This window comes from Pseudomonas sp. FJ2-5-13 (assembly GCF_029201605.1).
In the GTDB taxonomy this organism is placed as follows: domain Bacteria; phylum Pseudomonadota; class Gammaproteobacteria; order Pseudomonadales; family Pseudomonadaceae; genus Aquipseudomonas; species Aquipseudomonas lactis.
This window is the reverse complement of record NZ_CP104045.1, coordinates 5901990-5959660: the sequence shown is the minus strand read 5'-3', so window position 1 is coordinate 5959660 and position 57671 is coordinate 5901990. Positions and strand designations below refer to the sequence as shown.

Below are 57671 nucleotides of genomic sequence, written 5' to 3'. Positions count from 1 at the left end.
ATGGCCACGGTGGCCACGCGCCCACCGGCGACCTTGCTGGCCATTGCCGTGCCCGCCAGGTCCATCTGCGCGACCAACCAGCCGCCGAAGATATCGCCAAAGCCGTTGGTTTCACGCGGAAGCGCGGTGATTTGCAGGGCGAGATCGCCTTGCGGGATAGGATCTTCTTGTTCGAGTTCGATCATGCCGGGGGTGCCTCTGACCCGTGACTCTTGGACTATGTAATCGGTGAATAGCCGTCTTGGAAAAACGATTCAGCCCCGAACATACTACGTTCGTCACGTTTTTCGAAAGGCGCCTTGAGGGAAACTCTGCGAAATCGGCTGGCCGGTGCCAACGACGGTTTCGCGCAACTTCCACGCAATAGACAGGTGCAGGGCTGGGAGTATATCGGTCGATAGCCTGCGCGACGACCATCTGCTCCTGATTTTGTGCATCTATATAGACGAGTTTCCAGGCGTCAAAAAATTGGCCAAAACGGTCATTCAAGTTGAGGGGTTTGACCATTGTTTCTTTTTAGCGCTGGCCGTCAGTATTTGATGGCGTTTTCGGCCCCCCATAATAATTCGGGAAGGGAATAAGTCGCTTCGCAAGTGGGGATGCTTGCGAGGTGGCGCTGATGCGGCGCAAGGGTTTGGACTGTGCTTTTCCGGGCAATTTGCTATCGTGCCGGACCTGCCAGGCGCAAACCCACGCTGTTGCGGATTCCTGATCTGACTAATAAGAGAAGCCTTGCCATGACCACAGTGCCTTCAAGCATTGCGCCGCCCGCACGACCGCTTAACCGCAACGACTACAAAACCCTGTCGCTGTCTGCCCTGGGTGGGGCGCTGGAGTTCTACGACTTCATCATCTTCGTGTTTTTCGCGACCGTGGTCGGAAAACTGTTCTTCCCTGTCGACATGCCCGAATGGCTGCGCATGATGCAGACCTTCGGCATCTTCGCGGCCGGCTACCTGGCGCGTCCCCTGGGCGGCATCATCATGGCGCACTTCGGTGACCTGCTGGGCCGCAAGAAGATGTTCACCCTGAGCATCTTCATGATGGCCGTGCCGACCCTGATCATGGGCCTGCTGCCGACCTACGCACAGATCGGCCTGTGGGCGCCGGTCCTGTTGCTGCTGATGCGCATCATCCAGGGCGCAGCGATTGGCGGCGAAGTACCAGGCGCTTGGGTGTTCGTCTCCGAGCACGTCCCGCCGCGCCACATCGGCTACGCCTGCGGCACCCTGACCAGCGGCCTCACCGCCGGTATTCTGCTGGGCTCGCTGGTAGCCACCGCTATTAATACGGCCTATACACCGGAACAGGTCTCTGATTACGCCTGGCGTATCCCGTTTCTGCTCGGTGGCGTATTCGGCCTGCTGTCGGTGTACCTGCGTCGCTGGCTGCATGAAACCCCGATCTTCGCCGAGATGCAGCAACGCAAAAGCCTGGCCGCTGAACTGCCGTTGCGCGCCGTGTTGCGCGATCACCGTGGCGCCATTGTGTTGTCGATGCTGCTGACCTGGCTGCTGTCGGCCGGCGTGGTGGTAGTCATCCTGATGACCCCGACCGTGCTGCAAACCATCTACCACTTCAGCCCTACGGTTGCGCTGCAAGCCAACAGCCTGGCCATCGTGACCCTGAGCCTGGGCTGCATCGCCTCGGGTGCCCTGGCCGACCGTTTTGGCGCCGGCCGCGTGCTGGTAACCGGTTGCGCACTGCTGCTGGCGACTTCCTGGACGCTGTATCACAGCCTGATGGCCCACCCGGACTGGCTGTTCCCGTTGTATGCCTTGACTGGCCTGTTTGTCGGCACCATCGGTGTGGTGCCCTACGTGATGGTCAAAGCCTTCCCGCCGGTGGTGCGCTTCAGCGGTCTATCGTTCTCCTACAACGTTGCTTATGCCGTGTTCGGCGGGTTGACGCCCTTGGCGGTGTCGCTGCTGATGAAGGAGAGCCCCATGGGCCCGGCTTATTACGTAGCCGTGCTATGCGTGATGGGGATGCTGGTAGGCGGGTATTTGTGGAAACGCGGTCGCTGAAGCCTGCACATTCAGATAGTGGCCTTTCATCTAATTGTCATATTTCAGACATAGAGTGTTCACACGGCCTGCCGATACTTGGCCCCGATCCAATTATCCCTATCTGCTAGGAGCAAGGCATGAAACTGAAACGTTTGATGGCGGCAATGACTTTTGTCGCTGCTGGCGTTGCGACCGCCAACGCGGTGGCCGCTGGTGTTGATCCGGCAATCCCGGCTTACGTCAAGACCACTGGTGTGTCGGGCAACCTGTCCAGCGTCGGCTCCGATACCCTGGCTAACCTGATGACCCTGTGGGCCGAGGGTTACAAAAAGGAATACCCGAACGTCAACATCCAGATTCAAGCTGCCGGCTCTGCCACTGCGCCACCTGCGTTGACTGAAGGCACCTCCAACCTGGGCCCGATGAGCCGCAAGATGAAGGACACCGAACTGGCGGCCTTCGAGCAGAAGTACGGCTACAAGCCAACGGCAATCCCGGTTGCGGTGGATGCCCTGGCGGTATTTGTGCACAAGGACAACCCGATCCAGCACCTGACCATGGAACAGGTCGATGCGATCTTCTCCTCGACGCGTCTGTGCGGCGCCAAGGCCGATGTGAAAACCTGGGGCGACCTGGGCGTGACCGGCGACCTGGCCAACAAGCCAGTGCAACTGTTCGGGCGTAACTCGGTATCCGGTACCTACGGCTACTTCAAGGAAGAAGCCCTGTGCAAAGGCGACTACAAGCCAAACGTGAACGAACAACCGGGCTCGGCTTCGGTTGTGCAGTCGATCAGCTCCTCGCTGAACGGCATCGGTTACTCGGGCATCGGCTACAAGACCGCCAGCGTGAAGACCGTGCCACTGGCCAAGAAAGGCAGCACTGACTACATCGAAGACTCCGAAGAAAACGCCCTGAACGGCAAGTATCCGCTGTCGCGTTTCCTCTACGTGTACGTCAACAAAGCCCCGAACAAGCCACTGGCGCCGCTGGAAGCTGAGTTCGTGAAACTGGTGCTGTCCAAGCAGGGCCAGGAAGTCGTGGTCAAAGACGGCTACATCCCACTGCCAGCCAAAGTCGCCGCCAAGGCCCTGGCTGACCTGGGTTTGAAAGAAGGCAACTAAGCCTGCGATACCCGGTGTAATACCGGGCCCCTGTGGGAGCGGGCTTGCTCGCGAAGGCGTCGTGTCAGTCGCCCGATGTGTTGAATGACACACCGCTTTCGCGAGCAAGCCCGCTCCCACACAAGCCCGGTTACATCCCGAATTTTTTATCCGCTGCCAGCCCTGCTTCGCGGCGGATTTGTTGCGTCACTGCACTGTCATCTTTCTGTCATACAGGATCGCTAGGGTGTGCGCATGAATGATCTGGCCAATTCCACCATGACGACGACTTCCCCTCCCAAGCGCATTGATTTCAATACGCCTGAGCTGCAACGCAAGCGCCGCATCCGCGCGCTCAAGGATCGCTTCACCCGTTGGTATGTGCTGGTCGGCGGCCTCGCCGTGCTGGCTGCCATTACCCTGATCTTCTTCTTCCTCGCCTACGTGGTTGCGCCGCTGTTCCAGGGCGCCTCGTTGACCAAGGAAGACGCGTTGACGCCCGCCTGGATGCAGGACGCCGGCAAGCCGTTGATGATCTCCCTCGAAGAACAGAACCAAGTCGCCATGCGGGTCTCCGACAAGGGCCAGGCGTTGTTCTTTGCCGTGGACACCGGTGCCGAGCTCAAGCGTGTCGACCTGCCGATTCCCGCCGGTACCAGCGTTGCTTCCATTGGTGAAGACCAGCCGGGCAGCCCGCTGGTGATCCTCGGCTTGTCCAATGGCCAGTCCCTGGTGTTCCGCCACACCTATAAGGTGTCGTACCCGGACGGCAAGAAAACCATCACCCCGGCAATCGAATACCCCTACGGCGAAACGCCCATCGTGCTGGATGACGCCGGTCGCGCGCTGGAACATGTCGCGCTCAACGCCACCGACACCTCCCTGGTGGTGGCAGGTTCCGCTGGTTCGCACTTGAACGTGCTGACCCTGAGCCGCGAAGAAAACATGATGACCGGTGAAGTCACCAGCGAGCAGAAGCGTGTCGAACTGCCGCAGATGACCGAGCCGGTGAAAGCGATCTTCATCGACCCACGCCAGCAGTGGCTGTACGTGATCAACGGCCGTGCCCTGGCCGACGTGTTCAGCCTGCGCGACAAGAGCCTCAACGGTCGCTACAAACTGCTGGAAGACGCCGACACGGAAATCACCGCCAGCACCCAGTTGGTTGGCGGCATCTCGCTGATCCTGGGTAACTCCAAAGGCGGCCTGGCCCAGTGGTTCATGGCCCGTGACCCGGATGGCGAACAGCGCCTGAAACAGATCCGCACCTTCCAGATGGGCACTGCGCCCATCGTCGAAATCAGCGCTGAAGAGCGCCGCAAAGGCTTCACCGCCCTAGATGCTGCTGGCCAGTTCGGCGTGTTCCACAGCACCGCCCACCGCACCTTGCTGGTGGACCCGGTGGTCGACGGCCAGGGCTTGTTCGGCATGTCGCCACGGGCCAACCGTGTGATCGTCGAGGCGGGTGGCAAGCTGCAACCGCTGTTGCTCGATAACCCGCACCCGGAAGTGTCGTGGAGCGCGTTGTGGAGCAAGGTCTGGTACGAAAACTACGACGAACCTAAATACGTCTGGCAATCCACAGCTGCCAACACCGACTTCGAACCCAAGATGAGCCTGGCCCCGCTGACCTTCGGTACCTTGAAGGCTGCGTTCTACGCCATGTTGCTGGCGGCGCCACTGGCGGTTGCCGCAGCGATCTACACCGCTTACTTCATGGCACCGAGCCTGCGCCGCAAGGTCAAGCCGGTGATCGAGCTGATGGAAGCCATGCCGACGGTGATCCTCGGCTTCTTCGCCGGGCTGTTCCTGGCGCCGTATGTGGAAGGGCACTTGCCGGGCATTTTCAGCCTGTTGATGCTGTTGCCGATTGGCATTCTGGTCGCAGGTTTTGTCTTCAGCCGCTTGCCTGAATCGATCCGTCTGCGCGTTCCCGATGGTTGGGAAAGCGCGATCCTGATCCCGGTGATCCTGTTCGTGGGCTGGCTCTCGCTGTACATGAGCCCGTACCTGGAAACCTGGTTCTTCGGCGGCGACATGCGCATGTGGATCTCCCACGATCTGGGCATTACCTACGACCAGCGCAACGCGTTGGTGGTCGGCCTGGCCATGGGTTTTGCGGTGATCCCGAACATCTACTCCATCGCCGAAGACGCCGTGTTCAGCGTGCCACGCGGCCTGACCCTGGGCTCCCTGGCCCTGGGCGCCACGCCGTGGCAGACCATGACCCGCGTGGTCATCCTCACTGCCAGCCCGGGCATCTTCTCGGCGCTGATGATCGGTATGGGCCGCGCCGTGGGCGAGACCATGATCGTGCTGATGGCCACCGGCAACACTCCGGTGATGGAGATGAACCTGTTCGAGGGCCTGCGCACCCTGGCGGCCAACGTTGCGGTGGAGATGCCCGAGTCGGAAGTGGGCGGCAGCCATTACCGCGTGCTGTTCCTCTCGGCGCTGGTGCTGCTGTTGTTCACCTTCATCATGAACACCCTCGCCGAGCTGATTCGTCAGCGTCTGCGCAAGAAATACTCGTCGCTTTAAGAAAGGTAGAAGTCTGTGAAACAGAACTCCCTGAATGGATGGTTCAAGAGCGGCGCCCCCGGCGTCTGGATCAGCGGTGGCGCGGTGTCCATCGCGGTCATCATGACCATTGGTTTGCTGGCTGTGATTGCGGTGCGGGGCCTGGGCCATTTCTGGCCGGCCGACCTGATCCAGGCCAACTACAACGTGCCTGGCCAGGCCAACCACATCGTGATCGGCGAAGTGGTGCAGAAAGAAGAAGTGCCGCGTGAGCGCCTGAAAAGCGCGGGCCTGCCGGTGCCGGACCAAGGCCCGGAATTCATGACCCGTGAGCTGATCAAGGTCGGCAACCGCGACCTGAATGGAAACGACTTCACCTGGATCGTCGGCGAGTGGCTGAAGGACCAGACCAAGCCTGCGAACCTGATGGCCATCGAGCGTCGTGAGTGGGGCAACTTCTACGGCACCCTGGTCAACGTCAAGCAGGATGGCAAGGTTATCGCTGAAGGCGAAGCTGCGTGGCCGGAACTGCAGGCGCGTGTCGAGCGTGTGAACAAGCTCGCCGCTCAGCTCAAGACCTTGGAAAAATCCGATATCGGCGCGATCAACGCAGGACTGGAGCGCATCCGCCTGCACGGTCGCAAACTGGAACTGGAAGGCAAGCTCGACGCAGCCGCCCAGGCCGACATGGACGCCGACCGCGCTGAGCTGAACGCCCGCTACCAGGACATCGAAGCGCGCCTGGCCGACCTGCACGCACAGTTCAACCGCGACGCCCTCACCGCACGCGACGGCAACGGTAAGGAAGTGGAAATCGGCATCGGCAAAGTGGTGCACGCCTACCAGCCGAACGCCATGGGCACCATGACCAAAATCGGCTTCTACTTCAGCAAGGTCTGGGAATTCCTCAGCGATGACCCACGGGAAGCCAACACCGAAGGCGGGATCTTCCCGGCCATCTTCGGCACCGTGATGATGACCCTGATCATGGCAATGATCGTGACCCCGTTTGGCGTACTGGCCGCGGTGTACCTGCGTGAGTACGCCAAGCAGAACACCTTGACCCGCATCATCCGCATCGCCGTGAACAACCTGGCCGGTGTACCGGCTATCGTCTACGGCGTTTTCGGCCTGGGCTTCTTCGTGTATGTATTGGGGGGCTCGGTCGACCGTCTGTTCTTCGCTGAAGCCCTGCCGGCGCCGACCTTCGGTACGCCGGGGCTGCTCTGGGCCTCGCTGACCCTGGCCCTGCTGGCGGTGCCGGTGGTGATCGTGGCCACCGAAGAAGGCTTGGCGCGCATTCCCCGCACCGTGCGTGAAGGCTCCCTGGCACTCGGCGCGACCAAGGCGGAAACGCTGTGGAAGATCGTGCTGCCGATGGCCAGCCCGGCAATGATGACCGGCATGATCCTCGCCGTGGCGCGTGCCGCCGGTGAGGTGGCACCACTGATGTTGGTGGGTGTAGTGAAGCTTGCGCCGTCGCTGCCGCTGGACGGTAACTATCCGTACCTGCACCTGGACCAGAAGATCATGCACCTGGGTTTCCATATTTATGACGTCGGCTTCCAGAGCCCCAACGTCGAAGCCGCACGGCCGTTGGTGTACGCCACTGCCTTGCTGCTGGTACTGGTGATCGCCACGCTCAACCTGTCGGCGGTGTGGATTCGTAACCACCTGCGCGAGAAGTACAAGGCGTTGGACAGTTAATTGAAGTGAACGCGAATTAAATGTGGGAGCGGGCTTGCTCGCGAAAGCGGTGTGTCATTCAGCACACCTGGCGACTGATACGACGCCTTCGCGAGCAAGCCCGCTCCCACACAATGAATTGGTAGCACAGGGAGCATCCCATGCAACACGAAACCCAATCCCACGGCATCAACATGTCTGCCCTGGGTCGCGACAAGCAGAGCCTGAGCCTGGCCCAGGAAACCGTGGCCATCGAAGTACCGGGCCTGAGCCTCTACTACGGCGATAAACAAGCGCTGTTCGACGTCAGCATGAACATCCCCAAGCAACGCGTGACCGCCTTCATCGGCCCGTCGGGCTGCGGTAAGTCCACGTTGCTGCGTACCTTCAACCGCATGAATGACCTGGTGGACGGTTGCCGCGTGGAAGGTGCGATCAACCTCTACGGCACCAATATCTACCGCAAGGGCGAAGACGTGGCCGAGCTGCGTCGCCGCGTGGGCATGGTGTTCCAGAAGCCAAACCCGTTCCCCAAGACCATCTACGAAAACGTGGTCTACGGCCTGCGTATCCAGGGCATCAACAAGAAACGCATCCTCGACGAAGCGGTTGAGTGGGCGCTCAAGGGTGCGGCATTGTGGGACGAGGTCAAGGACCGCCTGCACGAATCGGCACTCGGCTTGTCCGGCGGCCAGCAGCAGCGTCTGGTGATCGCCCGTACCATCGCCGTAGAGCCGGAAGTGTTGCTGCTCGACGAACCGTGCTCGGCCCTCGACCCGATCTCCACGTTGAAAGTCGAAGAGCTGATCTACGAGCTCAAGTCCAAATTCACCATCGTCATCGTGACCCACAACATGCAACAGGCGGCGCGGGTTTCCGACTACACCGCGTTCATGTACATGGGCAAGCTGGTGGAGTTCGGCGATACCGACACCCTGTTCACCAATCCGGCGAAGAAGCAGACCGAAGACTACATCACCGGTCGCTACGGCTAGGAAGCTGTGGTTCTGATTGTACTGACGCTGCGGTTCTCCGCACCTTACCGGACGCTCCAAGGACGCCAACATGATTAGCAAAGAAGGCCTTACCCACCACATCTCCGCGCAGTTCAATGCCGAGCTTGAGGAAGTGCGCAGCCACCTCCTGGCGATGGGCGGGCTGGTGGAGAAGCAAGTCAACGATGCGGTCACCGCGCTGATCGAGGCCGACTCGGGCCTGGCCCAGCAGGTGCGCGAGATTGATGAGCAGATCAACCAGATGGAACGCAATATCGACGAAGAGTGCCTACGCATTCTTGCCCGCCGCCAGCCGGCGGCCTCGGACCTGCGTTTGATCATCAGTATTTCCAAGTCGGTGATCGACCTGGAGCGCATCGGTGACGAAGCCACCAAGATTGCCCGCCGCGCCATCCAGCTGTGCGAAGAGGGTGAGGCGCCCCGTGGCTACGTGGAAGTGCGCCATATCGGTGATCAGGTGCGCAACATGGTGCGTGATGCCCTCGACGCCTTCGCCCGCTTTGACGCCGAACTGGCGTTGTCGGTGGCCCAGTACGACAAGATCATCGACCGCGAATACAAGACCGCGCTGCGCGAGCTGGCCACTTACATGATGGAAGACCCGCGCTCGATCTCGCGGGTCTTGAACATTATCTGGGTGCTGCGTTCCCTGGAGCGCATCGGCGACCACGCGCGCAATATCTCGGAATTGGTGATTTATCTGGTGCGCGGCACCGACGTGCGGCACATGGGCCTCAAGCGCATGAAGGCCGAAGTTGAAGGCACTGCTGATCTAATCCCTAATGTTTCGGGCGAATCTGACGATAAGTAAGGTTGCCCGAGAAATTAACGCCCGGCCTCTGGCCGGGCGTTTTCGTTTGTGGCATCTGAATTTTTTGCACAGCAGGCGCCATAAAGTCCTTCTGTGACCCGCGAGTTTTGGCAAAATGCCATCAGTCAGGCGTTTTGCAGACGTTTTTATAGGATGAAGGGTCGATGAGTAAAGTCAGTGTGTTGGTGGTGGATGACGCCTCGTTTATTCGCGACCTGGTGAAGAAGTGCCTGCGCAATTACTTCCCCGGAATCAAGATCGAAGATGCGGTGAACGGCAAAAAGGCGCAATCCATCCTGATGCGCGAAACCTTCGACCTGGTGCTGTGTGACTGGGAAATGCCGGAAATGTCCGGTATTGAGCTGTTGACCTGGTGCCGCGAGCAAGCGCACCTGAAGGCCATGCCGTTCGTGATGGTGACCAGCCGTGGCGACAAGGAAAACGTGGTGCAGGCGATTCAGGCCGGCGTTTCCGGCTATGTGAGCAAGCCGTTCACCAACGAACAGTTGCTGAACAAGGTCAAGCAGGCCCTGCACAAGATCGGTCGCCTCGATGCGCTGATTGCCAGCGCGCCGACCAAGATGAACTCAGCCTTCGGCAACGACTCCCTGAGCGCCCTGACCGGCGGCAAGCCCGAAGCGGTCAAGCCGGCCCCGGTGGCGGCGCCCAGCAAAGGCCTGCTCAACACCCCACCCGTGAAGGCCCCCGCAGCAGCGGCGCCGGCTGGCAGTCGCGGTCAGGGCCAGTTGCGCCTCGCAAGCGGCACCCAGCAATGCGTGATCAAGGCCTTGAGCATCAAGGAAGCGTTGCTGGTGGTAAAGCGTGGCGAGGTCCTGCCACAAGTACTGGAAAGCGCCGTGCTCGACCTTGAACAGGGCGACAACGCCGAAGTCGCACGGCTCAACGGCTACCTGCACGCCATCGTCGCCTACGAGCCCAAGCCCGACAGCGACTGGTTGCAACTGACCTTCCGCTTTATCGACCAGGATGCGCAGAAGCTGGACTACATTTCCCGCCTGATCGCCCGTGGCACGGCGCAGAAGCATTTCGTGCCGGGTGCATGAAGCACCGCGACGCCTATCCCCTGTAGGAGCGAGCTTGCTCGCGAAAAACGCCAACGATAACGCGTGCTTCCTGAATAAACGCGGCGCCTGTGAGTTTTTCGCGAGCAAGCTCGCTCCTACAGAGGGCGACTGGTCTACAGTCAGTCCAGCAGCAGCACCTTGGCCAATACGATCTTCGGCCCTTTCATCTTCTTGATGATGATCCGCAAGCCTTCAACTTCCAGCACTTCTTCCTCTTCCGGCACGCGCTTGAGCGTGTCGTAGATCAGGCCGGCCAGGGTTTCGGCTTCGATGTGGTCCAGGTCGACGCCCAACAGGCGTTCCACCTTGAACAACGGCGTGTCGCCACGTACCAGCAGTTTGCCGGGCTGGTAGGCGAGGATGCCGCGCTCGGCCTTGCGGTGTTCGTCCTGGATATCGCCCACCAGTACTTCCAGCACGTCTTCCATGGTCAGGTAGCCGATGATCTTGCCGTCGGCTTCTTCCACCAAGGCGAAGTGCGCGCCGCCTTTGCGGAACTGCTCCAGCAGTTGCGACAACGGCATATGCCGCGATACGCGTTCCAGCGGGCGGGTCAATTCGGCCAGGTTGAACGATTCGGGGATATGGTCCAGGGCCGCCAGCTCCAGCAGCAAATCCTTGATGTGCAGCAAGCCGACAAACTCGTTGCGCACCGCGTCATACACCGGGTAACGGCTGAATTTGTGACGACGGAACAGCGCGAGGATTTCCTTGAGCGGGGCGTTGAAGTCCAGGGTCACCAGGTCTTCCCGGGAGTTGGCCCAGTCCACCACTTCCAGCTCGCCCATTTCCACAGCGGAGGCCAGTACGCGCATGCCTTGGTCGCTGGGGTCCTGGCCACGGCTGGAGTGCAGGATCAGCTTGAGTTCTTCGCGGCTGTAATGGTGCTCATGGTGCGGGCCAGGCTCGCCTTGGCCAGCGATGCGCAGAATGGCGTTGGCACTGGCGTTGAGCAGGTAGATGGCCGGGTACATCGCCCAGTAGAACAGGTACAGCGGCACGGCCGTCCACAGCGACAGCAGTTCGGGTTTGCGGATCGCCCAGGATTTGGGGGCCAACTCACCGACCACGATGTGCAGGTAGGAAATCACGAAGAAGGCGGCAAAGAACGACACGCCCTTGATCACTTCCGGCGACTGCACGCCGACCGCGCCCAGCATCGGCTCGAGGATGTGCGCAAAGGCCGGTTCACCGACCCAGCCCAAGCCCAGGGACGCCAGGGTGATACCCAACTGGCAAGCCGACAGGTAGGCGTCGAGCTGGCTGTGCACGGTACGCAGGATCTGCCCGCGCCAGCCGTTCTTATGAGCAATGGCCTCGACGCGGGTAGCGCGCAATTTGACCATGGCAAATTCCGCCGCAACGAAGAAACCGTTGAGCAGTACCAGGATCAGTGCAAAAAGAATCATGCCGAAATCGGCGAAGAGTGTAGCGAGGGTAATGCCAGGGGAAGGGTCCATGATGGGGTTTTGCAGGTTCCGTGTGTTCAATAAGGGGTGACAGGTGGGCCTGAAAGGCAGGCACAAGTCGGCCAATGTAGCGGCTGACGGGGCGCTTGCCTAGTGCCCGCTGCCGGGCGGGGCTGCAATGCTTGCTTTGAAACAACACAAATCCAGTGTGGGAGCGGGCTTGCTCGCGAATGCGGCGGGTCCGTCAGTTTATTCATCCACTGATACACCGCATTCGCGAGCAAGCCCGCTCCCACATTTAGCCCTGATGTGTTTCGAGATTATTTATCTTCTTCGAGTGCCTGCGAACGCGTTACCTGCGCCGGCGGAAAATGGCAGGTAAAGGTACTGCCATGCCCCAGCACGCTGCTGATTTCCAGGCGGGCCCGATGGCGCAGCAGTACATGCTTGACGATGGCCAGGCCCAGCCCGGTGCCGCCGGTGTTGGAGTTGCGGCTGGAGTCGACCCGGTAGAAGCGTTCGGTCAGACGCGGCAGGTGCTTGGCGTCGATACCGATACCCGAGTCCTGCACACTCAGGTGCGCACCGTGCTCGTCGGCCCACCAGCGAATGCGGATATTGCCCTTGTCCTGGGTGTACTTCACCGCGTTGAACACCAGGTTGGAGAATGCGCTGCGCAGTTCGCCCTCGCTGCCCTTGAGCAATACGGTTGGGTCGGCCTCCAGCGTGATCTGCTGCCCGCGTTCGCCCGAGAGGGCCTGGGCATCGTTCTTGATCGTCTGCAACAGGCTGTGCACGGCCACGGGGTGGTTGTCCGAGGGGTAGTCCGTGGCCTCAAGCTTGGCCAGCAACAGCAGGTCGTTGAGCAGGGTCTGCATGCGTGAGCCTTGCTGCTGCATCTGTTGCAGGGCGCGGCTCCAGCGCGGGTTGATCTCCTCGACGTTGTCGAGCAACGTCTCCAGGTAGCCGCAGATCACCGTCAACGGCGTGCGCAGCTCATGGGAAACGTTGGCGACGAAGTCTTTGCGCATCTGTTCCAGCTGGTGGATACGGGTCACGTCGCGCACCAGCATCAAGTGCTCGTTGTTGCCGTAGCGGGTCAGGTACAGCTGGATGCGCACGCGGTCGTTAGTGGGGGAGGGGATTTCCAGGGCTTCTTCGTAGTTGTCCTGCTCGAAGTACTCTTTGAAGCGCGGGTGACGCACCAGGTTGGTCACCGGCTGGCCGCTGTCCTGGGGCGTCTTGAGGCCCAGCAGGGTCTCGGCGGCACGGTTCCACCATTCCAGGTTGCCGTCGCTGTCGAGCATGATCACCGCGTCCTTGAGCGCGGCGGTGGACTCCTGCACCCGGTCGATCACCGCTTGCAGGCGCCCGCGTACCCGTTGGTCGCGGCGTTGCAGGTGGTAGATGCTGTCGAACACCTCGCCCCACAGGCCGTAGCCATCGGGCGGTGCTTCATCGGGTTTATGCTGGCGCAGCCATTCATGCAAGCGCAGCAACTGCTTGAGGGTCCAGCCCAGGTACAAGGCAATGCCCGCAGCCAGGCTCCAGCCGTAGTAGCCGCTGACCAGCCCCACCAACAGGCAGCCGGTGACCAGCAAGAGCATGTGGCGGATCAGGGTGCCATGCCAGTTTTGGTTCACTTGAACATGCGTCCTTGTCAGCTGTTTAAGTCAGGCGATTAAGTCACGAAGCAGCTGGCTCAGCCTTTGGTAGAAAACCGATAGCCGGTGCCGCGCACGGTTTGTACCAGATTCTCGTACGCATCGCCCAAGGCTTTGCGCAGGCGGCGGATATGCACATCCACCGTGCGCTCTTCCACATAGACGTTGCCGCCCCACACCTGGTCGAGCAGTTGGCCACGGGTGTAGGCGCGCTCCTGGTGGGTCATGAAGAATTGCAGCAGGCGATATTCGGTCGGTCCCATCTCAGCAGGCTTGCCGTCGATGGTCACGCGGTGGCTGATCGGGTCCAGAATCAGGCCGTCGACTTCAATAGGCGCTTCGCCATCGGTCGGGCCGGCGCGGCGCAGCACGGCTTTGAGGCGCGCCACCAGCTCCCTCGGGGAAAACGGCTTGGTGATGTAGTCATCGGCGCCGACTTCCAGGCCCTGGATCTTGTTGTCCTCTTCGCCCTTGGCGGTGAGCATGATGATCGGAATATCCCCGGTCAGCTCGTCACGCTTGAGACGGCGGGCCAATTCGATGCCCGAGGTGCCGGGCAGCATCCAGTCGAGCAGGATCAGGTCCGGCTTGCGGTCGACGATAATGGCGTGGGCCTGTTGGGAGTTTTCCGCCTCCAGGCAGTCATAGCCGGCCATTTCCAACGCAACGGCGATCATCTCGCGAATGGGCGCTTCGTCGTCAACAATCAGAATGCTCCTGCCAACCATGCTCAAAATCCTCTTGTCATTTAACTGTCTTGCGCCGCATTAGATAACGGAATTATTGCAGTCGTGTGACAGTAATTTAGTCGCTTGGGCAATTAACGGCACTCTGGACTACCCTTTGGGTCCGAATCCTGACAACCACAAAAGGAAGGTTCCGATGACTTACAGCACTGTTTCCTGGAAAGCCCTGCTGGTATCTGCGGTGTTGACGCTGCCAGGCCTGGCGTTTGCGGCAGAGCCGGCGATGACTAAAGACGGGATGTTGGTGGATCACAAAGGGATGACGCTCTACACCTTCGACAAGGACGCGGATGGCAAATCAGTGTGCAAGGACCAGTGCGCGACCAACTGGCCACCGCTGAAGGCAGAGTCTACCGACACCAAGACCGGCGATTGGACGGTGATCACCCGCGACGACCAGACCAGCCAGTGGGCGTACAAAGGCAAGCCTGTCTACACCTACAAGGACGACAAGAAAGCCGGTGACAAGGCTGGTGATGGCAAGGGTAGCGTTTGGCACATCATCAAGCCTTAAGTCTGCGGCGCTGCTGAGTCCATCGAGGGCAAGCCCCTCCCACATTTTTTTGATGTGCGAATACAATCAAAATGTGGGAGCTGGCTTGCCTGCGATGGCGCCCCAACAATCACCACAGAATCCTCAGCGAACAGCGTAATCCACCACGATCCCGACAAAAATCGCCAACCCCGCCCAGTGATTATGCAAGAACGCCTTGAAGCACTTCATGCGGTCCCTGTCCCGCGTGTACCAGAACTCCCAGACAAAACAGCCCGCTGCCGCCAGCAACCCCAGGTGGAACCACCCGCCCAGCTCGAACCGTGCGCCGGCCAGCAACAGGCACGCCAGCGCCAGGCCTTGCAGGGTGAGGATGATCACGCGGTCGGCATCGCCAAATAGAATCGCGGTGGATTTCACCCCGATCTTCAAGTCGTCATCGCGGTCGGTCATGGCGTAATAGGTGTCGTAGCCCACCGTCCACAACAGGTTGGCGATGTACAGCAGCCACGCCGTGGCAGGCAAATGGCCGGTCTCGGCGGTAAACGCCATCGGCATGCCCCAGGAAAACGCCGCGCCCAGCACCACTTGGGGGTAATAGGTGTAGCGCTTCATGAACGGGTAGCTCGCCGCCAGTGCCAGGCCGCCCAGGGACAGCAGGATGGTGCTGGCGTTGGTCAGCAGCACCAGCAGGAAACTGATGCCCATCAACACGGCAAAAAACACCAGCGCTTCTTTCGAGCTGATCTTGCCGCTCACCAGCGGGCGTTGCTCGGTGCGTTTCACATGGCCATCGACCTTGCGGTCGGCCCAGTCATTGATCACGCAGCCGCCGGCCCGGGTGAGTATCACGCCCAGCACGAAAATCACGATATTGATCAGCGACGGCGAACCCTTGCCGGCAATCCACAGGGCCCACAGTGTCGGCCACAGCAGCAGGTAGATGCCGATGGGCTTGTCCATGCGCGTCAACTGAATGAAATCCCAGGCCCTGGGGTTCAGGCGGTTCAGGGACTTGAGCAGACGTTGGTACATCAGCAGTTCTCCGGATGATCGTGCAACGCGTGCCAGAAACTCGGCAGGAAGACTTCCGCCACCAGCACGCTCAGCGTCCCGCGGTCGAAGCGCGAGCGGCGCGCCCACAGATTATCGGCCTGGTCCGCTGTCGGCAGCCAGGCGCGAGGGTAGTGACACACTTCAATGGCCTGGCGGGTAAAGGCGCGGTCGCAGAACAGCAACTCGCCCAGCGAGCGGCTGCCCAGCGCGTCCATGTGCAGCCCATCGCCCTGCAAGGCACTGCGGGCCGCCACGCTGCGGGCGAACACCCAAGGCTGGCCGTGCCCGCGCAAATACACCTCGCGTACCCAACCGATACTGGCCGGCGGCAGGTCCAGCGCGGCACATTCGTCGTCGCGCAACGGTTGCCAGCCTTCGAACAGCGGCGTCACGCTGAAACCCTCGTTGGACAGCCACGTCAGTCGTCGCGTCAGCGAGCCTTCGTCAAACAGCCAATTGAGGGTCAAGGGCGTGGGCAAGGGGCTCAGAAGGCTCTGGGTCAGCCATCGGCAAGCGTCGGGAAGGGCGATTGAGTGCGGCACGGTGAGTCAGTATTGGCAGCAAAAGAGGCGGCGAGCTTACCATGGCACCCTGGGCTTTTGCCGTGCCAAACCCGTCGTTTGCGTCGAACATGCTTGCATCTGCAGGCTCCGATCAGTACAAAACGCCCTGAGCCGCGCGGCAACGCTGGATCCATCGACCGCCGGCCAACACGCCTGAACCTGAGGAAGCACGTAATGAAGAAGTGGCAATGTATCGTCTGTGGCCTTATTTACAACGAAGCGGACGGCTGGCCGGATGACGGTATTGCACCAGGCACTCTGTGGCAGGACGTCCCGGAAGACTGGCTGTGCCCGGACTGCGGTGTGGGCAAAATGGATTTCGAAATGATCGAAATCGGCTAATCAACGAATTAAGAAACGTACTACAAGGAGAAGGGAATGAACGCACCTGTCGTGATCATCGGCACAGGATTGGCCGGTTACAACGTCGCCCGGGAGTTTCGCAAGCTCGACAGCGAGACCCCGTTGCTGCTGATCACTGCCGATGACGGACGCTCCTACTCCAAGCCCATGCTCTCCACCGGCTTTGGCAAGAACAAGGAAGCCGATGGCCTGAGCATGGCCGAGCCTGGCGCGATGGCCGAGCAACTCAAGGCCCAAGTGCGCACCCATACGCGCATCAGCGGCATCGACCCAGGCCACAAGCGTCTGTGGATCGGCGAGGAAGCAGTGACCTACCGCGACCTGGTTCTGGCCTGGGGCGCAGAAACCGTGCGCGTACCGGTCGAAGGCGATGCGGCTGAGCTGATTTTCCCGATCAACGACCTGGAAGACTACGCGCGCTTTCGCGCTGCCGCTGCCGGCAAACGGCGCGTGCTGCTGCTCGGCGCCGGCCTGATCGGCTGTGAGTTTGCCAATGATCTGATCCTGGGCGGCTATGAAATCGACCTGGTCGCGCCCTGTGAGCAAGTCATGCCGACCCTTCTGCACCCGGCGGCAGCCGCAGCGGTGCAAGCCGGGCTGGAAGGCATCGGCGCGCGCTTCCACCTGGGCCCGGTGCTCAATCGCCTGCAACGCACGGCTGATGGCCTTGAAGCGCACCTGTCGGACGGCGAAGTGATCCACTGTGACCTGGTGGTGTCGGCCATTGGCCTGCGCCCTCGCGTAGACCTGGCCGCAGCGGCCGGCCTGCAAATCAACCGCGGGGTCATGGTGGACCGCCACCTCAAGACCTCCCACGCCAATATCTATGCCCTGGGCGACTGCGCCGAGGTCGATGGCCTGAACCTGTTGTACGTGATGCCGCTGATGAGCTGCGCCCGCGCCCTGGCGCAAACCCTGGCCGGCAATGCCACGGCGGTGAGCTATGGGCCGATGCCCATCACCGTGAAAACCCCGGTGTGCCCGCTCGTGGTATCACCTGCGCCACGGGGCACGGAAGGCGTGTGGAGCGTCGAAGGGCAGGGTGCCGACATCAGGGCCCTGTGCCGCGATGCCAGCGGCCGCCTGCTGGGTTATGCGTTGACCGGCAGCGCCGTCATGGAAAAACTGGCGCTGAACAAAGAACTTCCGCCGCTGCTGGCGTAAATACCACCCGTTCTGTCGCAAACATCACGTTCTTACCCGGAGAAAGGCCGCCGCGAGACTGGCGCGGCGCCCGAGGGCATGCCATCCTCACTCCCGTCTGCCGCAGAGTAGAGCCTGCGGCGCCTTGGCGCTGCTCCACCAGAGAGCAGCACGGACATAACAACAAAAAACCGTCAAAGAGGCTTCACATATGCGTAAACCAGAACTCGCAGCCGCCATCGCTGAAAAAGCCGATCTCACCAAAGAACAGGCCAACCGCGTCCTCAACGCCGTCCTCGAAGAAATCACCGGCGCCCTGCACCGCAAAGACAGCGTCACCCTGGTCGGCTTCGGCACTTTCCTGCAACGCCACCGTGGCGCCCGCACCGGCAAAAACCCGCAAACCGGTGAGCCAGTGAAAATCAAGGCGAGCAACACCGTAGCGTTCAAGCCGGGCAAGTCGCTCAAAGACAGCGTCAACCCGTAAGTTAAGCGGTACCGTCTCGAAGGGAGGCGGGGCGGTAAAGAAGATGGGCACGCCGACGGGGTCGGGTGCCCATTTTTTGTTGGGTGCTGATGCGTATGCCAGATTAAGCCAGCTCGCCTAATCGCATTTTCAGAGCGTCGATTTGTTCCTCCACTGCGTTGATAACATCGGCGCTGTCGCCCCACATATCAAGAAACCCCCATTCGTCATTGGGCGGATCAATCAGTTGGGTCAGTATTGAAATAGCCTGCTCGATCAGGGGTTTGAGTTGTGCCAGATATTCAGCTGGCCATATATAGGGGTTGCCTAGGGTTTGTAATAGATAACAGGCAGCCCTAAAGGCGTCATAACGTTCTTCAGCGGGGTCAAACTGGCTGATTTCGTTGATCAAGACCGCAAAATTTTGTTGTTTCCAGAACTCCTGAAACCAGTCCGCGGCTTCATCGTTTTCCCAAGGGTTGTAATTCCAGGCGCCCATTTTTGACTCCTAAGCCACATTTTCCGAAACGTGATGGTTTAGATTTTTCTGTTGCGACCCAGTTGGAATGGTTAAAGGGGACGGATTTATTTGATCTTTAGCATTCACTTGACAGGTGTTTATTAAATAAAGCCGTCTTCTTGTTTGCCGCAATTACCCGATAAGTTTGTAGTAGGCGCTTCCGTTCGTTGCAAGAAAGTCTTGCAGCTCAACATCGTCAACTGATGAGCCTTCCTGAGATGTCATCCATGTGTTGTCTTCTATCCAAAACGAATCATCATTGGCTTGAATGAGTATCTGAATTTCAGTTATGAACTTCCTCATAAAAAGCTCAAAGCACGAAGAGATGACGGTGACTTGCTCGGGTTGGTCGGGGGTGTAGTAAGCGATGAAGTGGGAGCCTTTTTTATTTTTCAAATCCAGATAGCCGAACGCATCTCCGGCACTGGTGCCCGCGAATGCCCAAAATTTCATGGCTAATGAATTGTCTGCTTGCCAGAAATCCATAACATTTTCATAAAGGTTCAAGCCCAGCTCGCGGTTTTTGAAACCTAAAAAACAGTAATCAAGAATAGACGCCCCGTTGGTCTCCATCAGGAACGCCATGTACTCCTTGTCAAGCCCTCCGGTGACTTTTCCCATGTTTTTCAGAACAACCATAGTGCCATATGATCTAAATAGCTTAATCTTTTCAGGGTCGGTTGAGAGGTTTTCAATGCTTGAGACTATGTCTTTCATGGTTAATTAACCTTGTTAATATGTTCGGCGATGACTTTGTCGATTTCCATCGCTTTTTTCACGATTTGGGCACGGGTTGGCTTAGGGTTAGTTTTCCGGAAGCTTGCCCACATTGGACTTACTATTTTTCTGTGAACGTTTCTTGGCAACCCTTGCAGGTTTGACAACGAAGTTCGCATGGATTCAGGGAACAACTTTTTAACGCCGATATACATCTGAGGAATTCGATGATGCACTTCCATTTTCAGACGCCCTCTGAATTTCTTCATTCGGGCGTATGCTTTGAAATAAGGTCGCAGGTGACATTTAAGACCCTCAGGGTCTATCCAAGCAATAGGGTTGGGCGCATAGACGTATAGATTCTGCCCACCCAACAGACCAATCGGGTCGGGAGTCGTAAATCGTCCTATATCGGGATCATAAAACCTGAACGTATTGAAATGCAGCCCTGTCTCCCGGTCCAGATACTGTCCTTGGAGCCGCAGGTTTTGCTCTTCAATATAGTAAGGCTCGCGCACCTCCTCCACCGTGTTGCCCCATACCGTATACGTCGCACGCCAAGTGTCACGTCCGTCTGCTTCTGTCAGACGTTCGGGTAAACCGTTGAGGTCGTTGTGGTAATAGCGAATTTTTTGCGACGGGCTGACACCGTCCACGCGGGCTAAAGGCTCGCTTCCTTCTTCCTCATAGACATAAAGGCTGGTCTGGCTATGTTTGTGCTCCTGCAACAGCCTCAATCCATCCCAGGTAAATCGCGTCACGCCCAATCGATAGCCATCGTTGTCATGCTCGGTTTTTTCGACGCGACGGCCCAACGGGTCGTACGTCATTCTGACTACACTGCCGTTTGCATTGTGCACTTCGACCAGTCGGCTTTCAGCGTCGTAGGCAAAACGCTGTAAGCCGCGCGCAGCGCTACGCTTTTCAATCATTCGTCCAAGAGCGTCGTACGTATAACGTTTGTCCTGAAATGTCAGCAGGCGGTTATGTCGTACCAGACCGCTTTGTTGTGGTCCGTCCAGCAGGTTGGCCGCAGCATCATAGGCATAGGTCTCGCTCCGTCCACCCCATTGGCTGACGAGGATGCGTCCGGAACTGTCGTAGCCCAGATACTCTTGACGATCATGCTGGCGGTCAACACGGCGGCGTCCGATCAGGTTGTCGCTGGGATCGTAGCTATAGTCGGTCTCTACCAGTGGTGGCAGCTGCCACGGCTGATCGATGCTGCGACGCTGGCGCGAGCGGACCCTTCCACTTCGATCATAGGCGGTACTCGTCTTGAGTTGACCCTGGGTACGCTGCACTTCGCGATGCAAGCGATCACGCTCGAAGTCGCTGATAACCTTTCCATCGAGATTCAACTGATGCAGGTGGCCACTGCCGTAATACAGGCGGTTCAGCCATCGACCATCAGGCAAGCCGGTTTGAATCAGATTCCCCAGTTCGTCGTAACGATGCTGCACAGATCCTGCCGAGCTTTTCTCCTCAAGGAGCTGCCCCATGGCGTCATAGCTGAAGCCAAGTGATTGCTCACTACCATCAGGCGCCGTGAAAGTAACACCGACCAGTTGGTCGTTGAGGTCGTGCTCGTAGCTGGTGGTACCGTCCGCAGTTATTTTGCTGACCAGGCGTCCCACGGGATCTCGCTGAAACTGATGTGACAGCGGCGCTACCGGCTCACCTTCCGTCCCCGGCAGGTAGTCAACGGCGACGACATCATCCAGCGGATCATAGGTGTAGCAGCGCCGGCTTTTATCCAAGTCTTGCTGCTGCACCATGCGGTCGGCTGCGTCCCACTCAAAGCGATAACTCTCACCGTTCTCGTTGGTCAGCTTGCTCAGACGTCCGTAGGCATCATGATCGAACATGACCGAACGGTTATGCGCGTCCCAGCGCTGTTTGACCAGACCGCGAATGTCATAGGCATAGCGTGTGGTGCTACCGGCAGGGTCTACGTGGGCAGTCAGATAACCATTTGCGCTGCGTTGGAATTGTTCGACGCGGCCGTCCGGAAGCTTACATTCCAGAAGCAGCGCCTGAGGGCCGTATCGGTAACGCACCGATTCACCTTCGGCATTGGTCTGCACGACCAGATTGCCAAACGCGTCATATTGATAACGCGTCGAATAACCGGAGCAATCGACTTCTTCGACCAGTTGGCTCCACTCGTTCCAATGCAATGTTCTGGTTTTTTCCGTCGCATCGATGATGCGCACCGGCTGTCCGAAGCCGTCATAGACATAGCGCGTGCGGTTGCCCAGTGGATCGACTTCCTCAATGCAGTTGCCACGTTGGTCGTAGCGGTAATGCCAACTATTGCCCGCAGGGTCGGTTTCAATCTGAGGCAATGCCCAATGCGCAAGCCATTGTGTGCCACGGGTCCTGCCCAGCGGGTCGGTCACTGTACTCAGGTTGCCGGAGTCGTCGTAACAGAAGCGCCATCTGCCGTTCTTTGGGTCAATCGCGCCTGCAAACTGGCGATCTTCGTTCCATTTGAATTCCCAGATATCGCCCGCGTTATCAACGTATCGGGTGATCTGATATTGCGGGTTCCAATGCCGAGTGCTGACGCGCATCAACCCATCGGTGACGCGTGTAATGCCCGCATCCAAGTCGTAGTCGAAGGTGTATTCATCGCCCGCATCTGTCCAGTGCCGACTGACGCGCCATTCCTGGCCGTCTGGTCCAGGTACTTGAGCCCATTGGTAGAAGCAACGCAGACCACTCGCCAATTGGTGCTCGACCATGCGTCTGCTGCTGTCGTAGGCAAAGCGTCGTAGGGTCGTGCCCTGGGCATCCAATACTTCGGCAAGATCGCCGTTGCTGTCATAGTGATAACTGACAAGTACGTCGCTGCGTGCATTGAAATGGTCCTGGCGCAGGTATCGCCGCTCGATGTGGCTCACACGACGCGGATGCTGAGTTGTATAACTCAACTCGACGTGCATGAAATCATGGGTGTCACGCAAGCGGTGAAGCCTTCCCTGGGCATCGTAATCGAGAAAGATCCGCCCTTCATTGCGATCACCCAGCAGGTGCAAGCGCATCCGTGAGTTGTTCTGCGGGTCGATTTCGAACAGCCGATACAGACCGTCGATGCTCTCGATCAATACTGCGCCATCACCGCTGCGTCTCACCGCGAGGCCTTCGCCGGGATCGAACGCGCCACCGGACAACGGGATATAACCGATCTCCAGGCGCCGTCCCTGCTCATCGATATAGAAAAGGTTTTCATCGGCATCTATTTCGACGGACACCTCATAGTCGACGCTCCAGCCTGCGCCGAAGAGGCCATCGCGACGTGTATCGAGACTGTTGTAGAAACGTTGCCAATCGATAGGGAGCAGACCGGGCAGAACAAAGTCCAACTCCTCCTCTTCGCCCAGTACCTTGGCCCCCGTCGCGCTGTGCACCGGATTGGGCGAGCCATTCATGGCGCTCTTGAGTGCCGAGGTGACCTTGGCGGTCCCGTAAGAGATCGCGCCACCCACCAACGCACCTCCGATCATGCACGGCAGCTTGGTCCAGAAACACTTCACATTGCCCCGTAACGCCATCACCACGGCAATCGCCAGCCCCACCCCCGGCGTTTTCCCGCTACGAATTTCCTGCACCACAATGGTCTCGCCACCAATGCGCACATCCGGCGAAATCAGGCCCTCAGCCGTTCCAATCTTGGCGTCACAGGTACTGCGATCACCGCTGCGCGCGGCAGGCTGCCCGTTGATAAACACCGAGCTGGAACCCTCGGCAATGAACTGCAGCGGCATAGGCGGATGCTTGTTGCACGCCACGGTATCCAGCGGGCACGGCTCGGTGCCGGGGGCGGGCGAGGCGACGGTTGGGCGCCACATCTGCGAGAAAAACTCCCCGGCCATGTCCAGGAAGCTGGGTGCCGGCGGCTCGCTGGGCGCGACCGGCACGGCGGTCATCTTGCCGGCTGCACGGGCAGCTTTTTTGCCATTGATAAACACGTTGTGCGAGCCGCTGGTGATGAATGCATCGATCACCGGCGGGAACACCCAGTTGGCGGCGGACTCGCACCAACTGGATATCTTCAAGTCCGCCCCCGTGAGGCCAGCGGTAATACCGACGACCGCGCCCACCACCAACACCAGGGCAACGCCACCGGTGGCGATGGTTGCACCAGTCGCGAGGAACACCGCCCCGGCAACGGCCAGGCAGCCCACGGTGGTGAGCGCCGCATAGGCGGCCACTTCCAGCACACCACCGAGAATGTCGGCCATGACCGAGGTGTGCAGCAGTGCGTCGCCTTCGCGGGCGGCCCAAAGATCCTCACTCATTGCTCAGGCTCGACTCAAGGCGTGGCGAGAAAGTTGAGTGTGCTTTTCAGCGTTGCCCAGTGCGCCGCCTCGGCCGGGCCCAGGGGCTGGGCCTTGACGTAACTGAGGGCGATCAAGCGACGCGTGCCCGGTATCTGCATGGCCAGCTGATATTGGTAAATGTTGTCGCTGCCTTTGCTGAAGTGGTTCTGCACTTCAAACGCGTCGATGTCCTGCGCCGGGCCGACCTTGACCGCTTGCGCCGGGGAATAGCGAAGGTCCTGGACCTGCTGTTCAAGCTGTTTCAGCTGGCCTTCGAAATTGCTTTGCAGGCTCTCGCCATCGGCCAAGGGGCTGCGGCTCACCACCAAGGTGGTGCCCAGCTTGGCGAACTTTAGGATATTGATCGAAGTGTCCTGTACCTCGACATCGGGCAGGATGAATTGGGCTTCGTTGATCAGGTAGTTCATGGTGGCGAAATCTCGTTATTGACCAGCACCGGGCTTACCGGGAAATTTTGATTCGACGGCGGACTTGATCGTGCTTTGCACGCCTTGGGCACCGGGCGATGTGCCCTTATCACTGCCCAGGTTGATGTCCAATTTGCCCTTCGTCTGGATCTTGCTGCTGCCGCTGGAAAACAGGTTGAACGAGCCACAGGTCAGGTTGATGTCGCCGCCTGCTTTGAGCTCGATCACGCTGTCGCCGCACACCAGGCGAATACTCTCGCCGGCCTCGATGGTGTAACTCGTGGCGGCGCTGTCGGACTTGGCACCGCCCACGATCACCGTGTCGTTGTTGCGCACGACTCGCAGACGGTTACTGCCAATGGTCACCGTCTCGTTATGGCCAATGCTTTTATTGCGGTCATGCCCCACCGAGTGGCTCTCATCCACCTCCACCACGATGTCCTGGTTACGCTCGGCATGGATATACAACTGCTCCAACCCCTTCTTGTCCTCCATGCGGATTTCATTGAAGTTGGCCGGCGTTCCGCCCTTGCTGGAGCGGCTTTTCATGCCGCTCTGGGTGGCGTTCTCTGGCAAATCGTAGGGCACCGTCTGCTCAGCGTTGTAGACGCGGCCGGTGATGATCGGCCGGTCGGGGTCGCCTTCGAGGAAGCTGACGATCACTTCCTGGCCGATGCGTGGAATCTGCATCGAACCCCAGTTCTTGCCGGCCCAGGATTGCGACACACGAATCCAGCACGAGCTGTTCTCGTTGGATTGGTCGTGGCGGTCCCAGTAGAAGTGCACCTTCACGCGGCCATACTGGTCGGTCCAGATTTCCTCGCCCTTGGGGCCCACCACCACCGCGGTCTGCGGGCCTTTGACGATGGGGCGGTGGGTGTTGGCCAGTGGGCGGAAACTCTGTTGGGCGTCGATGCAGGTCAGGCTGCTTTCAAACTGCGCCGAGCCTGAACCGCCACCGCTTTCCAGGCTTTCCTGCACGATGAAGTAGCGGCAACCGACGATCAGGTATTCGCGGTTCTGGTCCTGGCGGCTGAAGCCGGTGAGGCTGAACAGATGGCCCGAGCCCAGGCCGCGCGCGTTGCCGCTGAACTCGATCTGTTCATGCAGGGTTTGCAGGGCTTCGATGCGGGTGCGCGCATAGTGTTCGCCGTCGGCGCTTTGCACGTAGGTGCCGGGGTAGTCGTACAGCGGATAGTCACCGGCGGTGTGCGGGCGCGGCATGGCCGAGCGCACATCGATGCTCGCGCTGGGGCGCTGGAAGTCGTAGTCGTTCAGCTCCAGCGAGCCCGGCTGCACCTCCTGCGCCAGGTGCCAGTTGTGCATATGGTCGCGTTCGCGCTGTTGCTCGTCCTTGGGGTAGTAAGGGATCGACGCATAGCCGGGCACGCTGGTGTGGGCGCCATAGGCGTCGGCCAGCACCAGCACATGGCGGTCCTGTTCATGGCGGAAGAAGTAGTAGATGCCTTCCTGTTCCATCAGCCGGCTGACGAAATCGAAGCTGGTCTCGCGGTACTGCACGCAGTATTCCCACTCGCGATACGGCCGGCTGAGGGCGTCTTCGAAGTCGGAAAAACCCAGGTCACGGAACACCTGCTTGATGATCTGCGGGATGCTCAGGTTCTGGAAGATACGGCAATCGGAGGTTCGGCTGAGCAACCACAGCCATGGGCGCAGGGTGGCCTGATAACTGGCGAACTGGCCCTGGTCGATGTTCTGGCTGCAGCGCGCGACGATGCCATGAAAGTACCGTTCGCCACCGTCGGCCAGTTGCAGGCCGACGCTCATCGGTTTGCCCAGCAACTGGTTGAGGTCGATGTTGGCGTCCAGGGACGTCAGTTGCAGCTCATAGTTGAACAGCCGGCCCAGCTCTTCACCGCCGCCCATTTCATTGAGCAGCAGCACATCCGGCCCGAGGGGGCTGGTGATCTTGGCCAGGCGTGAGGCTTGGTTGAATAGCATCGGTAGTCCCGTAAATACCGTCATTGCTGACGGAGCCGGATCAACTGTGGGAGCTGGCTTGCCTGCGATAGCGGTGGATCAGTCAACATCAATACTGAATGTCAGACCGCTATCGCAGGCAAGCCAGCTCCCACACTGACCGTATTCCAACAATAGTTATTCGGTGTCGCTGAAGTCGTAGTGCAATTCATTATCCCGACTGCTGATCCGCACTCCCGCCAATGCCTTGCCTTCCAACATGCGCGTGAGGAACTCGCGGCTCATGTCCGGCAGCAGGCTGTTGGTGAGGATGGTATCGATCATGCGTCCGCCGCTTTCAGTCTCGGTGCAGCGCGAGACGATCAGGTCGACCACGGCGTCGTCATACTCGAACGCGACTTTATGGGTGTTCTCCACACGCTTCTTGATGCGGTTCAGTTGCAGGCGCGTGATCGCCTTGAGCATCTCGTCGCTCAGCGGGTAGTACGGGATGGTCACCAGGCGGCCGAGCAAGGCCGGTGGGAAAATCTCCAGCAGCGGCTGGCGCAGGGCCTTGGCGATTTCCTCGGGCTCGGGGATGTTCGCAGGATCCTTGCAGACGTGGGAGATCAGCTCGGTACCGGCATTGGTGGTCAGCAGGATCAGGGTGTTCTTGAAGTCGATCACCCGGCCTTCGCCGTCTTCCATCACGCCCTTGTCGAACACCTGGAAGAAAATCTCGTGCACGTCCGGGTGGGCTTTCTCCACCTCATCCAGCAGCACCACGCTGTAGGGTTTGCGCCGTACCGCTTCGGTCAGCACACCGCCTTCGCCGTAGCCGATATAGCCCGGAGGTGCGCCCTTGAGCGTGGACACGGTGTGGGCTTCCTGGAACTCGCTCATGTTGATGGTGATGACGTTCTGCTCGCCGCCGTACATGGCTTCGGCCAGAGCCAGGGCGGTTTCGGTCTTGCCCACACCCGAGGTGCCGGCCAGCATGAACACGCCAATCGGCTTGCTCGGGTTGTCGAGGCCGGCGCGGGAGGTCTGGATGCGCTTGGCGATCATCTGCAGGGCATGGTCCTGGCCGATGATGCGTTTCTTCAAGTGCTGGTCGAGGTTGAGCACAGTCTCCAGTTCATTGCGCGCCATGCGGCCCACCGGGATGCCGGTCCAGTCGGCGACCACTGAGGCCACGGCCTGGTAATCCACGGTCGGCAGGATCAACGGGGTTTCGCCTTGCAGAGTGGTGAGGCGTTGTTGCAGGTCGACCAATTGCGCACGCAATGCATCGTTGCCGCTGTCCACCACGCCGGCTTTTTCGCGCAAGGTGGCACGGGTGGCGAGCAGTTCATCCACCAAGGCTTTTTCTTCAGCCCAACGGCTTTCCAGGGTCGCCAGGCGCTCGCGCTCGGCGCTCAACAAGGCTTCGCTGTTGCTCTGGCGCGTACCCGTGGCGATGCCGATCGCATGCTCACGGGCGATGATTTGCAGCTCGGTTTCCAGGGCCTCGATACGGCGACGGCTGTCGTCCACTTCCGCTGGCACCGCGTGCAGGCTGATGGCGACGCGGGCACAGGCGGTGTCCAGCAGGCTCACGGATTTGTCCGGCAACTGACGCGCCGGAATGTAGCGGTGGGAGAGCTTCACCGAGGCTTCCAGGGCTTCGTCGAGGATCTGCACCTGGTGGTGTTTTTCCATGGTGGAAGCCACGCCGCGCATCATCAGCAATGCCTTGTCTTCCGACGGTTCGGCAACCTGCACCACCTGGAAGCGGCGGGTCAGGGCCGGGTCTTTCTCGATGTGCTTTTTGTATTCGGCCCAGGTAGTGGCAGCTACGGTACGCAAGGTGCCACGGGCCAGGGCAGGCTTGAGCAGGTTGGCCGCGTCACCGGTGCCGGCAGCGCCACCGGCACCCACCAGGGTATGGGCTTCGTCGATAAACAGGATGATCGGCTTGGGCGAGGCCTGCACGTCTTCGATGACCTGGCGCAGGCGCTGTTCGAACTCGCCTTTCATGCTGGCGCCGGCTTGCAACAGGCCCACGTCGAGGCTGCGCAGCTCCACGTCCTTGAGCGCAGGCGGTACGTCACCGGCAACGATGCGCAGGGCGAAACCTTCGACCACGGCGGTCTTGCCCACCCCGGCCTCACCGGTGAGGATCGGGTTGTTCTGGCGCCGACGCATGAGGATATCCACCAGTTGGCGAATCTCCTCGTCACGGCCCACGATGGGGTCGAGCTTGCCGCTGCGGGCCTGTTCGGTCAGGTCCACCGTGAAACGCTTGAGCGCTTCCTGCTTGCCCATCGCGCTGGGCGCCATGGCCCCGCTGGCCTCGCCAGGGACACCGGCATTGAAGCCATCGCTGGCGCTCAAGGCATTTTCCGGCGAGTCACCGACGTATTCATCAAAACGTTCGCTCAAGGCTTCGGCCTTGATTTTGTCGAACTCGCCGGACAAGCCCAGCAGCGCATGGCGCAGGCTCGGCGTCTTCAAGATGCCCAGCACCAGATAACCGCTGCGCACCTGGCTTTCGCCAAACATCAGGCTGCCATACACCCAGCCGCGTTCTACGGCCTCTTCCACATGGGAGGACAGGTCGGTGATCGACGTGGAACCGCGCGGCAGGCGATCCAGGGCTTCGGTGAGGTCGCGGGCCAGGCGTGCTGGTTCCACATTGAACTGGCGGATGATGCGGTGCAGGTCCGAGTCCTGCAGTTGCAACAACTGGTGAAACCAGTGGGCCAGTTCCACATACGGATTGCCCCGCAATTTGCAGAACACGGTGGCGGCTTCGATGGCCTTGTAGGCCACGCTGTTGAGTTTGCCGAACAGTGCGGCGCGACTGATTTCACCCATGCTCTGGATTCCTTGAGGTGGTGGTGTGGTCGGCGTAATGCCGGGCCAGGATTAGGTCGTTGGCGTCATGCGCAGGTTGGCCGAGCCAGGTGTTGAAGCCCAGGCGGAACTGGCCGTTGAGTTGCAGCGCCGGTACTTCGGGTTGTTGCAAAACCAGGTTCAAGTCCCAGTCCAATTCATGGCCCAGGTACTCGGCCACCCACGCCACCAGCTCGTTGAACGGCTGTTGGCCGGGCAGCATGCCCATGTAGTCATCCAGCGTGAGCGGGCCCAGGCGGATGCGGAATTTGTGCTGGCGGTCCCACACGTGGCTGCCCAGGCAGAAGTCCACGCCCAATTGGTTGGCGCTGACCCCCACCCGGCTGCGTTCGGGCAGCTCAAGCCATTGGCCGAAATACTCTTCAATCGCTACCGGCAGGCCGAAGTACTCGCCCAGGATCGCTTTCAAGCCATCCGGGTAGCGGGTTTGCGCCGACAGATGGCCGCTGTAATGCAGCTTTGCGGTATCGGGGATCAGCCCTTGATTGAGCAGGCTCGGCATTCCGCGGCCACTCAGGGCGGCGAGGCGGGCGGACCAGTAGTCATCGTCTGGGCGGTCATGGCTGACCGTTGGCCGCGCCTCGGCCCAGGCCCGATAGAACAGAGTCAGCAGGCGATGGTGGAACACATCCAGGAACTGCTTGCTGGTGCTGTCGGCGTTGTTGCGCTGGCGCTCGCGCACGTACTCGGTGATGTGCAGCGGCAGCGGGCCGTTGGGGCCGCCGAGGCCGAAGAAGAACTGCTCCAACCGCGCCGGCTTGCCATCGCCTCCCGGGTCGACCGAGGCAAGGGTGGCGGGTGCGAAGGTGCAATCGGCCTGCTGCCCCAGACGCAGCGGATCATCGGCCAGGCGCAGGGAATGGCCCAGGCGTGGCAACTCGGGCGTTTCGCACTCGATGCGCCGCAATGCCTGGAAGAAGTCATATTCCCAGGGCTCCTGGTGCATCGCGTCCAGGGTTCTCACAGGGTCGGACGCCGTCCGGGCTTGGCTTTCCATCGCATGATCTCGCCGCGTTCGGTGGTACGGATCACCGTCTCGGTAAAGCTGTTGATCGACACGTAGCGTGCCAGGAAGCGCTCCAGCACCGCACCGAGCAGGAACACGCCGGTGCCGCGAAACGCGTTTTCATCGAACTCCAGGGTGATTTCCAGGCCGCGGCCAAACACAATCGGGCCCGGCATCGGCAGGCGTCGAGTCACCGCCTTGCTGCTGACTTCGCGCAGGCCTTCGATCTGCAATTGCAGGGCGGCGTCATTGCTGTCGCCGTACAGGCGCAGCAGTTCGCGCAAGGCGCCGGCGCCCTGGCCCTGTTCGCTCAAGGACAGGTAGTTGAGCGACAACTGGCTGATCAGGCGCCAGGCCTTGGCGTCATGCGCATGGCTGGCACGCGGGCGGCTTGGCCCGGCGACGCACCGCACGGCCAGTACCGGCGCACTGTCGGCCAGGGTGAAGTCGGTCTTGCCGTTGCCCACGCTCATGAACAGCGGCAGGTCGCGGTTGGTGCACAGCGCCGTCACGCCCAATTGGCGCAGGTCATGGCGATACGGTGCCTGGCGGCTGTCCACCAGGCTGACGAAGGTTTCACTGCCCACATACGTGGAGCGCGGGCCATTGCGGCGTTGGTCGCTGGACAGCACCCGCGGCTCGCGGCGCACGCTGTAATAGGCCTGGTCGCGGCCATAGCGCGACGGATCGCGCACGGCATAGAACGGCAAGAACGGCTGCTCCGGCCCGGTGCCATGGCCAGTGATGCCGCTCAAGGAATGAATCTCGAAATCCATTGGCCGGGTACGGTCGGCGATCACATGGTGTTCATTGACCCGATCGGACAAGTGGATGCGGTCCACGCGCTTGGGGAACAGGTTGATGGCGGGTGTGCAGAACGGCAAGAACTGCGCTGCGCCGACGCTGCCTTCCAGGCTCGGCTCGTGGCGGTCGAACAGTACGATCAGTTCCAGCTCCTGGGCGTCACAGCGTTTGACCGCACGGCTCAACTCGGCAAATTCAACGAACAGGAAGCGATGGGGCAGGGCAAAGTACTCCTGCAACAGGCGATAGCCCTGGAACGCCCGCGCCACCACCGGCATGGCGGCATCGGCATCGTCGAAGCCCCGCGAGCGCAACGCGCCTTGGGGCAGGCGCTCGACCCAGTCGCCACCGGGCTGGCGCGCAAACACCGCGCAGGCATTGCCCAGCAGTTGTTCGTAGAGGCGAAACGGTTGTTCATCGGCGCCGCTCAGGTACAGCGGCAAGGTATCCAGGTCGAGGCTGTTGAACGGCAGCTCGGCACCGGTGCGCAGGGTCAGGCGCAGACCGGCCTTGGCTTTCGGCTCGCTGGCGGCCAGGCGGCCGAGCACGGCGGCGGGGTTGCCGAAATATTCGGCGTTGCTGACCTGCAACGGCCACAGCGTCACCGGGTGCGCGGTGCGGTACTCGCAGCAGGTCTGGGTTTCACGGCCCAGGGCGGCCCGCAGCACCGTGTCACGGGGCAACGGGAAACCGCCGGCCAAGGAGCCTTCATCGGGGTCGGTCTGCAATTGCACCACGGTCATCGACGGCGTCGGCGCCAGGTAGTGCGGGTAGGCGATTTCCAACAGGTTATGGGTGAAGGTCGGGTACTCGGCGTCGAGCTTGAGCTGCACGCGGGCGGTGAGATAGGCGAAGCCTTCAAGCAAGCGTTCGACGTACGGGTCGGCGCAGTCCATACCGGACAGGGTCAGCCGACTGGCGATCTTCGGGTATTCCTTGGCGAACTCGGCGGCGCTTTCGCGCACATGGTGCAATTCCTGGTTGTACAGCTCCAGCAGGCGCGGGTTCATGGGCGTCTCCGCTGGTCGGCATTGAGCACGCGCACATGGCCGGACTCCAGGTCCACATCGGTCTGCAACAGCAAACGCAACGGCACCGGCTGTGCCCACAGGTCGCCTTCAATCTCGAAACTCAGGGCGTTGTGGTTCATCTCGCCATGGCCCATGCGCGCCTTGACCCGCAATGTGTGGCGCAAAATACGCGGCTCGAAAGTGGCGATGGCCTGGTAAATCAAGGCTTCCAGGGCTTTGATATCAACGCTCGAAGCGCTGTTGCCCGCCAGTGCCGGCAGGCCGTAATTGACCACCGACGTACCGGCCGGGGTGTGCAGCGTGGCATCGGTATCGAGTAACGAGGTGGTGTTGAGCAACCACGCCAGGTCACGCAGCACCGAAGCCTTCAATTGGGTCAGGGACAGCACGCGTTTGTCGGCGCTTTCCTTGGGGTTGGTCGGGTCGTCGTCGGTCAACCGGTCCAGCAGGGACGGTTGCAGACGGTCGCGGGAAGCGATTTCAGTTACCACCAAAGCAGCTCCACGGACGGGTTGCGAGAGGGACACAATGGCCGTGGCACCGGGCCACGGCCACAAGGGCTATCAGCGTTTGGTGTTGGAACGGATGTTCCAGCCGAACTTGATGGCGCCGCCGTCTTTGGTGCCGTCGGCTTTCTGCGGCTGGTAGTCGACCATCACTTGGGCGAAGTTCAGGGTGACGTTTTCGGTCAGGCGATCATCGCTGCCCGAACCGCCGGTGCTCAAGGAGGTGACCAGCACTTCTTCCAGGTTGATCACCATGTACTCGACCTGGCTCTCGCCACCGGCCTTGCGCACGGTCAGCTTGACCTTGTCGATGTGCTTGCCGCTGGCGCAGTGCATCATCAGGTTGGGCGAAGCCTTGTCGACGTATTTGGTCAGCGACAGGTCCTGGATATTCACCTTGCCCGCACCCCCGCCACCGCCGACGTGCATGTTGCCGGACTGGGACATGCCCCAGCTCCAGTTCAACACATCGATTTCGTCCTTGTGGGCCTTGTCCATGGACTCGCCCTTGATGTCGCCGATCTTGATGAAAATATCAACAGCCATGTTTTCTCCCTGTGTGGCTCAGGCCACGAATGTGTTGACGTCCCCGACCCCTGTAGGAGCGAGCCGGTCCGGTTAATTAGGCGCTTTTTGCCGAAGGCAGCTTCGATACCAAACGCAACGACACCGTCAGCCCTTCAAGCTGATAGTGCGGGCGCAGGTAGAACTTGGAGTTGTAATACCCCGGGTTGCCTTCGACTTCTTCCACGATCACTTCGGCGGCTGCCAACGGGTGCTGGGCCTTGGTGGTTTCGGTGGAGTGTGCCGGGTCGCCGTCGACGTAGTTGAGGATCCAGTCCTGCAACCAGCGCTGCATTTCGTCCTTCTCTTTGAAGGAGCCGACCTTGTCGCGCACGATGCACTTCAAGTAGTGAGCGAAACGGCACGTGGCGAACAGGTACGGCAGGCGCGCGGCCAGGTTGGCGTTGGCGGTGGCGTCCGGGTCGTCGTATTCGGCAGGTTTCTGCAGCGACTGGGCGCCAATGAACGCGGCGAAGTCGGTGTTTTTCTTGTGCAGCAGCGGCATGAAACCGTTCTTCGCCAGTTCCGCTTCACGGCGGTCGCTGATGGCGATTTCGGTCGGGCACTTCATGTCCACGCCACCGTCATCGGTAGGGAACGTGTGGGCCGGCAGGTTTTCCACCTCACCGCCAGACTCGATGCCACGGATACGCGAGCACCAGCCGTAGTGCTTGAACGAACGGTTAATGTTCACCGCCATGGCGTAGGCGGCGTTGGCCCAGGTGTACTTGGAGCTGTCGGCGCCGTCGGTGTTTTCTTCGAAAGCGAAGGCTTCCACCGGATCGGTCTTGGCGCCGTACGGCAGGCGTGCCAGGAAGCGCGGCATGGTCAGGCCGATGTAGCGCGAGTCTTCCGATTCACGCAGCGAGCGCCAGCCGGCGTATTCCGGGGTGGTGAAGATCTTGGTCAGGTCGCGTGGGTTCGACAGTTCCTGCCACGAGCCCATGCCCATCACAGTCGGCGAGGCCGCAGCGATGAACGGCGAGTGCATGGCGGCGCAGACTTTCGACAGCTCGCCCAGCAGTTCCACATCGGGCGGCGACTGGTCGAAGTAGTAGTCACCCACCAGGCAGCCGTAAGGCTCGCCACCGAACTGGCCGTATTCTTCTTCGTACATCTTCTTGAAGATCGGGCTCTGGTCCCATGCAGTGCCCTTGAATTTCTTCAGGGTCTTGTGCAGGTCTGGCTTGGAGATGTTGAGCACGCGAATCTTCAGTTGCTCATCGCTCTCGGTGTTATTGACCAGGTAATGCAGGCCACGCCAGGCGCTTTCCAGTTGTTGGAAATCCTGGTGGTGGATGATCTGGTTGACCTGGGCGGTGAGCTTGGCGTCGATGGCGGCGATGATCGATTCGATCGACTTGATCGCGTCGTTGGACACCAGGTCGGTTTGCGCCAGGGCCTGTTCAGCCAGGGTGCGCACCGCGGTTTCAACGGCTTCGCGGGCACGCTCGGTCTTGGGTTTGAATTCTTGCAGCAGCAGGTTCGCGAACTCGCTGGCTTCTTCGGTGGTACCCAGGATCTGGCTGCCTTCGCGGGCGGTATTGTCCGTCATGATTACTGCTCCCCTGCAGGCTTGGGCGCACTGGCAAGTGCCTGAAGCAATGCCGGGTCCTTGATCGCCTTCATGATGATTTCTTCAGCGCCAGTCTTGCCGTCCATGTAGGTCAGCAGGTTGGCCAATTGGGTGCGGGCTTCGAGCAGCTGGTTCAGGGAATCGACCTTGCGCGCCACAGCGGCCGGGCTGAAGTCGTCCATGCTTTCGAAGGTGATGTCCAGGCTCAGGTTGCCTTCGCCGGTCAGCTCATTGGGTACGTGGAACGCGACGCGTGGCTGCATGGCCTTGAGGCGCGAGTCGAAGTTGTCGACGTCCACCTCAAGGAACTTGCGGTCGGCCACGGGTGCCAGCGGCTCGGCAGGCTTGCCGGCGAGGTCGGCCATCACGCCCATTACGAAGGGCAGCTGGACCTTTTTCTCGGCGCCGTAAAGCTCGACGTCGTACTCGATCTGCACTCGAGGCGCACGGTTGCGCGCGATGAATTTCTGAGAACTTTGCTTCGCCACGTTGCTGCTCCTGGTCGCTTGAGCGACGGTGTTGTTACTGCACGGTCCGGCGGCTTACTCGCTGTCGGGGCCGCGCAGGTTTTCAAATTGGGACATGCCATCGGGAATCAGATTGCGCACGATGGCCGCAAAGTCGGCATGCACCAGATTCTTGGCTCGGTTCAACAACACCGGCAGCGGGCTCGAAGGCTCGTGGCGGGTGTAGTACGCGAGGATTTTGTCGAGGCTGCGCAGCACATCGTCGCGGGTGGCGATGTCGCCAGAAGGGCGAGGGGCTGCGGGCGCGGCGGCGTTATCGACCGAGGGGGCATTGTCTTCACTGACGGCCTCGGGATCGCTGCTGCTGTCGGTGCCTGGCACCGCTTGGTTGAGCAGTTGCAGGGCCTGTTTGAGCGGCTGCTTCAAGGCGCTGAGGTCTACGCCCTGGGCGGAACCGACTTGGTCATTGACCTGTTGCTCAATGGCCTCGCACGCCGCACGCGCCGCGCTCAAGGCGTCACGGGTGGCTTGTAGTTGTTCGGGGTCGCTGTCCAGGAACGCGGCGTTGAGTTGCTGGTTGCCCAACTGCTCATCGGCAAAACTCTGCAGGCCGCTGGCGTTGAGCGCTGCGCGCAGGGTCACGGGCCCGAACGTGCGCGAGCGTGTGAGGATGCTTTCGCGCAGCAGACGAATATTGGTCTCGCAGGTCAGGCCGGTAAGGGCGTTGATGCGCACGGTGGGGTCGTTGTCATCGTCGGCATCCAGGCGCGGGTGCAGCTCGGCCCAGTATTGGCGCAACAAGGCGTCGATCAGCGTGAGGACTTCGGCCAGCCCGGCCACACCCTGGAGGGCGAGGGTGCTTTGCAGCAGAAAGTGGGTGATGCGCAGGTCTTTGCTGCGCTGCAACAGGTCGAGGCTTTGCTGCTGGATACTGCGCCACTCGGGTGGCTCAGCGGGCAGGATCGAGTCGCCCATGCTGCGTTCGGGTTGGCCCTTGGCATCACGTTCCAACTGCAGAAATTGCGCGTCATATTCCATGTCCTCGCCACAGGGCGACGTCGCGGAAACGGCGGTGAGCAGCAACGGCACATCCACTGAATTCGATCTCCTTATCGGCCCGCTGGACGGCGGGCAATGCATGCACTAGTTGCGTAATGAACTTTGCATGTTTTCTTGGTCATATACTCAGCGTGCCACTACTGCGCCATCACTGATGTTCAAGAAGTTGTGCATTTTTGGTGTAGTAGTTATGGCTTGTCAAGGTAAGCTATTCGCCCTCTGTGACAGATGTGCGGTGTTTAACAACCTGCGCGACTGGCGGGTCGAAAGGCGCGCCCAGAGCGGATTTTTGTCATGCAAGCCAGTTAAGATCAGCGATCATGCTGGTAAAAGCAGATTTTGGCGGTCGTTTGTACGACAGGACGGGACTCTCCAGGGTGGCACTGCCTCCTGGGTAGACTGCGCGCGATGTATCAGCAAGGAGGCAAGATGTCGCTGTGTTTGACTATCACTAGTTATCACAAGATCACCCCTGGGCAATGCCCCGAAAAGTCCATGGATCAGGGCGTGATGGCTATTGGCCGCAGTTCTGAGAATGACTGGGTATTGCCCGACCCCGAGCGTCTCGTCTCTTCCCAACATTGCGTTATTCAATACAAAGATGGCCGTTACTACTTAACCGATAACAGCACCAATGGTGTGGAATTGGTCAAGGCGGGTATTCGTATGCGTCGCGGTAACAGCGAGCCGTTGCAAGACGGTGAGTTGATCCGCATCGGTGATTACGAAATCCAGGCACGTATCGACTTCAATGTGCAGGCCATCGACAGCCAGCCATTTGCCGGTGACTCACCCAACAGCTTTGAAGCGCTGATGGGCGCCGTGGTGAGCCAGCCTGCGCCCACGCCGATGATCGCCCCGCAATTCCAGGGCGCCTCGGCCATGGAAACCCTGCCCGACCTGTTCGACTTCCTCAGCCCCACCGCCGTGCCGCCGCCCACCGTGGCGGACCATGTGCCGTCCGAGCAACACGATTTTCGCCCCCCGGCTCCGGTGGCCGTACCGGCACCCGAAAAGCCTGCGGTGCAAGGCTCGGTGATTCCCGAAGACTGGGACCTGTTCGGCGACGCGCCCGCGCCCGTGGTCAATGCTGCGCCCGCCCCAGACCCGATCATCCCGCCGCCACCTGTGGTCGAGTCTGTTGCGCTCCCCGTGGCCAATGCCGAGCCACAACCGGACCTCCTGCAAGCCTTCCTACGGGGTGCGGGCCTGGACCAGTTGCGCCTGGACAAAGCCGACGCCTGCGCGCAGATGGAAAGCATTGGCCGCAGCTACCGGTTGATGGTCGAGGGCTTGATCGACGTATTGCGTGCCCGTGCCAGCCTCAAGGGCGAGTTCCGCATGCAGCAGACGATGATCCGCCCCGCCGAAAACAACCCGTTGAAATTCGCCCCGAATGCCGATGAAGCGTTACTGCTGTTGCTGCGTCATGGCAACCAGGCGTTCATGGCGCCGGACCTCGCCGTACGTGACAGTTTCGACGACCTTCGCGCCCACCAGTTGGCCGTGATGGCTGGCGTGGAAGCGGCGATCAAACACCTGCTCACGCGCTTTGAACCGGCGCAATTGGAGGAGCGCATGGGCAAGCCCGGCGGCCTCTCCAGTCTGTTCAACGGTTCGCGTCAGGCCCAGTACTGGCAGCAGTTCACCGAGCTCTACAGCAACATTTCCCGCGAGGCCCAGGACGATTTCCAGGACCTGTTCGGTCGCGAATTCAGCCGGGCCTACGAAGAACACAGTGCACGACAGCGAGGCTGAAAACGCCTCGCACTAATGGATAAAACGGATAGCTAAATACGTCATTGAGGACGCAGGATGATTCCCAGGTTTTTACTCGCCGCCGCTACCGCGCTGCTGCTGACGGCGTGTGCCAACGACACGGTCAAACCCCAGGCGGCTGCCGAGGCCGAAGCCGACACGGCCGCCGTCGAATTGCACTTTCACGCGATTGCCGGGCTTAACCCCGGTGCCAACGGCCAGGCCGCGCCGGTGCGGGTGCGCATTTTCGAATTGAAAAACGCCGCTACCTTTTCACGCTCCGATTACTTCGCCCTGGCGGACCGGGCGCAATCTACCCTGGGCCTGGACCTGCTGGACCAGGACGAAGTGATGGTGCAGCCCGGCCAACAACTGAGCGTGCAGCGCGACCTCGACCCGTCCACGCGCCAGATCGGCCTGCTGGTGGGCTACCGCGAGTTGGACCGTGCGCAATGGCGCACGGTCATCAACGTGCCGCCGCGCCAATACAGCGAATACCAGATCAGCCTCGACGTGCATGCCGTGCGCGCCGACGTCGTGGCTTCCCCATCCAGCCCAGCCCAATAACAAGCAATCGGAGCCCCCATGTCCTGGAACAATCGCGTGGTCTGGTCGGAAGGCATGTTCATCGGAACGCAGCACTTCCAGCAGCATGACCGTTACCTGGAAAACCTGATCGACGCCCGCAGCCGCCCGTTGTCGGCGGGTGCCTGGGGTTTCTCCGAGCTGTTGATCGACCAAGGCCTGCTGGCCCAGGGCAAGCTGGCGATCGTATCGGCCCGCGGCCTGCTGCCCGATGGCACGCCGTTCAATATTCCCCAGGACGACCTGGCGCCGAGCCCGTTGAACATCGACGACAACCTGCGCGACGGCCTGGTGTACCTGGCCCTGCCGCTCAAGCGCGCCGGTGCCCGTGACACGGTGGACGAGGGTGAAGCCCTGGAAGCGGCGCGCTACGTGAGCCAGGTGCGCGAAGTGCGCGACGACAACGCCCCGTTCGAAAACCGCGCGCCGGTGGCCGTGGGCTCGCGGGCATTGCGCCTGCTGACAGCGCAGGATGGCATCAGCGACTACGCCGCCATCGGTCTGGTACGCATCAAGGAAAAACGCGCCGACCGTGCATTGGTGCTCGATGACACCTATATCCCGCCGGTGCTGGACGTGGCTGCGAGCAAACCGCTGACGGCCTTTCGCAGCGAACTGCTGGGCCTGTTGCACCAGCGTGGCGAAGCGCTGGCCGGTCGCGTGGTGGCTTCGGGTGCCGGTGGTGCCTCGGAGATCGCCGACTTCATGCTGCTGCAACTGGTCAACCGCGCCCAGCCGCTGATCCAGCACTTCAGCCAGTTGAGCCCGTTGCACCCGGAGCGCTTTTTTAGCGAACTGGTCAGTCTGGCCGGTGAATTTTCCACCTTCTCAACCTCCGGCCGCCGTCCCCACGAATACCCGCAGTACCAGCACGACGACCTGGCCCTGAGCTTCATGCCGGTGATGGCGGCTCTGCGTGAAGCGCTGTCGATGCTGATCGACAGCAAGGCCACGCCGATCCCGATCGTGGAGAAAGCCTACGGCATCCATGTGGCGATGCTGGCCGACAAGACCCTGCTCGACAACGCCAGTTTCATCCTCGTGGTGCGCGCCGATGTGCCCGGCGAAACCCTGCGTGCGCGTTTCGGCCAGCAGAGCAAGGTTGGCTCGGTGGAGCACATCCGCGACATGGTCAACCTGCAACTGCCGGGCATCGGCCTGCTGCCATTGCCGGTGGCGCCACGCCAATTGCCTTACCACGCCGGCAGCACCTACTACGAGCTGGACCGTGGCAGCGAGCACTGGCAGCAGCTGAATAATTCCGGCGGTTTCGCCTTCCATATCGCCGGGCAGTTCCCGGGCTTGAACCTGGCCTTCTGGGCGATCCGAGGATAATTGGCGATGCATCCCAATGATGATGACCGCACCCAGTTCATGCCGCGCCCGGGTGGCCGAGAGCCTGCACCCTCGCGTGCCGAACCTGCGCCGCTGTCGATGCCGGCTGCGCCGATCCTCACCGGCAAGAGCCAGGGCCTCAACCCGCTGGAAAGCGCCGCCGGCCCGTTGCTGGCGTTGTTGACGCGGCTGCGCAACACCATCGCCCACCCCGCGCCGGCCAGCCTGCGTGCGCAGTTGCTGGCGTACCTGCGCCAGTTCGAAGAACGCGCCGAAGCCGCCGGTGTGGCACGCAATGAAGTGCTGTTGGCCCGTTACGCGCTGTGCACCGCCTTGGATGAAGCGGTGCTGAGCACGCCGTGGGGCAGCACCAGCGATTGGGGTAAACAGAGCCTGCTGATCACCGTGCACAACGAAGCCTGGGGTGGCGAAAAGGTTTTCCAGTTGCTTGACCACTGCCTGCAAAGCCCACGGGAGCGTCTGTACCTGCTGGAGCTGTTGTACCTGTGCATGTGCCTGGGTTTTGAAGGGCGTTACCGCGTGATGACTGACGGGCGCAGCCAGTTGGAAGCCTTGCGCGAGCGCACCGCCGCGGCGATTCGCAGCGCCCGTGGCGAACACGAGCGTGAGCTGTCACCGCACTGGCGCGGTGTGACCGTGGCCCGTGATCGCCTGGCGCAATTCATGCCGCCGTGGATCGCCGTGGCGATTGGCTTGGCGCTGCTGTTGGCGTTGCTGTTCGGTCTGCGCCTGAAGCTGGCCTCGGACGCCGAGCCGGTGTTCAAGAACATCCATGCCCTGGGCGAGATCCCGGTGCAGGCCATCGACCGTCCGGTGGCTCAGCCCAAAGTGATCGAACGCCCGCGCCTGGCTGGGTTCCTGGCCGACGACATCAAGGCCGGCCGCGTGGCGGTGGAAGACAAGGTTGACCGCTCTGTCGTGACCATCCGTGGCGATGAGCTGTTCGCCTCGGCCAGCTCCAGCATCGTCGATGACTACCAGCCGCTGATGCTGCGCATCGCTGACGCCATCCGCAAGGTCAAGGGCCAGGTGCGTGTCACCGGGCACAGCGACAATCGCCCGATTGCCACGTTGCGCTTCCCGTCCAACTGGGCGCTGTCCGAAGCCCGGGCCAAGTCGGTGCTGGAAATTCTCGCGGCCAAGACCGGCCAGGCCGAGCGCTTCAGTGCCGAAGGCCGCAGCGACACCGAGCCGTTGGCCACAAACAGTACTGCCGAAGGCCGTGCCCGCAATCGTCGGGTTGAAATCACCGTATTGGCGGAGGGCGTCGAGTGAAGGCGTTTTTCAGTTTCATGATTCGCTGGGTGATCCCCGTGCTGGGCCTGATTGCCCTGAGCCTGATCATCTGGTTTGTTGGCCCGCTGCTGGACGTGCTGGTGCCCGAAGGGCGCCGTTGGGCGCTGATCGTGCTGGTATTTGCGCTGTGGGTGGCCTACCGCGTGTTCCGCATCATCCAGGCCCGTCGCCAGGCCGCCGAAGTGATGCGCAGCCTGGCCGCAGAAACCCCGGTCGACCCCAACAGCGTCGCGACCGCCGAAGAGCTGTCCACCCTGCGCCAGCGCATGGACGAAGCCTTGGCACTGCTGAAAAAAGCCAAGCTGGGCGGCGACGAGCGCCGCAACCTCTATGAGTTGCCGTGGTACGTGATCATCGGCCCACCGGGTTCGGGCAAGACCACCGCGCTGGTCAATTCCGGGCTGCATTTCCCGCTGGCGGCGCAATTGGGCGCCGGTGCGGTGCGGGGTGTGGGGGGCACGCGCAACTGCGACTGGTGGTTTACCGACCAGGCCGTATTGCTCGACACCGCGGGCCGCTATACCACACAGGACAGCAACTCCACGGTGGATAAAGCCGCCTGGCTGGGCTTTCTCGACCTGCTGAAAAAGCAGCGTGCGCGCCGGCCTATCGACGGTGCGTTTATCGCCATCAGCCTCTCGGATCTGCTGCTGGGCACCGACGCCGAGCGCGCTGCCCATGCCGCCGCGATTCGCTTGCGCATCCAGGAGCTGTATACGCAGCTGGGCGTGCGTTTCCCCATCTACCTGATGCTCACCAAGCTCGACCTGGTGCCAGGCTTCATGGAGTTCTTCGACAACCTGAGCAAGGAAGAGCGCGCCCAGGTGTGGGGCATGACCTTTGCCCTGGACGACGGCAAAAACAGCGACAGCCCGCTGGCGCACCTGCAAAGCGAATTCGCCGGCCTGGAGCAGCGCCTCAACGAACGCCTGGTCGAGCGCTTGCAACAGGAACGCGACCCGGCACGGCGCGACCTGATCTACGGCTTCCCGCAGCAGTTCGGCGCGTTGAAAGATTGCCTGCAAAGCTTCCTCGAAGGCGTGTTCAAACCCAATGCCTTTGAAGAACGCGTGTTGCTGCGTGGCGTGTACTTCACCAGCGGCACCCAGGAAGGCAGCCCGATTGACCGCCTGATCGGTGCCATGGCCCAGAGCATGAACCTGGACCGCCAGCACCTGGCGCGCCAGAGCGGCACCGGGCGCAGTTACTTCATCGAAAAACTCTTCACCGCCGTGGCCTTTGCAGAGCGCGGCCTGGTGGGGGTGAACCCGAAAGTCGAGCGGCGCCGCAAGTGGATCGCCCGTGGCGTTTTGGCGGCCACCGTCGCGCTGGTGGTGGTGGTTAGCAGCCTGTGGTGGGTGAGCTATCGCGCCAACCAGGCGTATATCGCCCAGGTCGATCAGAAGGTCGCGCCCCTGGGCCAGACCGTCCAGAACCTGAGCCCGGCACAGCGGGAAGTGCTCGCCGTGCTGCCGTTGCTCAACGCCGTGAAGAACCTGGCGGGGGATTCGCCGAGCTGGTCCGAAGGGCTGGGGCTGTACCAGGGCGATATGCTCGAAGCCGAGTCCGCCAGCGTGTACCGCAAACTGTTGATCGCCGTGTTCGCGCCACGCCTGGTGACGCGCATCGAAGAGCAACTGCACGGCGGCGGCAACTCGGACTTTCTCTACGAGGGCCTCAAGGCTTACCTGATGCTCGCCGACACCGAGCATTACGACCCGGACTTCATCAAGGCCTGGATCGCTCTGGACTGGGACCGCAACTTGCCCCGCGACCTGCCGGCCGACCAGCGCCAGGCCCTGGCCGGGCACTTGCAGGCGCTGTTCGAACGCCACCCGCCGAGCGCACGCCTGGACCCGCGCCTGATCGACGACCTGCGTCGGCAGTTGCAGCAACTGCCGGTGGCCCAGCGCGTGTACGACCGGGTCAAGCGCCAGAAACTGCCCGAAGGTATTCCGGACTTTCGCCTCAACGAGGCCGCCGGTCGCGATGCCGCGCTGGTGTTCAGCCGCAAGAGCGGCAAGCCGTTGGGCGAACCGTTGAGTGGCTTCTTCACCGCCAAGGGCTATCGCCAGGCGTTCTTGCTCAGCAGCCTGAACCAGACCGGCACCCTGGCCGAAGAGCAATGGGTGCTGGGCCATGAACAGGCCGACCAGCAGAACGTGGTGAGCCTGGCCGCTGACGTGCGCCGCTTGTACTTCCAGGATTACCAGCGCCAGTGGGACGCGTTGCTCGCTGACATCGACTTTGTGCCGATCACCAGCGTGGCCCAGGCCGCCGATGTGCTGCGGGTGATTTCCGGGCCGACTTCGCCGCTGAAAAAACTACTGGTGGCGGTCGCCAGGGAAACCGACCTGCAAGCCGAAGAGCGCCAATTGGCCGCCAAAGGCGTGCCGGTGGAAGGCGGCGTGGACAAGCTCAAGGAGCGCCTCGGCAGCTTGCTGGGCGAGGCGCAACCGACGGCGAATGCCCCGGCGCCGGCGGATGATCCAGTGACTGCGCACTTTGCCGAACTCAACAGCATAGTGAGTAAAAACGAAGGCGAACCGGCAGCCATCGACGGCCTGCTGTCGGACATGAATGCACTGTATGTGCAGGTCAGCGCCATGGTCGGTGCCAGCGGCGATGCCTTGCTCGGCGAGGCCAAGAACCAGGCGGCGGCTGCGGCCACGCGGGTCAGCCTGAACGCCGAGCGCCAGCCGCCGCTGGTGCAGGGCATGGTCAAGTCGGTGGTCAATTCCACCACCAACAGCATGATGGGCGGGGTACGTAATCAGCTGAACGCCGCCTGGGTCAGTGAAGTGGTCAACGTGTATCGCCAGTCATTGGCCGGGCGTTACCCGATGTCGCCGGGCAGTGCGCGGGACGCCACCCTGGATGACTTCGGCCAGTTCTTCGGCGTGGGCGGGGTGATGGACAACTACTTCCGCAAATACCTGCAACCCTATGTGGACACGTCGGCACAGACCTGGCGCTGGCAACCGGGGGCGGCGCAGAAGCTGGGGATTGCCCCTGGCGTGCTGCAAACCTTCCAGCGTGCGGCGACGATTCGGGACGCGTTCTTCCGCTCCGGTGGCACCCAGCCCATCGTGCGTTTCGAGCTCAAGCCGGTGTCGATGGACCCCACCATCACCCAATTCCTGCTCGACCTGGACGGCCAGCAATTGAGCTACGACCACGGCCCGAGCCGCCCGGTTGCGATGCAATGGCCGAACCCCGGCAGCATTGGCGTGGTGCGTATCTCCATCATGCCGCCGTCGGCCAGTGGTCGCTCCGGTATCACCCTGGACGGCCCGTGGGCCTGGTTCCGCCTGCTGGAGCAGTCGGACCTCACCGCAGGCAACTCGCCGGACCGTTTCAACCTGCGCCTGCGGGTCGATGGCGCGAGCATCGCCTACGAGTTGCGCGCCAACAGTGCCTTCAACCCGTTCAAGAGCCGCGTGCTCAGCGGCTTCAGCCTGCCGGAGCGGCTATGACGACTCTGGGTTTTTACGGCAAGTTGGCCAGCCGCGGCGACTTTGTCAGCCGCGCCTTGCCCCAGAGTTTCATTGGCCCGTGGGACAGCTGGCTGGCGGCGGGTTTGCTCGCCAGCCAGAACAGCCTCGGCGCTGACTGGCTGAATGCGTACCTGGTCAGCCCGCTGTGGCGCTTTGTGCTGGCGCCGGGCGTGTGCGGGCCGGATGCGGCGGCGGGCGTGGTGATGCCGAGCATTGACCGGGTCGGGCGGTACTTTCCGCTGGCGGTGGTGACCTTGCTGGATCACGACACCAACCCGGCGTCGCTGGTGGGCGGTTCGGACGCCTGGTTCGAGCAGGCTGAAACCTTGTTGCTCAGCACCCTGGACAGTGGCGCGACCTTCGAAGGCTTCAATGCCGGGCTCGACGAGCTGGGTGTGCCGGCCAGCGAACCGCGAGCGGTGGACAGCCGTTTCGCCGGCCTGCAAAGGGTGGCAGCCACCGTGCCGCACCAGCGTATGACCGCGCTGGCCGAACAGGCGTGCGAGGGCGCAAGCCTGTGGTGGGGGCGAGGTTCGCAGCGTATCTCTCCCGGTTTATTACGGTGCCAGGGCTTGCCTGCCGCCAGCGATTTTGCGCAGTTTTTGCTCGGACAAGAAGGTGTGGTGTAGATGGGCGTGACGTACGAATCCGCGAGCAAAAGCCATGTGGGCATGGTTCGCCAAGTCAACGAAGATGCCTTTCTGGACCTGCCGGAAAACCGCCTGTGGGTGGTGGCCGATGGCATGGGCGGGCACGCGGCGGGGGACTATGTCAGCAGCTTGATCGTCGACAGCCTGCGCCATGTGCCGCTGGGCCGTTCCCTGGACGAATACTCGGCGGCGCTGCGCAACGACCTGCTGCGCATCAACGCGGCTGTGCGCGAAGAAACCGCCAACCGTGGCGTGACCATGATGGGCAGCACCGTGGTGGTATTTGCCGCGCGCGGTTTGCGCGGGGTGTGCCTGTGGGCCGGCGACAGCCGCCTGTACCGCCTGCGCGACGGCGTGCTGGAGAGCATTTCCCGCGACCACAGCTACGTGCAAGACCTGCAAGACAGCGGCCTGCTCAGCGAAGCCGACGCCCGCACCCACCCGCGCTCCAATATCGTCACCCGTGCCATCGGCGTGGAGGCCCAGTTGGACGTCGCTTCAGTGGACCTATTGATCGCGCCCGGCGACAGCTATTTGCTGTGCAGCGATGGCCTCAACAAAACCGTCGAAGACCACGAAATCCGCGACGTGCTCAGCCATGACGCGCCGGATGAAATCGTGCGCAGCCTGGTGCACCTGGGGCTCAATCGCGGCGCACCCGACAACATCACCACCCTCGTCGTGAAGGTCTCGTCATGAACATCGTCATCCCGGGTTATGACATCGAAGGCGAGATTGGCGAAGGCGCCATGGCCAGCGTGTACCTGGCGACCCAGCGCTCGTTGGAGCGCAAGGTGGCGCTGAAGGTGATGGCGGCGGCGCTGGCAGCCGACCCGAGTTTCTGCGAACGCTTCCTGCGCGAGGGCAAGACCCTGGCGCGCTTGTCGCACCCGCACACGGTGACCATCCATGACATCGGCAACGTCGGTGAGCTGTATTACATGGCCATGGAATACCTGCCCAACGGCACGCTCAAGGAGCGCATTGCCGCCGGGCTGACCCCGGAGCAGGGCGTGACGCTGATCCGCCAGATTGCCTCGGCCCTGGGCTATGCCCATGCCCAAGGGCTGGTGCACCGCGACGTCAAGCCGGCGAACATTCTGTTTCGTGCCGATGGCACGGCCGTGCTGTCGGACTTCGGGATTGCCAAGTCGCTGGACGATCGCACCCAATTCACCCAGGCCGGGTTTGCCGTGGGCACGCCGAGCTACATGAGCCCGGAGCAGGCGCGGGGCCAGGAGATCGATGGCCGCGCCGACCTCTACGCACTGGGCGTGGTGCTGTATGAAATCCTCGTCGGCAAACTGCCTTACAACGGCACCGATGCGCTTTCCACGGCGCTGGCGCACCTGACCGAACCCTTGCCGGAATTGCCGGTGCACCATGGGCGCTATCAGGGCGTGCTGCGCAAGTTGCTGGCCAAGGACCCAGCGGACCGTTATCCGGATGCGGCAGCGTTGTTGTTGGCGCTGGATCAACTGCCGGCTGATGATTCGGATGCCACGCTGGTGCGGCCGCTACCGATTCCATTGAGTTTTGATCTGGCGGGCATGACCCCTGTCACCATCGACATTCCGACGGATAAACCGCAGCCAATAGTGCGTCAACCGGTGGTCACGCCGACGCAGCACAATGCCCCGTCCGAGCAGCGCCGTGGGCCGGTATTGGCCTTGGCCGCCGTGGCGGTCGCCGTCGCGTTGGCCATTGGTGGCGCCAGCTACTGGTGGTTGAGCGACGGCGATGAACCGGCCCAGCCGCCAGCCGCCGTGGTGCCCAAGGTGACGCCACCGGTGGCTGTCGCTGAAGTGGATGGCGGTCAACGCCCGTTGCTGATGGCAGGCAAGAAAACCTTGTTCCAGCGCGTACTCAGCAAACCCGGCGCCCAGCTTTCAGCGGACGCAGGGAGCTCGCCGGGTAAAGCGCTGCCGGCGTTTTCCGTGCTCTACGTGTACCAGCGCAAAGACGTCGACGGCAGCCCGTGGGTACGCGTCGGCGCCGCCACCGATGGTCGCAGCGACGGTTGGCTGCCAGCCTCCCAGGTCAGCGACTGGAAACAAAGCCTGGTGCTCAAGTTCACCGAGCGCTCGGGGCGGGCGCCCGTAATGTTCCTGCGCCAGCCCGCAGAGGTGGAAAAACTGCTGGCCGACCCTGCCGCTGCGAAAAGCGTGTTGGCCAAGGCGCAGAGCAACCGTGAGAACAACCAGCAAGTCCTGGCCCTGGAACCCACCGCCAGCGCGGTGCCGCAAAACCAGTTCTACCTGTTGCCGATTTTCGACTCCAAAGAAAGCTTCGACGACAACGGCCAGCCGGTGCAGTTGCTCAACGTGGCCTCCATCGACCCAGGCAGCAGCGCCGCTGCCAAACCTGCCAGCCCGACGCTCAGCGCCCATGCCGATGCGTTCCGCACGGCGGTGGTGCTGGTGGTGGACACCACTGTGTCGATGCAGCCCTACATTGACCAGATTCGCGACGTGGTGCACGAGCTGCAAACCCGCATTGCCGAGCGTGGCGAACTGGACAGCGTCAGCTTCGGCATGGTCGGCTTTCGCAGCAGCATCCAGAAAACCCCGGGCCTTGAGTATGTCGCCAAGACCCTGATCAGTCTCGACCAAGGCCGCGATCCGCAACGCTTTCTGGATATGGCGCGCCAGGTCAAAGCGTCGACGGTGTCCAGCCACTCGTTCAACGAAGATGCGTTTGCCGGGGTGATGCAGGCGGTGGACGGCATGGATTGGTCCGGCTACGGCGGGCGCATCATCCTGCTGGTCTCCGATGCCGGCGCGCTGCGCAAGAACGACCCGTTCGCCGCCACCCAGATGAACGAAGCCGAAGTGCGCCAGGCGGCGCTGGGCAAGCAGATCAAGATCTATGCGCTGCACCTGCGCACCGACGCCGGCAAGAAAACCCATGCCGGCGCCGAGAGCCAGTATCGCGTCCTCACCGCCGACGCCAACCCGCAGATCGGCGACCTGTACACGCCAGTGCCAGGGGGCGATGTGCGCAAGCTGGGTGAGCGTGTCGATGAGATCGGCACGGTGTTCGCCAACCTGGTGCATCAGGTGCGCAGCAACACGCCGCAGCCCGTGCCGTTGCTCAGTGCCGCGCCGAGTCTGGCGGACAAGTCAGCCGCCGTCGGCTATGCCATGCACATGGACTTTCTCGGGCGCAAAACCGCGAGCCAGGCGCCGCAACTGGTCAGCGCCTGGACCGCTGATCGTGACCTGACCAACCCGGCGCTGCCAGCGTTCCAGGTGTGCGTGATGCTGACCAAGCTGCAACTCAACGATCTGCAGCAATCGCTGAAGTTGATCGTGGATGCGGCGCGCAAAACCCAAAGCTCGCCCAAGGATTTCTTCCAGGAAATCGCCAGTGCCTCGGCCTATATGAGCCGTGACCCGCAGGCCCTGCGCAAGGGCGGCAACCTGGCTGACGGCGGCCTGCTCGGTGAATACCTGGAGGGCCTGCCGTACCGCAGCAAGTCGCTGAACATGACCCAGGACCTGTGGTTGTCGTTGAGCGTGGCCGAGCAGGAAGACTTTATCGACGAGCTGGATTCGAAAATCCGCCTGTATGAAACCTTCCATAACGACGTGGCCAACTGGGTCCGGTTCGGTGATGCCGAACCGGGCGATGCGTTGTACCGCGTGCCACTGTCGACGCTGCCGTAATGCTGAACCTGAGCGCGGTGCACAAGAGCCGGGGCGTCGGTAGCCAGCGCTACAGCCTGGTGATCCCGGCATTGCAGCTGGGTGCGGGTGAACAACTGGCGATTGTCGGCCCCAGTGGTTGCGGCAAGAGCACTTTGCTGGACGTGCTGGCGCTGGTGTTGGCGCCGGATCAGGTGGGGCAGTTTGCGTTCAACCAACAGGACATCGGCGCGCTGTGGCGTGCTGACCGGCAATCGGCGCTCGCCGCGTTGCGCAGTCAGCACCTGGGCTATGTGCCGCAGACCGGAGGCTTGCTGGGGTTTCTGGATGTGCGCGGCAATATCGCGCTGTCGCGCCAACTGCTGGGCTTGCAGGACGACGGCCGCGTGGCGCGCCTGGCTGAGCAGTTGCAGATCAGCGATCAGTTGGCCAAGCGCCCGGCGGCGTTGTCGGTGGGCCAACGCCAGCGGGTCAGCTGCGCGCGGGCCCTGGCCCATGGGCCGCAACTGGTGCTGGCTGATGAGCCGACGGCGTCCCTGGACCCGCTCAACGCCGAGCGCGTGATGCAGGCGTTGCTGGCCCAGGCCCGCGAACACCGTGCGGCCTGTGTGATCGCCACCCATGATGAACCGCTGGCTCGCGCCAGTGGCTTGCAGGTGCGGCGTATCCGTTGCCAGCGCGACCCAGACGGCGGCGTCACCGCAACCCTCGGGGAGGCGTGCTGATGCGCATCGGCCTGGTTGCCTCGCTCGCCTGGCAGGACTACCGCAACGATGGGTGGCTGTCGGCCTGTTCGGTGTTGGCATTGGTGGCGGTTATCGCGCCATTGCTGGTGTTATTCGGGCTGAAATTTGGACTGGTTAGCAGTTTGACCGAACGCTTGGAGACCGACCCCGCCAGCCGTGAAATCATCCCGTTGGGCGGTGGTCGATTCAGTGCGGCGTTTATCGCGCAACTGGGTGAGCGCAGCGATGTGGCCTTTGCTGTGCCGCGCACACGGCAGATTGCGGCCACGGCGCAGGTGGGCACCTTGACCCTGGAAATGCTGCCGACTGCCGCAGGCGACCCGTTGTTGGCAGGCTTGCCGCTGCCCCACGGCCTGGACCAGATCGTGCTCAGCCATACCGCCGCCGAAAAGCTCGCGGCAAGGCCCGGTGACTGGCTGGAAACCCGCTTTGCGCGGCAGGTGGCGGGGCGCGTCGAGGCCCAGCGCACGCGGTTGCAGGTGCTGGCGGTGTTGCCGCTGGAAGCCTTCGCTCGCGAGGGCCTGTTTGCCGACCTGGCGCTGCTGGAAGCGGCAGAAGATTACCGCGATGGCCGTGCCGTGCCGGTATTGGGTTGGGCCGGTGACGCGGCGAGCGTGAGCGAACAGCGTATCTACCCGGCGTTTCGCCTGTATGCGCGCAGCCTCAGTGATGTGGAACCGTTGCGGGTGTATTTCGCCGGGCAGAACCTGTTGGTTTCAACCCAGGCGCACACCATCGCTCAAGTGCAATCGTTGAGCCGCAACCTGTCGATTGTGTTCTGGATCATCGCCGGGCTGGCGTTGGCCGGGGCGTTTGCGGCGATCTTCGCGGGCACCCTGGCGGCGGTGGCGCGCAAGCATCGGGAACTCTCGGTGTTGCGCCTGCTGGGGTTTTCCACCGCCGCGTTGTTGCTGTTTGTGCTGCTGCAAGCGCTCTACAGCGCGGGTTTTGCCGCTGTGCTCAGCGTTGGGCTGTATGGCCTGGCCGAGGTCGCGTTGAACAAGCTTTTTGTGCAGGTGCCGGGCGAGTACGCCAGCCACCTGTTGGCGCGCCATTACGGCCTGGCCCTGGTGGCGGTGCTCGGCGTCAGTGCCGTGGCGGCCGCCTGTGGTGGTTGGCGGGTGGCACGTATCCAGGCTTCTGAAGGAATCAGAGATGTATAAATTACTGGGCGCCTGCGTGGCGCTGAGCCTGGCCTCGCTGGCCTGGGCCGATGAGGCAAGTGACAAGCTCGACAACCCCAAGCCGTTGCCGGACGACGTGAGCCTGCCGCTGCCCTGCGAAGGCAACATGGTATTCCGCTACGCCTACATTCTGGCCCAGGGCACCCTGGATGACCGTGAAATCAACCTGGGCTACCCCTTTGCCGAAGGCGAGGCGGGTTATCAGCAGTCGTTTATTTCCGGCTACCGCCGCGACTTCATCAACGGCCAGTTCACCCTCAAGGACTTGCCCAAAGACTGGAGCAAGGTCATCGCGCCGCAGATGCCGAAGACCGACGCAAAAACTCCGCTCAAGCCGATGCTGTACTTCATCGGCAAGTACGAAGTGACCGCCCGCCAATACGCCCAGGTGATGGCCCAGGCGCAATCCCTGGCCAGCGGTGAACCGGCGCCGGCGTGTGACGCGCCCACGGGCATGGCCGGGCGTTTGCCCAAGGTGAAACTGTCGCGCTTTGAAGCCGAGCGTTTTTCGGCGGTGTACAGCGTCTGGCTGATGAAATACCACCGCGAACTGCTGCCTGTGAGCGGGCGCGGTGCGTCGGCCGAAGACGGCGGCCTGGGCTTTGTGCGCCTGCCCACCGAAGTGGAGTGGGAATACGCCGCACGCGGTGGCCAGGCGGTGAGCCGCCAGGACCTCGAAGGCCGCCTGTATCCACGGCGCGCCGAGGGCAGTGAAAGCGATGGCCCGCTGGCCGATTACGCGGTGTTCAACCAGGTGGCCGGCGGCACCGGCCAGGCGGCGCGGTTGATGCCCATCGGCACCAAATTGCCTAACCCCATCGGCATGTTCGACGTGATCGGCAATGCTGCGGAAATGGTCCAGGAATCCTTCCAGTTGGTCCACGCCGGCCGCCGCCAGGGCACCTACGGCGGTTTTGTGGTCAAGGGCGGCAATTACCTGGAAGGCGAGGGCACGTTGTTCACCGGCATGCGCCGCGAATATCCGCTGTTTGCCGCTGATGGCACCGAGCAAAGCAACGAGACCACCGGTTTTCGCGTGGCGATTGGCGCGTTGTCGGCGCCGCGCTCGCGTTACAAGGAACTGTTCGCCCAGTGGCAGAAGGAAGGCCGCCTGGCCTCCCTGACCGACGCCATCGACGACGCCCAGGACCCGACCAAGCGCCTGGACAGCATCATCGCCGCCAGTGTCGATCCCAAGCTGCAAGCCGAGCTGGGCCTGGTCAACGAAGAGCTCAAGCGCAATGTGTCGCTGATCGCTCAACAGCGTGAAGAGGCGGCGGGCAACCTGATCCAGTCGGCGGCGTTGGTGGCCGAGACCATCAGCAACTACAACATCCGCCTGGCCAACCTGCAGAAAAGTCGCCAGCAGGCGGTGGACAGCAAGGACGAGGCCAGCACGCAGCTGTTCGATATGGCCATCACCAATGGGCGCAGCGCGTTGGACGGCGCGGTGGCGATTTACATCGACAACCTGGCCACCGGCACGCGCTACACCGATGCGGTGATCCAGGCGCAGTTTCAACGGGTCAAGGAAGAGTTGGATCGCAAGCCAGTGCTCGGCAAGAGTCTGGTGACGCGCGCGACACTGTTCGTTCGCCATGTCGGCAACTACCGCAAGCAACAGCGGGCCGACCCGGCAACGATCTTGAAGGAATTGCTCGCAGCGAGCGGTCAGCGGTCTTGATCGTTGGCTGTCTAGCGAGCTTGGAAGGGACTCAGGCGGCGGTGGGCCGTGCTGGGCAAGTCAAACTTAACAGAGATCACATCTATGCTTTTTTCCCGTAAGGCGGTTTCCAAGCGTCACCTGCTGCTGATCGCAGCCGGTTTCAGCACCGTGTTGACTGGTTGCGCTACGTCGCCTGCATCCAAGGTAGCGTCGAGCACCAAGGTCGAGTACTACCCCAACTGCTACGAGCCGGTGCAGCACCTGCGCGCCACCGATTCGGACATGACCAAGTCGGTCGTCACCGGTGCAGCCCTTGGCGCGGCCGGCGGTGCCCTGCTGGGCGCCCTGACCGGCGACAAGGACAGCCGTGGCCGCAATGCCGCAATCGGTGCCGCAGGCGGCGCCCTGGCTGGCGGCGCGGCGGGTTACTACACCGAGCGCCAGAAGCAGATCACCGATGACAACCAGCGCATCGCGTCCTACTCCACCGACTTCAACAAAAGCGCCTCGGACATCGACCGCAGCACCGCCTATGCCAAGGCCTCGCAGCAGTGCTACCAGAGCGCATTCACCAAGCTGGTGGCTGATCGCAAGGCCAAGACCGTCAACGACACCGAAGGCCGCAAGCGCCTGGCGGAAATCGTCGCGGGCCTGAAGGAATCCAATGACCTGATCGTGACGGTCAACGGCAAAGCCAGCGAAGACCTGAACAACTACACCCAAGCGTACGAGAAAGATCTGCAACAGGTCGGCGTACAGCGCAGCGATGTGGTGACCGTGGCCACCGCCGATACCACGCCAGTGGTCGCTCCGGCCAAGGGTAAAAAAGCCGTCAAGCCTGCCAAGAAGCCAGTGCTGCCAACAGTGCCAAAAGAAGCGGTAACCACCGAGCGCAGTATCCAGACCGTGCAGGCCAAGCAAGCTGAAAGCAAGCAGGTCGCCACTGCGGGCAAAACCCAGATCGAAGCAACCTGCCGCAATCCAAACCTGGCCGACTGGGCGCCAGTGCCTTGCCCTAACGTTTAAGTACTTGTTGCTATAAGCGTTAAACGCCAACCGATCTGCGCCTAAAGCGCGAGATCGGTGGCGTTCTTTTTGCAAATCGTTACACTGCTGCGGCCACTCCAATAAATACACCGAGGCCGTGTGCATGAAATTTCGTCTTCTCTTGTGGGTGCTTGGCCTGATGATGGGCAAAGCCAGCCGCACCAACCCCGCCTTCCAGCAGCAACTGGGTGACAAAGACCTGGCCTTCCAGCTGCAGACCCTCGACGGCAAGGTTGCCCGTCACTTCATCGTCAAAGACCAGCGCATCACTAGCCGCTCAGGTGTCCACCCGGCGCCGGCTTTCGCGATTGCCTTCAAGGATGCCGCCTACGGCTTCGCCACGATGCAGGCGAAGAACAAGCAATTGGCGTTCATGACGGGGATTCAGGACAAGTCGATCCAGATCAAGGGCAACCCGGCACTGGTGATCTGGTTCCAGGGGCTGACCAAGTATTTGAAGCCGAAGAAAAAGAAGTAACACCTGTAGGAGCGAGCAAGCTCGCTCCTACATTGAGGGGGGGGGCAGGTAGACCGAGTTGGATTCATCGCAGGCAAGCCAGCTCCCACAGTGACCGCGTTCCAACTTGGAAATACGGTCAATTGTGGGAGCTGGCTTGCCTGCGATAGCGGTGTCACAGGCGCCAGATTTACCCCTGGCTGAACTGCGAAGCCAATTCGCGCAACAGCACTTCGGCATCCAGCACTTTACCCACCACATCTTCCGCCTTCTCGCGGCTCAGGCCCAGGCGCTCCAGCAACGCGTCCGGAATGGATTCATCCGGCCCGGAGCCAATCCCCCGGCTGCGCAACAGGCGCACCGCCAGGCACACCAGGTTTGGGTATTCGGCGTATTGCCCGTCATACGTGGGGTCGTGCTGGAAGCGCAGGGCGGTGCACAGTTCGTCCGGCATGTCCCAGTAGCGCATCAGCCAGGCGCCGATCTGTTCGCGGCTGATGCCCAGCAAGTGTTGCTCGACGTAGCTGTGGCACAGGTGCGGGTTGACCTCCAGGTGCCGGCAGATCAGCGAGAAGTGCGGCGGAAACACGTGGGCCAGCAGCAGGTAACCGAAGTTGTGCAGCAAACCTGCCAGGTAGGTCAGGCCAGCTTCAGGGCGCTGGGCGCGGGGCATGGCGCGGGTCAGGCCCTCGATGACGGCGGCGGTGTAGATCGACTGGTGCCAGTACGGCGTGGACAGGTGCGGGCGGTCCTTGGGCAGGCTCAGGGTTTTGCCCAAGGCCAGGCCCAGCGCTAGGTTGATCACAAGATCAAAGCCCAACACGCGCACGATGGCGTCTTCCACTGAGCGGATCTTGCCCGGCGAGGCGTAGTAGGGCGACGCGGCCCAACTGACGACCTGGGCGGCAAGGGCTGGGTCGGTTTCCACCACGCCAGTGATGTCGTCGATGGTGGCGTTGGGGTCGACACGCAGCTTGATGATCTTCTGCGCGGTGTCGGCCAACGGCGGAATCTCGATGGTCGCTTCCAGGCGTTGCTGGATACGGCGCGCAGTGAACGCTTGCATCGCCTGGGTGATTTCCTCGCGGTCATCATTAGGGCGGTCGAGGTTCGGGCGGATGTTGCTCAAGGGTTCGCCAAACTGCGCGGCGCTGGCCTTGGTGAGCAGGCTCTTGAAGGCGTCGGTGGGGATTTCCAGCAACAGCCCGGCTTCGCCCGAATGCACCAGCAGGCTGGGCTCATTGAGCAAGCGGCCTTCGTACAGGCACGGCGAACTGGTCAGGGGCGGCAAGCCTGGCAGCAGGCTCAGGTCATGCTTGCCCAACATGCGCTCGACACGCTCGGGGGCCACGGCCGTGAGGCGGCGACCGGTGAGTTCGGCGAGGCGGTTGAGGTCCAGCAACTGGCTTTGGGGGAACAGCACCATGAGCGCGCCAACCGCATCCTCAAGCAACACCGCCTGGACCTTTCGGGCAGGGTTCAGGCCAGGCTGTTCCATGACTTCCGTGTAGGGGATGGCGAGCTTTGCGAGCAGCGCCCGAATGACCGGCGGGGCGGTCAGTGGGGCTGTGGCGAGGGCAACTTCTGACATGGCCTGATCCAATTTCTTACATTCATTGGAGTATAACCAGCTTGATACGGGTGTTGGTCGGATAAGTGTTCTTTGTGACGAGGTTGGCTGTGCGCCGATCCCGCTGTAGGAGCGGGTCAGACTTGGCCGTATTGCTGGCCGTGGCGCAGCCAGCGGTTGAGCAACGGGCTGACGTGATCGGGCCAACGCTCAAGCAAGGCTTGCGCAGCATCGCGCACGGCGGGCAGCAGGTCGGCATCGCGCATCAGGTCGGCAACCTTGAATTGCAGCAGGCCGGTCTGGCGCGTGCCGAGCATTTCACCTGGGCCGCGCAGTTCCAGGTCTTTTTCGGCGATGACAAAACCGTCGTTGGTTTCGCGCATGATGCCCAGGCGCTGGCGACCGATCTGCGACAGCGGCGGGTGATAGAGCAGCACGCAGTGGCTGGCGGCGCTGCCCCGGCCAACCCGCCCGCGCAGCTGGTGCAGTTGCGCCAGGCCCAGGCGCTCGGGGTTTTCGATGATCATCAGGCTGGCGTTGGGGACGTCCACGCCCACTTCAATCACGGTGGTGGCCACCAGTAATTGCAGGTTGCCGGCCTTGAACTCGGCCATCACCGCGGCTTTTTCCGCCGGCTTCATACGGCCATGGATCAACCCGACCTTGAGCTCACCCAAGGCGCTGGTGAGGTCTTCATAGGTAGTTTCGGCGGCCTGGCAGGTCAGTTCTTCGGACTCTTCGATCAGTGTGCACACCCAGTACGCCTGGCGGCCTTCGGCGCAGGCACCGCGCACGCGCTCGATCACTTCGACCCGCCGCGTGTCGGTGACCAGCACGGTGTTGACCGGCGTTCGCCCTGGCGGCAGTTCGTCGAGGATCGAGGTGTCGAGGTCGGCGTAGGCACTCATGGCCAGGGTGCGTGGGATCGGCGTGGCGGTCATGATCAACTGGTGCGGGTTCATGCGCCCGCCCACGCCTTTCTGGCGCAGGGCCAGGCGCTGTTGCACGCCAAAGCGGTGCTGTTCGTCGATGATCACCAGCGCAAGGTTCTTGAACTGCACTTCGTCCTGGAACAGCGCATGGGTGCCCACCACCATCGGTGCGCCGGCGGCGATCTGTTCCAGGGCGGCCACGCGGTTCTTGCCTTTGAGCTTGCCAGCCAGCCACGCCACTTCCAGACCCAGGGGTTCGAGCCAGCGCTTGAAGGTGATGAAGTGTTGTTCGGCGAGGATTTCCGTGGGTGCCATCAGCGCCACCTGATAGCCAGCTTCCAGGGCTTGCAGGGCGGCGAGGGCGGCCACCACGGTCTTGCCGGCGCCTACGTCACCCTGGATCAACCGCAGCATCGGTTCTTGCTGGCTGAGGTCGTAGGCGATTTCATTGCCCACGCGCTGTTGCGCGCCGGTGGGTGCAAAGCCGAGGTTGGCCAGGTATTGCGCAGGCAGCCGCGTGGCCTTGGGCATCGCCGGGGCGCGCAGGGAACGCATGCTTTCGCGCAGGCGTTGCTGGGACAGCTGATGCGTGAGCAGTTCTTCAAAGGCCAGTCGATGCTGGGCCCAATGATGGCCGAGGGCGAGTTCGTCCACATCGGCATCGGCGGGCGGGTGATGCAAATACCGAATCGCATCGGCCAGGGGCGCCAATTGATAGTCGCGGGCCAGCTCCAGGGGCAGCCAATCGGGCAGGCTTTGCGGGCCGAGCATGGTCAGGGTCTGCATGCACAACTGGCGCAGACGTTGCTGGGTCAGGCCCTCGGTCAGCGGGTAGATCGGCGTGAGCGTGGTGTCCACCGGTGGCGGCTCATCGCCGGTAATGGCGCGGTATTCCGGGTGGTAGATTTCCAGGCCAGAGGCGCCTGGGCGTGCCTCGCCGTAACAGCGCACGCGGGTGCCACGCTTGAGGCCTTCCTTCTGTGCGTTGCTGAAGTGGTAGAAGCGCAGGCTCAAGCCACCGGTACCATCCTGCAGACGCACCACCAGGCTGCGGCGCTTGCCCATCACCACGTCGGCGCCGCTGACGGTGCCTTCGATCACCGCGTCCTGCCCAGGGCGCAAATGGCCGATAGGCACCACGCGGGTGCGGTCCTGGTAGCGCAGGGGCAGGTGGAACAGCACGTCCTGAAGGTTCTCCAGGCCGACCTTGGCCAGCTTCTCGGCCATGGCCTCCCCGACACCCTTGAGTGCCGTCACTGACACCTGCGACAGCTCAGTCATACCGTGGCTTAGCTCGCAACGGGCGGCTTGGCCACCGAACACAGA

At 61.7% G+C, this 57671-nt stretch carries 46 protein-coding genes and 1 pseudogene (2 of these 47 cut by a window edge); 25 read left to right on the top strand and 22 right to left on the bottom strand.

Annotated features, from left to right (window positions below):
- On the bottom strand, nucleotides 1-185 hold the 5' portion of the coding sequence (locus N2A98_RS26600) for an acyl-CoA thioesterase (RefSeq protein WP_003176975.1). Its footprint begins 220 nt before the window's first position; 185 of the gene's 405 nt are visible here — the first part of the coding sequence; it begins with the start codon at nucleotides 183-185; its stop codon lies beyond the left edge, outside the window.
- Between the two features lie 561 nt (nucleotides 186-746).
- Between N2A98_RS26600 and N2A98_RS26595 the strand changes: the two genes are divergently transcribed.
- The 8 genes and pseudogenes from N2A98_RS26595 (at nucleotide 747) to N2A98_RS26560 (ending at nucleotide 10209) form a co-directional block, all read left to right on the top strand.
- Complete coding sequence (locus tag N2A98_RS26595; protein ID WP_177343002.1) at nucleotides 747-2027, top strand: MFS transporter; 1281 nt, start codon at nucleotides 747-749, stop codon at nucleotides 2025-2027.
- 119 nt (nucleotides 2028-2146) lie between these two features.
- Complete coding sequence (locus N2A98_RS26590; RefSeq protein ID WP_003195633.1) at nucleotides 2147-3133, top strand: phosphate ABC transporter substrate-binding protein PstS; 987 nt, start codon at nucleotides 2147-2149, stop codon at nucleotides 3131-3133.
- A gap of 32 nt (nucleotides 3134-3165) precedes the next feature.
- Nucleotides 3166-3252: pseudogene (locus N2A98_RS26585) on the top strand (DUF4381 domain-containing protein); the annotation flags it as partial.
- A 367-nt stretch (nucleotides 3253-3619) separates the two neighbouring features.
- A complete protein-coding gene (locus tag N2A98_RS26580; RefSeq protein ID WP_177345128.1) occupies nucleotides 3620-5653 on the top strand; it encodes an ABC transporter permease subunit in 2034 nt (677 codons plus the stop codon).
- Between the two features lie 15 nt (nucleotides 5654-5668).
- On the top strand, nucleotides 5669-7339 hold the full coding sequence (gene pstA, locus N2A98_RS26575) for a phosphate ABC transporter permease PstA (RefSeq protein WP_003195629.1): 1671 nt from the start codon (nucleotides 5669-5671) through the stop codon (nucleotides 7337-7339).
- Nucleotides 7340-7479: 140 nt separating this feature from the next.
- A complete protein-coding gene (gene pstB, locus N2A98_RS26570; protein WP_003195626.1) occupies nucleotides 7480-8313 on the top strand; it encodes a phosphate ABC transporter ATP-binding protein PstB in 834 nt (277 codons plus the stop codon).
- Nucleotides 8314-8383: 70 nt separating this feature from the next.
- Nucleotides 8384-9145 (top strand): phosphate signaling complex protein PhoU, encoded by a 762-nt coding sequence (gene phoU / locus N2A98_RS26565; protein ID WP_003195624.1) that lies wholly within the window; start codon nucleotides 8384-8386, stop codon nucleotides 9143-9145.
- Nucleotides 9146-9309: 164 nt separating this feature from the next.
- Nucleotides 9310-10209, top strand: a complete 900-nt coding sequence (locus tag N2A98_RS26560; protein WP_014720514.1) for a response regulator — start codon at nucleotides 9310-9312, stop codon at nucleotides 10207-10209.
- Between the two features lie 140 nt (nucleotides 10210-10349).
- Here N2A98_RS26560 and N2A98_RS26555 read toward each other — a convergent pair whose 3' ends face one another.
- The 3 genes from N2A98_RS26555 to phoB form a co-directional block, all read right to left on the bottom strand.
- Nucleotides 10350-11690: a hemolysin family protein gene (locus N2A98_RS26555; RefSeq protein WP_003195620.1), complete on the bottom strand. Its 1341-nt coding sequence runs from the start codon at nucleotides 11688-11690 to the stop codon at nucleotides 10350-10352.
- A 269-nt stretch (nucleotides 11691-11959) separates the two neighbouring features.
- Nucleotides 11960-13246, bottom strand: a complete 1287-nt coding sequence (gene phoR / locus N2A98_RS26550) for a phosphate regulon sensor histidine kinase PhoR (protein WP_256859010.1) — start codon at nucleotides 13244-13246, stop codon at nucleotides 11960-11962.
- Between the two features lie 95 nt (nucleotides 13247-13341).
- Nucleotides 13342-14031 carry a phosphate regulon transcriptional regulator PhoB gene (gene phoB / locus N2A98_RS26545; RefSeq protein ID WP_003195617.1) on the bottom strand — a complete coding sequence of 230 codons (690 nt, stop codon included), beginning with the start codon at nucleotides 14029-14031 and terminating at the stop codon, nucleotides 13342-13344.
- A 154-nt stretch (nucleotides 14032-14185) separates the two neighbouring features.
- Here phoB and N2A98_RS26540 point away from each other — a divergent pair, with 154 nt between their 5' ends.
- Nucleotides 14186-14563, top strand: a complete 378-nt coding sequence (locus N2A98_RS26540; protein ID WP_047712092.1) for a hypothetical protein — start codon at nucleotides 14186-14188, stop codon at nucleotides 14561-14563.
- A gap of 123 nt (nucleotides 14564-14686) precedes the next feature.
- Here the strand turns inward: N2A98_RS26540 and ubiA are convergent, their stop codons facing one another.
- Together ubiA and N2A98_RS26530 are read right to left on the bottom strand one after the other, a co-directional pair.
- Entirely contained in the window at nucleotides 14687-15577 is an 891-nt protein-coding gene (gene ubiA, locus N2A98_RS26535; protein WP_044269935.1) for a 4-hydroxybenzoate octaprenyltransferase, read from the bottom strand.
- Nucleotides 15577-16140: a chorismate lyase gene (locus N2A98_RS26530; RefSeq protein WP_078466302.1), complete on the bottom strand. Its 564-nt coding sequence runs from the start codon at nucleotides 16138-16140 to the stop codon at nucleotides 15577-15579. Before N2A98_RS26530 ends, ubiA begins: the two co-directional genes overlap by 1 nt.
- A gap of 195 nt (nucleotides 16141-16335) precedes the next feature.
- On the opposite strand from N2A98_RS26530, the gene N2A98_RS26525 reads away from it, so the two are divergent.
- The 3 genes from N2A98_RS26525 to N2A98_RS26515 all read left to right on the top strand — a co-directional run bounded on the left by N2A98_RS26525 (nucleotide 16336) and on the right by N2A98_RS26515 (nucleotide 18154).
- Complete coding sequence (locus tag N2A98_RS26525) at nucleotides 16336-16503, top strand: rubredoxin (protein WP_002555879.1); 168 nt, start codon at nucleotides 16336-16338, stop codon at nucleotides 16501-16503.
- Between the two features lie 36 nt (nucleotides 16504-16539).
- Nucleotides 16540-17688 carry an FAD-dependent oxidoreductase gene (locus tag N2A98_RS26520; RefSeq protein WP_275622821.1) on the top strand — a complete coding sequence of 383 codons (1149 nt, stop codon included), beginning with the start codon at nucleotides 16540-16542 and terminating at the stop codon, nucleotides 17686-17688.
- A gap of 190 nt (nucleotides 17689-17878) precedes the next feature.
- Nucleotides 17879-18154, top strand: coding sequence for an HU family DNA-binding protein (locus N2A98_RS26515; protein ID WP_003213368.1), 276 nt, complete (start codon nucleotides 17879-17881; stop codon nucleotides 18152-18154).
- A 103-nt stretch (nucleotides 18155-18257) separates the two neighbouring features.
- Here the strand turns inward: N2A98_RS26515 and N2A98_RS26510 are convergent, their stop codons facing one another.
- The 13 genes from N2A98_RS26510 to tssA all read right to left on the bottom strand — a co-directional run bounded on the left by N2A98_RS26510 (nucleotide 18258) and on the right by tssA (nucleotide 35990).
- Nucleotides 18258-18632 (bottom strand): DUF4259 domain-containing protein, encoded by a 375-nt coding sequence (locus N2A98_RS26510; protein ID WP_044269929.1) that lies wholly within the window; start codon nucleotides 18630-18632, stop codon nucleotides 18258-18260.
- A 153-nt stretch (nucleotides 18633-18785) separates the two neighbouring features.
- Nucleotides 18786-19370 carry an SMI1/KNR4 family protein gene (locus tag N2A98_RS26505; protein ID WP_044269927.1) on the bottom strand — a complete coding sequence of 195 codons (585 nt, stop codon included), beginning with the start codon at nucleotides 19368-19370 and terminating at the stop codon, nucleotides 18786-18788.
- Between the two features lie 2 nt (nucleotides 19371-19372).
- Nucleotides 19373-23674 carry an RHS repeat-associated core domain-containing protein gene (locus tag N2A98_RS26500; protein WP_275622820.1) on the bottom strand — a complete coding sequence of 1434 codons (4302 nt, stop codon included), beginning with the start codon at nucleotides 23672-23674 and terminating at the stop codon, nucleotides 19373-19375.
- 14 nt (nucleotides 23675-23688) lie between these two features.
- A complete protein-coding gene (locus N2A98_RS26495) occupies nucleotides 23689-24123 on the bottom strand; it encodes a DcrB-related protein (RefSeq protein ID WP_275622819.1) in 435 nt (144 codons plus the stop codon).
- A 15-nt stretch (nucleotides 24124-24138) separates the two neighbouring features.
- The gene (locus N2A98_RS26490) at nucleotides 24139-26085 is read right to left on the bottom strand and encodes a type VI secretion system Vgr family protein (RefSeq protein WP_044269925.1); all 1947 of its coding nucleotides are present in this window, start codon (nucleotides 26083-26085) and stop codon (nucleotides 24139-24141) included.
- A gap of 156 nt (nucleotides 26086-26241) precedes the next feature.
- Nucleotides 26242-28902 (bottom strand): type VI secretion system ATPase TssH, encoded by a 2661-nt coding sequence (gene tssH, locus N2A98_RS26485; RefSeq protein WP_044269923.1) that lies wholly within the window; start codon nucleotides 28900-28902, stop codon nucleotides 26242-26244.
- Nucleotides 28895-29938 (bottom strand): type VI secretion system baseplate subunit TssG, encoded by a 1044-nt coding sequence (gene tssG / locus N2A98_RS26480; protein ID WP_275622818.1) that lies wholly within the window; start codon nucleotides 29936-29938, stop codon nucleotides 28895-28897. The genes tssH and tssG overlap by 8 nt, the downstream gene beginning before the upstream one ends.
- On the bottom strand, nucleotides 29902-31761 hold the full coding sequence (tssF, locus tag N2A98_RS26475) for a type VI secretion system baseplate subunit TssF (protein WP_032894507.1): 1860 nt from the start codon (nucleotides 31759-31761) through the stop codon (nucleotides 29902-29904). Before tssF ends, tssG begins: the two co-directional genes overlap by 37 nt.
- On the bottom strand, nucleotides 31758-32273 hold the full coding sequence (gene tssE, locus N2A98_RS26470; RefSeq protein ID WP_003195563.1) for a type VI secretion system baseplate subunit TssE: 516 nt from the start codon (nucleotides 32271-32273) through the stop codon (nucleotides 31758-31760). The genes tssF and tssE overlap by 4 nt, the downstream gene beginning before the upstream one ends.
- Nucleotides 32274-32345: 72 nt before the next feature.
- Nucleotides 32346-32834, bottom strand: a complete 489-nt coding sequence (locus tag N2A98_RS26465; RefSeq protein WP_003195562.1) for a type VI secretion system tube protein Hcp — start codon at nucleotides 32832-32834, stop codon at nucleotides 32346-32348.
- 76 nt (nucleotides 32835-32910) lie between these two features.
- A complete protein-coding gene (gene tssC, locus N2A98_RS26460; RefSeq protein ID WP_003195559.1) occupies nucleotides 32911-34407 on the bottom strand; it encodes a type VI secretion system contractile sheath large subunit in 1497 nt (498 codons plus the stop codon).
- Between the two features lie 2 nt (nucleotides 34408-34409).
- Nucleotides 34410-34916, bottom strand: coding sequence for a type VI secretion system contractile sheath small subunit (gene tssB / locus N2A98_RS26455; RefSeq protein WP_003195557.1), 507 nt, complete (start codon nucleotides 34914-34916; stop codon nucleotides 34410-34412).
- A 54-nt stretch (nucleotides 34917-34970) separates the two neighbouring features.
- Nucleotides 34971-35990 carry a type VI secretion system protein TssA gene (gene tssA, locus N2A98_RS26450; RefSeq protein ID WP_078466308.1) on the bottom strand — a complete coding sequence of 340 codons (1020 nt, stop codon included), beginning with the start codon at nucleotides 35988-35990 and terminating at the stop codon, nucleotides 34971-34973.
- Between the two features lie 393 nt (nucleotides 35991-36383).
- On the opposite strand from tssA, the gene tagH reads away from it, so the two are divergent.
- The 13 genes from tagH (at nucleotide 36384) to N2A98_RS26385 (ending at nucleotide 53864) form a co-directional block, all read left to right on the top strand.
- Nucleotides 36384-37712 (top strand): type VI secretion system-associated FHA domain protein TagH, encoded by a 1329-nt coding sequence (tagH, locus tag N2A98_RS26445; protein ID WP_044269915.1) that lies wholly within the window; start codon nucleotides 36384-36386, stop codon nucleotides 37710-37712.
- Nucleotides 37713-37769: 57 nt separating this feature from the next.
- Complete coding sequence (tssJ, locus tag N2A98_RS26440; RefSeq protein WP_275622817.1) at nucleotides 37770-38279, top strand: type VI secretion system lipoprotein TssJ; 510 nt, start codon at nucleotides 37770-37772, stop codon at nucleotides 38277-38279.
- An 18-nt stretch (nucleotides 38280-38297) separates the two neighbouring features.
- On the top strand, nucleotides 38298-39632 hold the full coding sequence (gene tssK / locus N2A98_RS26435) for a type VI secretion system baseplate subunit TssK (protein ID WP_044269913.1): 1335 nt from the start codon (nucleotides 38298-38300) through the stop codon (nucleotides 39630-39632).
- Nucleotides 39633-39638: 6 nt separating this feature from the next.
- Nucleotides 39639-40928, top strand: a complete 1290-nt coding sequence (locus tag N2A98_RS26430) for a DotU family type VI secretion system protein (protein ID WP_003195548.1) — start codon at nucleotides 39639-39641, stop codon at nucleotides 40926-40928.
- Entirely contained in the window at nucleotides 40925-44425 is a 3501-nt protein-coding gene (gene tssM, locus N2A98_RS26425; RefSeq protein ID WP_044269911.1) for a type VI secretion system membrane subunit TssM, read from the top strand. The genes N2A98_RS26430 and tssM overlap by 4 nt, the downstream gene beginning before the upstream one ends.
- Nucleotides 44422-45075, top strand: a complete 654-nt coding sequence (gene tagF, locus N2A98_RS26420) for a type VI secretion system-associated protein TagF (protein ID WP_047712083.1) — start codon at nucleotides 44422-44424, stop codon at nucleotides 45073-45075. Before tssM ends, tagF begins: the two co-directional genes overlap by 4 nt.
- Nucleotides 45076-45795: a protein phosphatase 2C domain-containing protein gene (locus tag N2A98_RS26415; RefSeq protein ID WP_034129104.1), complete on the top strand. Its 720-nt coding sequence runs from the start codon at nucleotides 45076-45078 to the stop codon at nucleotides 45793-45795.
- On the top strand, nucleotides 45792-48764 hold the full coding sequence (locus tag N2A98_RS26410; protein ID WP_275622816.1) for a serine/threonine-protein kinase: 2973 nt from the start codon (nucleotides 45792-45794) through the stop codon (nucleotides 48762-48764). The genes N2A98_RS26415 and N2A98_RS26410 overlap by 4 nt, the downstream gene beginning before the upstream one ends.
- Entirely contained in the window at nucleotides 48764-49468 is a 705-nt protein-coding gene (locus N2A98_RS26405; RefSeq protein WP_044269903.1) for an ABC transporter ATP-binding protein, read from the top strand. Before N2A98_RS26410 ends, N2A98_RS26405 begins: the two co-directional genes overlap by 1 nt.
- Nucleotides 49468-50652, top strand: coding sequence for an ABC transporter permease (locus N2A98_RS26400; protein ID WP_275622815.1), 1185 nt, complete (start codon nucleotides 49468-49470; stop codon nucleotides 50650-50652). Before N2A98_RS26405 ends, N2A98_RS26400 begins: the two co-directional genes overlap by 1 nt.
- Nucleotides 50645-52357 (top strand): SUMF1/EgtB/PvdO family nonheme iron enzyme, encoded by a 1713-nt coding sequence (locus N2A98_RS26395; protein ID WP_275622814.1) that lies wholly within the window; start codon nucleotides 50645-50647, stop codon nucleotides 52355-52357. Before N2A98_RS26400 ends, N2A98_RS26395 begins: the two co-directional genes overlap by 8 nt.
- A gap of 84 nt (nucleotides 52358-52441) precedes the next feature.
- Nucleotides 52442-53365 carry a type VI secretion system-associated lipoprotein TagQ gene (gene tagQ, locus N2A98_RS26390; protein WP_044269897.1) on the top strand — a complete coding sequence of 308 codons (924 nt, stop codon included), beginning with the start codon at nucleotides 52442-52444 and terminating at the stop codon, nucleotides 53363-53365.
- A gap of 124 nt (nucleotides 53366-53489) precedes the next feature.
- A complete protein-coding gene (locus tag N2A98_RS26385) occupies nucleotides 53490-53864 on the top strand; it encodes a hypothetical protein (RefSeq protein WP_003195530.1) in 375 nt (124 codons plus the stop codon).
- 169 nt (nucleotides 53865-54033) lie between these two features.
- Here N2A98_RS26385 and N2A98_RS26380 read toward each other — a convergent pair whose 3' ends face one another.
- From N2A98_RS26380 to N2A98_RS26370, 3 genes are all read right to left on the bottom strand, one after another.
- Nucleotides 54034-55434 (bottom strand): aminoacyl-tRNA deacylase and HDOD domain-containing protein, encoded by a 1401-nt coding sequence (locus tag N2A98_RS26380; protein ID WP_044269895.1) that lies wholly within the window; start codon nucleotides 55432-55434, stop codon nucleotides 54034-54036.
- Nucleotides 55435-55550: 116 nt separating this feature from the next.
- Nucleotides 55551-57626 carry an ATP-dependent DNA helicase RecG gene (gene recG / locus N2A98_RS26375; protein ID WP_003195525.1) on the bottom strand — a complete coding sequence of 692 codons (2076 nt, stop codon included), beginning with the start codon at nucleotides 57624-57626 and terminating at the stop codon, nucleotides 55551-55553.
- Nucleotides 57627-57634: 8 nt separating this feature from the next.
- On the bottom strand, nucleotides 57635-57671 hold the final stretch of the coding sequence (locus N2A98_RS26370; RefSeq protein ID WP_003195523.1) for a hydrogen peroxide-inducible genes activator. The gene runs 884 nt beyond the window's last position; only the last 37 of its 921 coding nucleotides appear in the window; the start codon falls outside the window, past its right edge; it ends in the stop codon at nucleotides 57635-57637.

What these genes read in the sequence shown, in the direction of transcription:
- N2A98_RS26590 (WP_003195633.1), top strand. Translation starts at nt 2,147, where the DNA reads ATGAAACTGAAACGTTTGATGGCGGCAATGACTTTTGTCGCTGCTGGC.
- N2A98_RS26580 (WP_177345128.1), top strand. Translation starts at nt 3,620, where the DNA reads ATGCAGGACGCCGGCAAGCCGTTGATGATCTCCCTCGAAGAACAGAAC.
- pstB (WP_003195626.1), top strand. Translation starts at nt 7,480, where the DNA reads ATGCAACACGAAACCCAATCCCACGGCATCAACATGTCTGCCCTGGGT.
- phoU (WP_003195624.1), top strand. Translation starts at nt 8,384, where the DNA reads ATGATTAGCAAAGAAGGCCTTACCCACCACATCTCCGCGCAGTTCAAT.
- N2A98_RS26560 (WP_014720514.1), top strand. Translation starts at nt 9,310, where the DNA reads ATGAGTAAAGTCAGTGTGTTGGTGGTGGATGACGCCTCGTTTATTCGC.
- N2A98_RS26555 (WP_003195620.1), bottom strand. Translation starts at nt 11,690, where the DNA reads ATGGACCCTTCCCCTGGCATTACCCTCGCTACACTCTTCGCCGATTTC.
- phoR (WP_256859010.1), bottom strand. Translation starts at nt 13,246, where the DNA reads ATGCTCTTGCTGGTCACCGGCTGCCTGTTGGTGGGGCTGGTCAGCGGC.
- phoB (WP_003195617.1), bottom strand. Translation starts at nt 14,031, where the DNA reads ATGGTTGGCAGGAGCATTCTGATTGTTGACGACGAAGCGCCCATTCGC.
- N2A98_RS26540 (WP_047712092.1), top strand. Translation starts at nt 14,186, where the DNA reads ATGACTTACAGCACTGTTTCCTGGAAAGCCCTGCTGGTATCTGCGGTG.
- ubiA (WP_044269935.1), bottom strand. Translation starts at nt 15,577, where the DNA reads ATGTACCAACGTCTGCTCAAGTCCCTGAACCGCCTGAACCCCAGGGCC.
- N2A98_RS26525 (WP_002555879.1), top strand. Translation starts at nt 16,336, where the DNA reads ATGAAGAAGTGGCAATGTATCGTCTGTGGCCTTATTTACAACGAAGCG.
- N2A98_RS26520 (WP_275622821.1), top strand. Translation starts at nt 16,540, where the DNA reads ATGAACGCACCTGTCGTGATCATCGGCACAGGATTGGCCGGTTACAAC.
- N2A98_RS26515 (WP_003213368.1), top strand. Translation starts at nt 17,879, where the DNA reads ATGCGTAAACCAGAACTCGCAGCCGCCATCGCTGAAAAAGCCGATCTC.
- N2A98_RS26510 (WP_044269929.1), bottom strand. Translation starts at nt 18,632, where the DNA reads ATGGGCGCCTGGAATTACAACCCTTGGGAAAACGATGAAGCCGCGGAC.
- N2A98_RS26505 (WP_044269927.1), bottom strand. Translation starts at nt 19,370, where the DNA reads ATGAAAGACATAGTCTCAAGCATTGAAAACCTCTCAACCGACCCTGAA.
- N2A98_RS26500 (WP_275622820.1), bottom strand. Translation starts at nt 23,674, where the DNA reads ATGAGTGAGGATCTTTGGGCCGCCCGCGAAGGCGACGCACTGCTGCAC.
- N2A98_RS26495 (WP_275622819.1), bottom strand. Translation starts at nt 24,123, where the DNA reads ATGAACTACCTGATCAACGAAGCCCAATTCATCCTGCCCGATGTCGAG.
- N2A98_RS26490 (WP_044269925.1), bottom strand. Translation starts at nt 26,085, where the DNA reads ATGCTATTCAACCAAGCCTCACGCCTGGCCAAGATCACCAGCCCCCTC.
- tssH (WP_044269923.1), bottom strand. Translation starts at nt 28,902, where the DNA reads ATGGGTGAAATCAGTCGCGCCGCACTGTTCGGCAAACTCAACAGCGTG.
- tssG (WP_275622818.1), bottom strand. Translation starts at nt 29,938, where the DNA reads ATGGAAAGCCAAGCCCGGACGGCGTCCGACCCTGTGAGAACCCTGGAC.
- tssF (WP_032894507.1), bottom strand. Translation starts at nt 31,761, where the DNA reads ATGAACCCGCGCCTGCTGGAGCTGTACAACCAGGAATTGCACCATGTG.
- N2A98_RS26465 (WP_003195562.1), bottom strand. Translation starts at nt 32,834, where the DNA reads ATGGCTGTTGATATTTTCATCAAGATCGGCGACATCAAGGGCGAGTCC.
- tssC (WP_003195559.1), bottom strand. Translation starts at nt 34,407, where the DNA reads ATGACGGACAATACCGCCCGCGAAGGCAGCCAGATCCTGGGTACCACC.
- tagH (WP_044269915.1), top strand. Translation starts at nt 36,384, where the DNA reads ATGTCGCTGTGTTTGACTATCACTAGTTATCACAAGATCACCCCTGGG.
- tssJ (WP_275622817.1), top strand. Translation starts at nt 37,770, where the DNA reads ATGATTCCCAGGTTTTTACTCGCCGCCGCTACCGCGCTGCTGCTGACG.
- tssK (WP_044269913.1), top strand. Translation starts at nt 38,298, where the DNA reads ATGTCCTGGAACAATCGCGTGGTCTGGTCGGAAGGCATGTTCATCGGA.
- N2A98_RS26430 (WP_003195548.1), top strand. Translation starts at nt 39,639, where the DNA reads ATGCATCCCAATGATGATGACCGCACCCAGTTCATGCCGCGCCCGGGT.
- tagF (WP_047712083.1), top strand. Translation starts at nt 44,422, where the DNA reads ATGACGACTCTGGGTTTTTACGGCAAGTTGGCCAGCCGCGGCGACTTT.
- N2A98_RS26415 (WP_034129104.1), top strand. Translation starts at nt 45,076, where the DNA reads ATGGGCGTGACGTACGAATCCGCGAGCAAAAGCCATGTGGGCATGGTT.
- N2A98_RS26410 (WP_275622816.1), top strand. Translation starts at nt 45,792, where the DNA reads ATGAACATCGTCATCCCGGGTTATGACATCGAAGGCGAGATTGGCGAA.
- N2A98_RS26405 (WP_044269903.1), top strand. Translation starts at nt 48,764, where the DNA reads ATGCTGAACCTGAGCGCGGTGCACAAGAGCCGGGGCGTCGGTAGCCAG.
- N2A98_RS26400 (WP_275622815.1), top strand. Translation starts at nt 49,468, where the DNA reads ATGCGCATCGGCCTGGTTGCCTCGCTCGCCTGGCAGGACTACCGCAAC.
- N2A98_RS26395 (WP_275622814.1), top strand. Translation starts at nt 50,645, where the DNA reads ATGTATAAATTACTGGGCGCCTGCGTGGCGCTGAGCCTGGCCTCGCTG.
- tagQ (WP_044269897.1), top strand. Translation starts at nt 52,442, where the DNA reads ATGCTTTTTTCCCGTAAGGCGGTTTCCAAGCGTCACCTGCTGCTGATC.
- N2A98_RS26385 (WP_003195530.1), top strand. Translation starts at nt 53,490, where the DNA reads ATGAAATTTCGTCTTCTCTTGTGGGTGCTTGGCCTGATGATGGGCAAA.
- N2A98_RS26380 (WP_044269895.1), bottom strand. Translation starts at nt 55,434, where the DNA reads ATGTCAGAAGTTGCCCTCGCCACAGCCCCACTGACCGCCCCGCCGGTC.
- recG (WP_003195525.1), bottom strand. Translation starts at nt 57,626, where the DNA reads ATGACTGAGCTGTCGCAGGTGTCAGTGACGGCACTCAAGGGTGTCGGG.